Below are 57,133 nucleotides of genomic sequence, written 5' to 3'. Positions count from 1 at the left end.
CTGCTTTGGGGGGTCCCCCCTTGGCCTCCCGTCGGTCCCCCGATCTCGCGGTCGCGGGCCCTCCGGCATGCAAGGGGTCCAGTGGGACCCATGAGGCTCATGAGGCCCGCAGAAAGCCGCCGGGGTGGCCGGAACGGTGAAGTTCCGGCCACCCCGGCGGCACGTTTCTGCTGAGACGGCTCTTGCTCAGTTGTCCTCGTGGGCGACCGCGCGCCGCGCGTCCGCGTCCAGGACACCCCAGTTGATCAGCTGTTCGGTGAGCACCGAGGGCGACTGGTCGTAGATGACGGCGAGGGTGCGCAGGTCGTCCTGGCGGATCGAGAGCACCTTGCCGTTGTAGTCACCGCGCTGCGACTGGATCGTGGCCGCGTACCGCTGGAGCGGGCCGGCCTTCTCGACCGGCACGTGGGCCAGGCGCTCCAGGTCGAGCACCAGCTTCGGCGGCGGCTCGGCGGCGCCGCCAGGGGTGGTGCCCGGAAGCAGCTCCTGTACGGGAACGCCGTAGAAATCCGCCAGTTCGGCAAGACGCTGTACGGTCACGGCACGGTCACCGCGCTCGTACGAACCGACCACGACCGCCTTCCAGCGTCCCTGGGACTTCTCCTCGACACCGTGGAGGGAAAGGCCCTGCTGGGTGCGGATGGCCCGGAGCTTGGCCCCGAGCTGTTTGGCGTATTCGCTGGACATATGGCTCCCCGGCACTGGGTCGACGCGGCTGGCGTTGGTTCCCGCCACGCAGTTGGTAACTCACTGTGAGGTTACGCAGCGTGATTCTCCTGCGTCAAGCCGAATGGTCCACACCGACGCTTCCGGGAACGCGGCGATCGATTGCGCCAAGGGGGTGATCAGGACGGTCGTGTCGGCCTGCTAACGTGGATGGCGCAATCCCGACGTCCTTTAAGGTCCGTCCCGTGAGGCGGAGAAGGAGGTCCGTTTCGTATGGACACATCATTTCCCGATGCGCGGCCCGTTCTCGAGGGCCCGGACATCGCGCGGGTGCTGACCCGCATCGCCCACGAGATCGTCGAGCGCGCCAAGGGAGCCGACGACGTGGTGCTCCTCGGCATCCCGACCCGGGGCGTCTTCCTCGCCCGGCGGCTCGCCGACAAGCTGGCGGAGATCACCGACCGCAAGATCCCGGTCGGCTCGCTCGACATCACGATGTACCGCGACGACCTGCGTATGCACCCGCCGCGTGCGCTGGCCCGCACCGAGATCCCCGGTGACGGGATCGACGGCCGCCTCGTCGTCCTCGTCGACGACGTGCTCTTCTCCGGCCGCACGATCCGCGCCGCCCTCGACGCCCTGAACGACATCGGGCGCCCCCGCGCGGTCCAGCTCGCGGTCCTCGTCGACCGCGGCCACCGCGAGCTGCCCATCCGCGCCGACTACGTCGGCAAGAACCTCCCCACGTCGCTGCGGGAGACGGTCAAGGTCCAGCTCGCCGAGGAGGACGGTCGCGACACCGTGCTGCTCGGCGCGAAGCGGACCGTCCCGGACGAGCAGTAGTCACACGGGGGCGTACGTCGGCGACGTACGCCCTGCCCGTGTGCCCGCGCACGCCCGCCGCGCCGCTCCGGGGGACACCCCCGGACCCGCCTCCCCGCCTGAACTGCCTTACGGAGCCTGAAAGATGCAGCGTCATCTCATCTCGGCCGCCGACCTCACCCGCGACGACGCCGTCCTGATCCTCGACACCGCCGAGGAGATGGCCCGGGTGGCCGACCGGCCGATCAAGAAGCTGCCGACCCTGCGCGGCCGCACGATCGTCAACCTCTTCTTCGAGGACTCGACCCGCACCCGGATCTCCTTCGAAGCCGCCGAGAAGCGCCTCTCGGCGGACGTCATCAACTTCACCGCCAAGGGGTCGAGCGTCTCCAAGGGCGAGTCCCTGAAGGACACCGCGCAGACCCTGGAGGCCATGGGCGTCGACGCCGTGGTCATCCGGCACGGTGCCTCCGGCGCCCCGTACCGCCTGGCCACCTCCGGCTGGATCGACGCCGCCGTGATCAACGCGGGCGACGGCACCCACCAGCACCCCACGCAGGCCCTGCTGGACGCGTTCACCATGCGCCGCCGGCTCGTCGGCCGCGACGCCGGGATCGGCCAGGACCTGGCCGGCAAGCGGATCACCCTCGTCGGCGACGTCCTGCACAGCCGGGTCGCCCGCTCCAACGTCGACCTGCTGCACACCCTCGGCGCCGAGGTCACCCTGGTCGCCCCGCCCACCCTGGTGCCGGTCGGCGTGGAGACCTGGCCCTGCGAGGTCTCCTACGACCTCGACGCCGTGCTGCCCAAGTCCGACGCCGTGATGATGCTGCGCGTGCAGCGCGAGCGCATGAATGCCGCCTTCTTCCCGACCGAGCGCGAGTACTCACGGCGCTACGGCCTCGACGGCGAGCGCATGGCGAAGATGCCCGAGCACGCGATCGTGATGCACCCCGGCCCGATGGTCCGCGGCATGGAGATCACCGCCGAGGTCGCCGACTCCGAGCGCTGCACGGTCGTCGAGCAGGTCGCCAACGGCGTCTCCATCCGCATGGCGGTCCTCTACCTGCTGCTCGGCGGCAACGAGCCCGCCGGCACCCAAGCCCGCACCACCGCCACCGAGGAGAAGTAAGACGATGAGCAAGATCCTGATCCGTGGTGCGAAGGTGCTCGGCGGCGAGCCCCAGGACGTGCTGATCGACGGCGCGACGATCGCCGCCGTGGGCACCGGACTCTACGCCGAGGGCGCCGAGGTCGTCGAGGCCGACGGCAAGGTCCTGCTGCCGGGCCTGGTCGATCTGCACACCCATCTGCGCGAGCCGGGCCGCGAGGACTCCGAGACCGTCCTGACCGGCACCCGCGCCGCCGCCTCCGGCGGCTACACCGCCGTGTTCGCCATGGCCAACACCTTCCCGGTCGCCGACACCGCCGGTGTGGTCGAGCAGGTCTACCGGCTCGGCCAGGAGCACGGCTACTGCGACGTGCAGCCCATCGGGGCCGTCACCGTCGGCCTGGAGGGCAGGAAGCTCGCCGAGCTCGGCGCCATGCACGAGTCCGCCGCCGGCGTCACCGTCTTCTCCGACGACGGCAAGTGCGTCGACGACGCCGTGATCATGCGCCGCGCCCTGGAGTACGTGAAGGCCTTCGGCGGCGTCGTCGCCCAGCACGCCCAGGAGCCCCGGCTCACCGAGGGCGCCCAGATGAACGAGGGCGTCGTCTCCGCCGAACTCGGCCTGGGCGGCTGGCCCGCGGTGGCCGAGGAGTCGATCATCGCCCGGGACGTCCTGCTGGCCGAGCACGTCGGCTCCCGCGTCCACATCTGCCACCTGTCGACCGCCGGCTCCGTCGAGATCGTCCGCTGGGCCAAGTCCCGCGGCATCGACGTCACCGCCGAGGTCACCCCGCACCACCTGCTCCTCACCGACGAGCTGGTGCGCTCGTACAACCCGGTCTACAAGGTCAACCCGCCGCTGCGCACCGAGCGGGACGTGCACGCCCTGCGCGAGGCGCTCGCCGACGGCACGATCGACATCGTCGCCACCGACCACGCCCCGCACCCGCACGAGGACAAGGACTGCGAGTGGGCCGCGGCCGCCATGGGCATGGTCGGCCTGGAGACCGCCCTGTCGGTGGTCCAGGAGACGATGGTCGACACCGGGCTGCTCGACTGGGCGGGCGTCGCCGACCGGATGTCGGTCAGGCCGGCGCAGATCGGACAGGCCTCCGGCCATGGACGACCTGTCTCGGCAGGTGAGCCCGCGAACCTCGTCCTGGTGGACACGCAATACCGTGGACCGGTGGACCCCGCGCGCTTCGCCTCGCGCAGCCGCAACACTCCCTACGAGGGCCGCGAGCTGCCGGGCCGTGTCACGCACACGTGGCTGCGGGGCAAGGCCACCCTCGTCGACGGGAAGCTCACGTGACACCTGTAATCCTGCTGGCCGCCGAGAAGAGATCGGCCGAGGTCACCGACTGGGCTGCCCGCATCGGCTGGCTCGTCGGACTCGCGCTCTTCGTCGCGCTCGTCTACTGGCTGATGCGCGAGGGCTGGAAGTGGCGCGGCACCCTCCAGGGCGACCTGCCCGAGCTGCCCACCGCGCCGGACGAGCCCGGTCCGGTGAGACTGGGCATGAGCGGCCGCTACCACGGCTCCACCACCGCCGGGCAGTGGCTGGACCGCATCGTGGCGCGCGGCCTGGGCACCCGCAGCCGGGCCGAGCTCACGCTGACCGACGCGGGCCTGGACGTCGTACGCCCCGGCGCGGACGACTTCTTCGTCCCGCGCCAGGCGCTGCGCGAGGCCCGGCTCGACAAGGGCATCGCCGGCAAGGTGCTCACCGAGGGCGGCCTGCTGGTCGTGACCTGGGCCCACGGCGACCGGCTGATCGACTCCGGGTTCCGCTCCGACCGGGCGGCCGAACACAACGAGTGGGTCGACACCATCAACGCGATGATCGAAAAGACGGAAACGACGGAAGGCGCACGATGACCACCTCCACCAGGGGAGCCGCCAAAACTCCCGCCGTACTCGTCCTGGAGGACGGCCGGGTCTTCCGCGGCCGCGCCTACGGGGCCGTGGGGGAGACCTTCGGCGAAGCGGTGTTCTCCACCGGCATGACCGGCTACCAGGAGACCCTCACCGACCCGTCGTACGACCGGCAGATCGTCGTCGCCACCGCCCCACAGATCGGCAACACCGGCTGGAACGACGAGGACGACGAGTCCAGCCGCATCTGGGTCTCCGGCTACGTCGTCCGCGACCCCGCGCGCGTGCCCTCCAACTGGCGCGCCGAGCGTTCGCTGGACGAGGAACTGGTGGCGCAGGGCGTCGTCGGCATCTCCGGCATCGACACCCGCGCCCTCACCCGCCACCTGCGCGAGCGCGGCTCCATGCGCTCCGGCATCTTCTCCGGCGAGGCGATCGCCACCGACGCCGAACTCGTCACCCGTGTGCAGGCCCAGCCGCACATGAAGGGCGCGAGCCTGTACGAGGAGGTCGCCACCAAGGAGGCCTACGTCGTCCCGGCGGTCGGCGAGAAGAAGTTCACCGTCGCCGCCGTCGACCTCGGCATCAAGGGCATGACCCCGCACCGCATGGCCGAGCGCGGCATCGAGGTGCACGTGCTGCCCGCCACCGCGACCGAGGACGAGATCTACGCCGTCGCCCCCGACGGTGTGTTCTTCTCCAACGGCCCCGGCGACCCGGCGACCGCCGACGGCCCCGTCGCGCTGATGACGGCCGTCCTGAAGCGGAAGACGCCCCTGTTCGGCATCTGCTTCGGCAACCAGATCCTCGGCCGCGCCCTCGGCTTCGGCACCTACAAGCTGAAGTACGGCCACCGCGGCATCAACCAGCCGGTGCAGGACCGTACGACCGGCAAGGTCGAGGTCACCGCGCACAACCACGGCTTCGCCGTCGACGCGCCGCTCGACCGGGTCAGCGAGACGCCCTTCGGCCGCGCCGAGGTCTCCCACGTGTGCCTCAACGACGACGTCGTGGAAGGACTGCACCTGCTCGACCAGCCGGCCTTCTCCGTCCAGTACCACCCCGAAGCGGCGGCGGGACCGCACGACGCCGCCTACCTGTTCGACCGCTTTGTATCTCTGATGGAGGGCCAGCGTGCCTAAGCGCACCGATATCCAGTCCGTCCTGGTCATCGGCTCCGGCCCGATCGTCATCGGCCAGGCCGCCGAGTTCGACTACTCCGGCACCCAGGCGTGCCGCGTCCTGCGCGCCGAGGGCCTGCGGGTCATCCTCGTCAACTCCAACCCGGCGACGATCATGACCGACCCGGAGATCGCCGACGCCACCTACGTGGAGCCGATCACCCCCGAGTTCGTCGAGAAGATCATCGCCAAGGAGCGCCCCGACGTCCTGCTGCCGACCCTCGGCGGCCAGACGGCCCTCAACACCGCGATCTCGATGCACGAGCAGGGCGTGCTCGCGAAGTACGGCGTCGAGCTCATCGGCGCCAACGTCGAGGCCATCAACAAGGGCGAGGACCGCGACCTCTTCAAGGGTGTCGTCGAGGCCGTGCGCGAGAAGATCGGCCACGGCGAGTCCGCCCGGTCCGTCATCTGCCACTCCATGGACGACGTCCTCGCCGGCGTCGACACGCTCGGCGGCTACCCGGTCGTCGTCCGCCCCTCCTTCACCATGGGCGGCGCCGGCTCCGGCTTCGCCCACGACGAGGAGGAGCTGCGCCGCATCGCCGGCCAGGGCCTCACGCTCTCCCCGACCACCGAGGTGCTCCTGGAGGAGTCCATCCTCGGCTGGAAGGAGTACGAGCTGGAGCTGATGCGCGACAAGAACGACAACGTCGTGGTCGTCTGCTCCATCGAGAACTTCGACCCGATGGGCGTCCACACCGGCGACTCCATCACCGTCGCCCCGGCCATGACGCTCACCGACCGCGAGTACCAGCGGCTGCGCGACATCGGCATCGCGATCATCCGCGAGGTCGGCGTCGACACCGGCGGCTGCAACATCCAGTTCGCGGTCAACCCCGACGACGGCCGCATCATCGTCATCGAGATGAACCCGCGCGTCTCGCGGTCCTCGGCCCTCGCCTCCAAGGCGACCGGCTTCCCCATCGCCAAGATCGCGGCCAAGCTCGCCGTCGGCTACACGCTCGACGAGATCCCGAACGACATCACCGAGAAGACCCCGGCCTCCTTCGAGCCGACCCTCGACTACGTCGTCGTCAAGGCCCCGCGCTTCGCCTTCGAGAAGTTCCCCTCGGCCGACTCCACCCTCACCACCACCATGAAGTCGGTCGGCGAGGCCATGGCCATCGGCCGCAACTTCACCGAGGCCCTCCAGAAGGCGCTGCGCTCGCTGGAGAAGAAGGGCAGCCAGTTCACCTTCGTCGGCGAGCCCGGCGACAAGGACGAGCTGCTGCGCGCGTCGGTGCGGCCCACCGACGGCCGGATCAACACGGTCATGCAGGCCGTCCGCGCGGGCGCCACGCCCGAGGAGGTCTTCGAGCACACGAAGATCGATCCCTGGTTCGTCGACCAGCTCTTCCTGATCAAGGAGACCGCCGACGAGCTCGCCGCGGCCGAGCGCCTGGACGTCGACCTGCTGGCCGAGGCCAAGCGGCACGGCTTCTCCGACCAGCAGATCGGCGAGATCCGCGGGCTGCGCGAGGACGTCGTGCGCGAGGTGCGGCACGCGCTGGGCATCCGCCCGGTGTACAAGACCGTCGACACCTGCGCCGCCGAGTTCGCCGCGAAGACGCCGTACTTCTACTCCTCCTACGACGAGGAGAGCGAGGTCGCGCCCCGCGAGAAGCCCGCGGTGATCATCCTGGGCTCCGGCCCGAACCGCATCGGCCAGGGCATCGAGTTCGACTACTCCTGCGTCCACGCCTCCTTCGCGCTGAGCGACGCGGGCTACGAGACCGTGATGGTCAACTGCAACCCGGAGACCGTCTCCACCGACTACGACACCTCCGACCGGCTGTACTTCGAGCCGCTCACCCTGGAGGACGTGCTGGAGATCGTGCACGCCGAGTCGCTGGCCGGTCCGATCGCGGGCGTCGTGGTCCAGCTCGGCGGCCAGACCCCGCTGGGCCTGGCGCAGGCCCTCAAGGACAACGGCGTGCCGGTCGTGGGCACCTCCCCCGAGGCCATCCACGCGGCCGAGGACCGGGGCGCCTTCGGGCGCGTGCTCGCCGAGGCCGGCCTGCCGGCCCCCAAGCACGGCACCGCCACCACCTTCGACGAGGCCAAGGCCATCGCCGACGAGATCGGCTACCCGGTCCTGGTGCGCCCGTCGTACGTCCTGGGCGGCCGCGGCATGGAGATCGTCTACGACGAGACCCGGCTGTCGTCCTACATCGCCGAGTCGACCGAGATCAGCCCCACCCGGCCGGTCCTGGTCGACCGTTTCCTCGACGACGCGATCGAGATCGACGTCGACGCCCTCTACGACGGCCACGAGCTCTACCTCGGCGGTGTCATGGAGCACATCGAGGAGGCCGGCATCCACTCCGGCGACTCGGCGTGCGCCCTGCCGCCGATCACCCTGGGCGGCTTCGACATCAAGCGCCTGCGCGCCTCCACCGAGGCCATCGCGCGCGGGGTGGGCGTCCGCGGACTGATCAACATCCAGTTCGCGATGGCGGGCGACATCCTCTACGTCCTGGAGGCCAACCCGCGCGCCTCGCGCACCGTCCCCTTCACCTCGAAGGCGACCGCGGTGCCGCTGGCCAAGGCCGCCGCGCGGATCTCGCTGGGCGCCACCGTCGCCGAGCTGCGCGCCGAGGGGCTGCTGCCGGCCACCGGCGACGGCGGCGAGCTGCCGCTGGACGCGCCGATCTCCGTCAAGGAGGCCGTGATGCCGTGGAGCCGCTTCCGGGACACCTCCGGCCGCGGTGTGGACACCGTCCTCGGCCCGGAGATGCGCTCCACCGGCGAGGTCATGGGCATCGACTCCGTCTTCGGCACGGCGTACGCCAAGTCGCAGTCGGGCGCGTACGGGCCGCTGCCCACCAAGGGCCGCGCGTTCATCTCGGTCGCCAACCGCGACAAGCGTTCGATGATCTTCCCGGCGCGCGAGCTGGTCGCCCACGGCTTCGAGCTGCTCGCCACCTCCGGCACGGCCGAGGTCCTCAAGCGCAACGGCCTCAACGCCACCGTGGTGCGCAAGCAGTCCGAGGGCACCGGACCGAACGGCGAGCGCACCATCGTCCAGCTCATCCACGACGGCGAGGTCGACCTCATCGTCAACACCCCGTACGGCACCGGCGGCCGCCTCGACGGCTACGAGATCCGTACGGCCGCCGTCGCCCGGGCCGTGCCGTGCCTGACGACGGTCCAGGCGCTCGCCGCCGCCGTCCAGGGCATCGACGCGCTCAACCACGGCGACGTGGGCGTCCGCTCGCTCCAGGAGCACGCGCAGCGCCTGACCGCGGCGCGCGACTAGCGGCCCCGAGGGGGACACCGGAAACGGTGTCCCCCTCTTCATGACGGCCCCCACGTCTCAACGACGGCCCCCCACGTCATGGCCCCCCACGTCATGAGGGCCCCCGAGGACTCGAGGACTTTCGAGATGTACAAACTCTTCTTCCGTCTGGTCTTCCGGCGCATGGACCCCGAGCAGGCCCACTACCTGGCCTTCCGCTGGATCCGGCTCGCGGCGCGCGTCCCCGTCCTGCGCACCTTCGCGGCCGCCGCGCTCGCGCCCCGCTACAAGGAACTGCGCACCGAGGCCTTCGGGCTGCGGATGCACGGCCCGTTCGGGCTGGCGGCCGGCTTCGACAAGAACGCCGTCGCGATCGACGGCATGTCGATGCTCGGCTTCGACCACATCGAGATCGGCACGGTGACCGGGGAGGCGCAGCCCGGCAACCCCAAGAAGCGGCTGTTCCGCCTGGTCCCGGACCGGGCGCTGATCAACCGCATGGGCTTCAACAACGAGGGCTCGCTCGCGGTCGCGGCCCGGCTGGCCGCGCGGACGACCGTGTTCAGGACCGTCGTGGGCGTGAACATCGGCAAGACCAAGGCCGTCCCGGAGGCGGAGGCCGTCGGCGACTACGTGAAGTCCGCCGAGCGGCTGGCGCCGTACGCCGACTACCTGGTCGTCAACGTCTCCTCCCCGAACACGCCCGGTCTGCGCAACCTCCAGGCCACCGAGGCGCTGCGCCCGCTGCTCGGCGCCGTGCGCGAGGCCGCGGACCGCGTGGTCACCGACCGCCGGGTCCCGCTGCTGGTGAAGATCGCCCCGGACCTCGCCGACGAGGACGTCGACGCCGTCGCCGACCTGGCCGTCGAACTCGGCCTGGACGGGATCATCGCCACCAACACCACCATCGCGCGCGAGGGACTCGGTCTGACCTCGTCGCCCGCACTGGTCCAGGAGACCGGCGGACTGTCCGGCGCGCCGCTGAAGGCCCGCTCGCTGGAGGTGCTGCGCCGCCTCTACGCGCGCGTGGGCGACCGGATCACCCTGGTGGGCGTCGGCGGCATCGAGGACGCCGAGGACGCCTGGCAGCGCATCCTCGCGGGCGCCACCCTGATCCAGGGCTACAGCGCCTTCATCTACGAGGGTCCCTTCTGGGCCCGTGCCGTGCACAAGGGGCTCGCCGCGCGCCTGCGCACCAGCCCGTACCCCACCCTCGCCGACGCGGTCGGCGCGGACGTCAGGAAGGCCGCATGAGCTCTCTGGAACCCTTCGGCGCCCGGCTGCGCCGCGCGATGGACGAGCGCGGGCCGCTGTGCGTGGGCATCGACCCGCACGCCTCCCTGCTCGCCGAGTGGGGCCTGAACGACGACGTGGCCGGTCTGGAGCGGTTCAGCCGCACGGTCGTCGAGGCGACGGCCGACCGGGTCGCCGTCCTGAAGCCGCAGAGCGCGTTCTTCGAGCGCTTCGGCTCCCGCGGGGTGGCCGTGCTGGAGAAGTCGGTCGAGGAGGCGCGGGCGGCCGGCGCGCTGATCGTCATGGACGCCAAGCGCGGGGACATCGGCTCCACCATGGCCGCCTACGCCGAGTCCTTCCTGCACAAGGACGCCCCGCTGTTCTCGGACGCGCTGACCGTCTCGCCCTACCTCGGCTACGGGTCGCTGGCCCCGGCCGTCGCCCTGGCGCGCGAGAACGGCGCGGGCCTGTTCGTACTGGCCCTGACCTCCAACCCGGAGGGCGGCGAGGTGCAGCACGCGGTGCGCGCGGACGGCCGCTCGGTCGGCGCGACGATGCTGGCCCACCTGGCGGCCGAGAACGCGGGCGAGGAGCCGCTGGGGTCCTTCGGGGCGGTCGTCGGAGCCACGCTGGGCGACCTGTCGTCGTACGACCTCGACATCCACGGTCCGCTCCTCGCGCCCGGCATCGGGGCCCAGGGCGCGACGCCGGCCGACCTTCCCGGGGTGTTCGGCGCGGCGGTGCGCAACGTCGTGCCCAACGTCAGCAGGGGCGTGCTGCGGCACGGTCCCGACGTCGGCGCGCTGCGGGCCGCCGCGGACCGGTTCGCGCGGGAGATCGAGGCGGCGGTGACGGCCGTCTGAGGCACTCGGAGGCCGCCGCCGACCGCCTTCCAGGCCGACTTGAGGCTGGATACATCCTCAAATCCAGGGCTATATGTCTGAAATGTCCAGTCCTGATGGAGGCTGACCAGGACTTTTCCTCTGTTCTCGCTGACTCCGGCGGACTTGGCCGCTAGTCTCCGAGCAGAGTGAACGGGCGCAGCGTGTTGCTCGTAACTCCCTAGGTGTGGGGCGACTAGGTTCCTCACCGGTCCGTATCCGACAGTTCGACATCCGAGGTGACGTAGGCGTGGCTCTTCCGCCCCTTACCCCCGAACAGCGCGCAGCCGCGCTCGAAAAGGCCGCCGCGGCTCGCCGGGAGCGGGCCGAGGTCAAGAATCGACTCAAGCACTCCGGCGCCTCCCTTCACGAGGTCATCAAGCAGGGTCAGGAAAACGACGTCATCGGCAAGATGAAGGTTTCCGCCCTGCTGGAGTCCCTGCCGGGCGTGGGCAAGGTCCGCGCCAAGCAGATCATGGAGCGACTCGGCATCTCCGAGAGCCGCCGCGTGCGTGGCCTCGGGTCCAACCAGATCGCCTCCCTTGAGCGCGAGTTCGGCAGCACCGGCTCCTGAGTGCCGGGTGGTCCGGGACTGACGTTCCGGGCACCCCGGGATTGCTGGAATAATCGCTGCATGGCTGCAACATTCCGGGGGACGACCCCCGAGCCCCCGGACGTACGTCCGCGGCTGACCGTGCTCTCCGGCCCCTCCGGGGTCGGTAAGAGCACGGTCGTCGCCCATATGCGCAAGGAACATCCCGAGGTGTGGCTGTCGGTGTCGGCGACGACCCGCAAGCCCCGCCCCGGGGAGAAGCACGGAGTCCACTACTTCTTCGTCGGCGACGACGAGATGGACAAGCTGATCGCCAACGGTGAGCTGCTGGAGTGGGCCGAGTTCGCGGGCAACCGCTACGGCACGCCTCGCGCGGCCGTGCTCGAGCACCTGGAGTCCGGGGTCCCGGTCCTCCTGGAGATCGACCTCCAGGGCGCCCGGCAGGTCCGTGAGTCCATGCCCGAGGCCCAGCTGGTGTTCCTGGCCCCGCCCTCCTGGGACGAGCTGGTGCGCCGGCTCACCGGCCGCGGCACCGAGCCGCCCGAGGTCATCGAGCGCCGCCTGGAGGCGGCGAAGATCGAACTCGCCGCCGAACCGGAGTTCGACGAGACCCTGGTCAACACCTCTGTCAAGGACGTGGCGCGAGAGCTGCTAGTCTTGATGGATGTCGTGTGATCACGAGCCTGTGACCATGACGGATCTTTTCCCGACCATCGGAAGGTAGAGCGTGTCCTCTTCCATCTCCGCGCCCGAGGGCATCATCAACCCGCCGATCGACGAGCTTCTCGAGGCCACGGACTCGAAGTACAGCCTCGTGATCTACGCGGCCAAGCGGGCCCGCCAGATCAACGCGTACTACTCGCAGCTCGGCGAGGGCCTGCTCGAGTACGTCGGTCCGCTCGTCGACACCCACGTCCACGAGAAGCCGCTCTCGATCAGCCTTCGCGAGATCAACGCGGGACTGCTGACGTCCGAGGCCATTGAGGGTCCGGCGTAAGTAGTATTTCCAGCTTACGGTTGGTTTTTCCACAGGCCCGGCAGCGCGACTGCCGGGCCTGTGGTGTGTGATGGAGGCGTGCGCCCGTCGCCCGGCGCACGCGAGCGAGCGGAGGGGAGCGACGGTGGACAAGCCGAAGGTCGTACTGGGGGTCAGCGGTGGCATCGCCGCCTACAAGGCCTGCGAGCTGCTGAGAAGGCTGACGGAGTCGGGGCACGACGTCCGTGTCGTGCCCACCGCCTCCGCGCTGCACTTCGTCGGCGCCGCGACCTGGTCCGCGCTCTCCGGCCACCCCGTCTCCACCGAGGTCTGGGACGACGTCGACCAGGTCCCGCACGTACGCATCGGCCAGCACGCCGACCTGGTGGTCGTCGCCCCCGCCACCGCCGACATGCTCGCCAAGGCCGCCCACGGACTCGCGGACGACCTGCTCACGAACACGCTCCTCACCGCGCGCTGCCCCGTGGTCTTCGCCCCCGCCATGCACACGGAGATGTGGGAGCACCCGGCCACCCAGGAGAACGTGGCCACGCTGCGCCGCCGGGGCGCGGTCGTCATCGAGCCGGCCGTGGGCCGTCTCACCGGCGTCGACACCGGCAAGGGCCGACTGCCCGACCCGGCCGAGATCTTCGAGGTCTGCCGCCGGGTGCTCGCCCGCGGCGCCGCGCGGCCGGATCTCGCCGGTCGTCATGTCGTCGTCAGCGCCGGCGGCACACGCGAACCCCTCGACCCGGTGCGCTTCCTCGGCAACCGCTCCTCCGGCAAGCAGGGCTACGCCCTCGCCCGCACGGCCGCGGCCCGCGGCGCCCGGGTCACCCTGGTCGCCGCGAACACCGGCCTGCCCGACCCGGCCGGTGTGGACGTCGTCCAGGTCGGCACGGCCGTCCAGCTGCGCGAGGCCGTGCTCAAGGCGGCCCCGGACGCGGACGCGGTCGTGATGGCCGCCGCGGTGGCCGACTTCCGGCCCTCGGCCTACGCGAGCGGAAAGATCAAGAAGAAGGACGGCCAGGAACCGGAGCCCATCGTCCTCGTACGGAATCCGGACATCCTCGCGGAGATCTCCGCCGACCGCGCCCGGCCCGGCCAGGTGGTCGTCGGCTTCGCCGCCGAGACCGACGACGTCCTCGCCAACGGCCGCACCAAGCTGCGCCGCAAGGGCTGTGACCTGCTCGTGGTGAACGAGGTGGGGGAGCGCAAGACCTTCGGATCCGAGGAGAACGAGGCCGTGGTACTGGGTGCCGACGGAACCGAGACGGCCGTACCGTACGGCCCGAAAGAGGCTCTGGCCGAAACCGTGTGGGACCTTGTGGCGCAACGCCTGGGGTGAATGTTTCCCTCGGCGCGGGGATCACGCCAGTCCCGGACTTTCGGGCGTGGCGCCCCTGGCCAAGCTCGAGCGGCATTGGGCAGAATGCCCCGTGCCGCAGGTCACAGCCCTTCCGAGAGGCGAGACAGTGGGGCCATGACCGAGCGCGACCGATAAACTGTTCTCGGACGGGATCAGGCGCAGCCCTGTCCGTCCGCCAATGATCAGCCAGCAGCCGCTGCAACCCCAGGGAGCGTTGTGTCCCGTCGCCTGTTCACTTCGGAGTCTGTGACCGAGGGTCACCCCGACAAGATCGCTGACCAGATCAGCGACACCATTCTCGACGCGCTTCTGCGCGAGGACCCGACCTCCCGGGTCGCGGTCGAGACCCTGATCACCACCGGTCTGGTGCACGTGGCCGGAGAGGTCACCACCAAGGCCTACGCGCCGATCCCGCAGCTCGTGCGCGAGAAGATCCTCGAGATCGGCTACGACTCCTCGAAGAAGGGCTTCGACGGCGCCTCCTGCGGCGTCTCGGTGTCGATCGGTTCGCAGTCCCCGGACATCGCGCAGGGCGTCGACACGGCTTACGAGTCCCGGGTCGAGGGTGCCTCCCGAAAGGGAGAAGGGGACGAGCTCGACAAGCAGGGCGCCGGCGACCAGGGCCTGATGTTCGGCTACGCCAGCGACGAGACGCCGACCCTGATGCCGCTGCCGATCTTCCTGGCGCACCGCCTGTCGAAGCGGCTGTCCGAGGTCCGCAAGAACGGCGCCATCCCCTACCTGCGCCCCGACGGCAAGACCCAGGTCACCATCGAGTACGACGGCGACAAGGCGGTCCGCCTGGACACGGTCGTCGTCTCCTCCCAGCACGCCAGCGACATCGACCTGGACTCGCTGCTGACCCCGGACATCCGCGAGTTCGTCGTGGAGCCGGAGCTCAAGGCCCTCCTCGACGACGGCATCAAGCTGGAGACCGAGGGCTACCGCCTGCTGGTCAACCCCACCGGCCGCTTCGAGATCGGCGGCCCGATGGGCGACGCCGGCCTCACCGGCCGCAAGATCATCATCGACACCTACGGAGGCTTCGCCCGCCACGGCGGCGGCGCCTTCTCCGGCAAGGACCCGTCCAAGGTCGACCGCTCGGCCGCCTACGCGATGCGCTGGGTCGCCAAGAACGTCGTCGCCGCGGGCCTCGCCTCCCGCTGCGAGGTCCAGGTCGCCTACGCCATCGGCAAGGCCGAGCCCGTCGGTCTCTTCGTCGAGACCTTCGGCACCCACAAGGTCGAGCCGGAGAAGATCGAGAAGGCGATCGACGAGGTCTTCGACCTGCGTCCGGCCGCCATCATCCGCGACCTCGACCTGCTGCGCCCGATCTACGCCCAGACGGCCGCCTACGGTCACTTCGGCCGTGAGCTGCCCGACTTCACCTGGGAGCGCACGGACCGCGTGGACGCGCTGAAGGAGGCCGCGGGCCTGTAGGCCCCGCCTCCGGTGCCCGGTACGGGCCCGGCTCTCCCCCAGGGGAGGTCCGGGCCCGTCCTGTGCTTGCGGAGCGGGACTGCTCGCCGCCGATGGCCCGAGCCGTCGGGTCTGCCTCCGGCCCGGGCTGTGCGGGGCGGAAATCAGTGGCCGCGGGGGGCGCCGGGCCCCTACGGTGACGACTCTCCCGGTGCGAAGGCCGCGGTTACTTCGATGGAGTGCGCCCCCAGGGCGTGCGGTGAAGTCAGGCAGGTGTTGCCGCTGCCGTGCTGATCTCGGGGGCTCTCGGTGATCACCGACGACGCCGGTTGTCAGTCGCGTTTGGTAAGAATGCAAGCGTGAGCAGCGAGAACCGGACCGGGGAGGGCGGCGCGGAGGGCGCGCCGCCCGAACAGCTCGCGCTCATCCGGGCGAGCGTGCGCGAGGCCAAGGTGCCGCGGGCCAAGCCCCGGACCTGGCGGGGGGCCGCCCTGGCCAAGGAGCTGCCCGTCGCCCGGGTGCTCGTCGACAAGGGCGTGCTGCACCTCGACCGCTACTTCGACTACGCCGTCCCCGAGGAACTCGACGCGGACGCGCAGCCCGGCGTGCGGGTGCGGGTCCGTTTCGGCGCCGGACGGCACCGGGTGCGTGACGGCCGCCGCGAGGGCGGAGGCCTCATCGACGGGTTCCTGGTGGAGCGCCGGGCCGAGTCCGACTACTCCGGGCCGCTGGCCGCGCTCGCCCAGGTCGTGTCGCCCGAGCCCGTACTCGGCGAGGAACTGCTGGCGCTGGCGCGGGCCGTCGCCGACCGGTACGCCGGGAGCCTCGCCGACGTGCTCCAGCTCGCCGTGCCGCCGCGCAGCGCCCGGGCCGAGCAACGCCCCTCGCCCGAGCCCCTGCCTCCCCCCGAAGCGCCCGGGACGGGGTCCTGGGCGCGGTACGAGCAGGGGGCCGCGTTCCTTGGGGCGCTGGCCTCGGGAGGCGCGCCGCGCGCCGTGTGGAACGCCCTGCCGGGGCCCGGGTGGAGCGAGGAACTGGCGCGCGCCGTCGCGGCGACCCTCGCCTCCGGACGCGGGGCGCTCGTCGTCGTGCCCGACGGGCGCGCCGCCTCCCGGGTCGACGCCGCGCTGACGGCGCTGCTGGGCGAGGGACGGCACGCGCTGCTGACCGCCGACGCCGGACCCGAGAAGCGCTACCGGCAGTGGCTCGCGGTGCGCCGGGGATCGGTGCGGGCCGTGGTCGGCACCCGGGCCGCGATGTTCGCACCGGTACGCGACCTCGGCCTCGTCGCCCTCTGGGACGACGGCGACGACAGCCACAGCGAACCGCACGCGCCCCAGCCGCACGCCCGCGAGGTGCTCCTGCTGCGCGCGGCCCTGGACGGGTGCGCCTTCCTGCTGGGCAGCCGGGACTGCACCGTGGAGGCGGCGCAGCTCGTCGAGAGCGGCTGGGCCCGGCCGCTGGTCGCCGGGCGCGATCAGGTACGGCGCGCCGCGCCTCTCGTACGGACCGTCGGGGACCTGGATCTGGCCCGGGACGAGGCGGCGCGGGCCGCCCGGCTGCCGAGCCTCGCCTGGCAGACGGCCAGGGAGGGCCTGCGGCACGGGCCGGTGCTGGTCCAGGTGCCCCGGCGCGGGTACGTGCCGCGGATGGCCTGCGCGCAGTGCCGCGCCCCCGCCCGCTGCCGGCACTGCGCCGGGCCGCTGGAGGCACGGGACGGCGGTGCGCTGTGGTGCGGCTGGTGCGGCCGTGAGGAATCCGCCTGGCACTGTCCGGAGTGCGGTTCGTTCCGGCTGCGCGCCCAGGTCGTGGGCGCCCGGCGCACCGCGGAGGAGCTGGGACGGGCGTTTCCGGCGGTGCCGGTGCGGACCTCGGGCCGCGAGCACGTCCTGGACACCGTGCCGGGGACGCCCGCGCTGGTGGTGAGCACACCGGGCGCCGAGCCCGTCGCCGAGGGCGGTTACGCGGCCGCCCTGCTGCTGGACGGCTGGGCCATGCTCGGCCGGCCCGATCTGCGGGCCGGGGAGGACGCTCTGCGCCGGTGGATCGCGGCGGCCTCGCTCGTACGGCCGCAGAGCGTCGGCGGGACCGTGGTGGTCGTCGCCGAGCCGACCCTGCGCCCGGTGCAGGCGCTGGTGCGGTGGGATCCCGTCGGTCATGCGGTGCGCGAGCTCGCCGAGCGGGCCGAACTGGGCTTCCCGCCGGTCTCGCGGATGGCGGCCGTGTCGGGTCGGCCGGAGGCGGTCGCCGCGTTCCTCGACTCGGTGCGACTGCCCCCGGACGCCGAGGTGCTCGGGCCCGTGCCCGTCCCCGGCACGGCACCGGGCCGCCCGCGGCGGCCGGGGGCGCCGCCGCCGGGGGAGCACTGGGAGCGCGCGCTGGTCCGGGTGCCGCCGGGGAGCGGTGGCGCGATGGCCGCCGCCCTGAAGGCGGCGCAGGCCGCTCGGATGGCCCGGGGCGCGGGCGGCGGCGCGGCCGGGGCGGCGGGCGAACCGGTACGGGTACGGATCGACCCGCCGGACATCGGCTGACGCGGACATCGGCCGCCCCCGGGCGCGCCGGACGGTGACATACGGCTGCCCTCCCGGGGCTGGCCGGGAGGGCAGGGAAGGCGGAGAAGGCGGAGAAGGCGGAGAAGGCGGAGAGGACGGGGGACGAAGGTGTGTCAGCCGTTGCGGGGGGCGGGGAAGACGGTCGGTCTGACCTCGTCGCGCAGGGTGGGGCTGCCCGCCGTCGGCTGGGTGGGCATGGAACGGGCCGCGGGCACCGTGGACACCGCGGGGATGGCGGTGCCGACGTTGACCGCGCGGTTGTCCGACGTCTCCGTGATCTGCTCCGACTCGGCGGCCGCCTGGGCCGCGGCGCGACGGGCGCCGTAACGCCGGTGCACCGCCTGCTTGGTGACACCGAGAGCGGAGCCCACCGCGTCCCAGGAGAAACCGAGCGAGCGGTCGAAGTCGACCGCGGCCGTCACCAGGGTCTCGACGCTGTCCCGCAGTTCCTGGGCCAGCCGGACCGTCGGGGCGGGGGCGCGTCCGTACACCACGAAGCCCGTGGAGGGGCCGGAGCGGCGCGGACGGTAGACGTTGCCCAACTGCGCCGTGAGCGTGCGGAGCGCGTCCACCTGGCGGCGGACCCGCTCGATGTCCCGTACCAGCAAGTGCAGGCTGGCCCGGGCCTGGGCGTCGTTGGTTGCGTGGTCGGCCATGAACAAGCCTCTCGAACCGGCGTTGAAAGGAACTGGGCCGCTGGACGGCCCGCTGTGGTCAACTCTTTCTTGACCAACGCGTGTGAGCGCCGCTGGTCACGGTATGGGGGCGTATGGGCATCCGCGTACGCCCCCGGTGCGGACGTGCGCGGGGCGTCCGCGCGAGGGGCGGACGCGCACGGTGTCGCCGTCGGCCAAGGCTCTGTTCGTCACCTTGCGGCCGTGACCGCGCAGGACGCGGCGTCGGCGGGCGGGTGCCGCCTCCGGGGCCATGGACCGGCGGGTGCCGTCCCCATGGTCATAGACTTGTGCGCTGCCGTTGCCCATCCCGCCCGAGAGGCCCGATCCCACCCATGAAGCTCGTCTTCGCCGGTACCCCCGAGGTCGCCGTTCCCGCCCTGGACGCCCTGCTCGCCTCCGGGCGGCACGAGGTGGCCGCCGTCGTCACGCGCCCGGACGCACCGGCCGGGCGCGGTCGCAGGCTGGTCGCGTCCCCCGTGGCCCAGCGTGCGGAGGAGGCCGGGATCGAGGTGCTGAAGCCCGCGAAGCCGCGCGACCCGGAGTTCCAGGAGCGGCTGCGGGAGATCGCCCCCGACTGCTGCCCCGTCGTCGCCTACGGCGCCCTGCTGCCCAAGTCGGCCCTGGAGATCCCGGTCCACGGCTGGGTCAACCTGCACTTCTCGCTGCTGCCCGCCTGGCGCGGGGCCGCGCCCGTGCAGCACTCCATCATGGCCGGGGACGAGATCACGGGCGCCTCCACCTTCCTCATCGAGGAGGGGCTCGACTCCGGGCCGGTCTACGGCACCGTCACCGAGGAGATCCGGCCCACCGACACCAGCGGCGACCTGCTGACCCGGCTCGCCTTCGCCGGTGCCGGGCTGCTCGCCGCGACCATGGACGGGGTCGAGGACGGCAGCCTGAGGGCCGTGCCGCAGCCGGGCGAGGGCATCACGGTCGCCCCGAAGATCACCGTGGAGGACGCCCAGGTGGACTGGGCCACCCCGGCGCTGCGGGTGGACCGGGTCGTCCGCGGCTGCACCCCGGCGCCCGGCGCCTGGACCACCTTCCGCGGCGAGCGGCTGAAACTCGTCCACGTCACCCCCCTGCCGGGGCGGACCGACCTCGCCCCGGGCGTCCTGGACGTCGCCAAGAACAACGTCTACGTCGGCACCGGTTCGTACGCGGTCGAGCTGCTCTGGGTGCAGGCCCAGGGCAAGAAGCCGATGCGGGCGGCGGACTGGGCGCGGGGCGCGCGGATCGGCCACGGGGAGAGCCTCGGGAGGTAGGGCCTTCCGCTCGCATCGCATCGCATCGCGTCGTATCGCATCGGCTTCGCCCGGGGCGGCTTTCCGGCCGCTCCGAGCGGGGTGCGGTGCGTGCGGCCGCGGGGCGGAGGAGCTCCGGCGGGGGTCCGGGCACGGGTGCCGGGCCTGCCGGGACGTACGCTTGGGGCGTATCCCCATCTAACCTCCGGAGCACCTTTTTCGTGAGCGATACCTCCCGTCGGCCCCGCAAGCCGGGCAAGCCTTACCGACGACCCCAGAAGGATCCCGTCCGCATGCTCGCCTTCGAGGCGCTGCGAGCCGTGGACGAGCGGGACGCGTACGCCAACCTCGTACTGCCGCCGCTGCTGCGCAAGGCGCGGGAGAAGGGCGACTTCGACGGACGGGACGCCGCCCTGGCCACCGAGCTGGTGTACGGGACGCTGCGGCGGCAGGGGACGTACGACGCGGTCATCGCCGCCTGCGTCGACCGGCCGCTGCGCGAGGTGGACCCGCCGGTCCTCGACGTGCTGAGCCTCGGCGCGCACCAGCTGCTCGGGACCCGGATCCCGAGCCACGCCGCCGTCTCCGCCTCCGTGGAACTCGCCCGGGTCGTGCTCGGCGACGGGCGGGCCAAGTTCGTCAACGCCGTGCTCCGGAAGATCGCGCAGCACGACCTCGACACCTGGCTCGAGCAGATCGCGCCGCCCTACGACGACGACCCCGAGGAGCACCTCGCCGTGGTGCACGCGCACCCGCGCTGGGTCGTCTCCGCGCTGTGGGACTCGCTGGGCGGCGGCCGGGCGGGCATCGAGGACCTGCTGGAGGCCGACAACGAGCGACCCGAGGTGACGCTGGTGGCCCGGCCGGGCAGGGTCGGCACGGAGGAGCTGCTGGCGGAGGAGGCCGCGGTACCTGGGCGCTGGTCGCCGTACGCCGTACGGCTCACCGAGGGCGGCGAGCCCGGCGCCATCCAGGCCGTGAAGGACGGCCGGGCCGGGGTGCAGGACGAAGGCAGTCAGCTCGTCGCGCTCGCGCTCGCCAACGTGCCGGTCGAGGGGACGGACGAGCGGTGGCTCGACGGGTGTGCCGGGCCGGGCGGCAAGGCCGCGCTGCTGGCCGCCCTCGCCGCCGAGCGCGGCGCGACACTGCTCGCCTCCGAGAAGCAGCCGCACCGGGCCGGGCTCGTGGCGAAGGCCCTGGCCGGCAATCCCGGGCCCTACCAGGTCATCACGGCCGACGGGACCCGGCCGCCGTGGCGGCCCGGCGTCTTCGACCGGGTGCTGATGGACGTGCCGTGCACCGGCCTCGGCGCTCTGCGCCGACGGCCCGAGGCGCGCTGGCGGCGCCGTCCGGACGACCTCGACGCGTTCGCTCCGCTCCAGCGCGGGCTGCTGCGTACGGCCCTGGAGTCGGTGCGGGTCGGCGGTGTGGTCGGCTACGCCACCTGCTCGCCGCACCTCGCCGAGACCCGGGCCGTAGTCGCTGATGTGCTCAAGCAGTTCCCGGACGCCGACCTGATCGACGCCCGGCCCTTCCTGCCGGGCGTACCGGCGCTGGGCGACGGCCCCGACGTACAGCTGTGGCCACATCTGCACGGCACCGACGCGATGTACCTGGCGCTCATCCGCCGCACGGCCTGACCGCCGCACCGGGCGCCCCGGCCCACCCGGCCCGGGGCGCCTGCCCGGCCTGCCGCCCGCCTGGCGCGCCGGCTGTGGGGACGGGACCTCCCCGCACTCGCCGGGCCCCTGCCGGGCTCCGGTCCGCCTGCCTGGCGCGTCTGTCCGGTCCGTCTGCCCGGTCCGCCTGGCGTGCCGGGCGTGCGGACCTCCTCGGACTTGCCGGGCCCCTGCCCGGCCTGCCTGCCTGCCCGTCTGCCTGCCCGTCTGCCTGCCCGGCGCGCTCGCCTGGTGCCCCCGACGTGTCCGGCCCCCGGCCGGCCCGTATGTTCGGGCCACCTGTCCTGCCCGCCCGGCCCGTCTGCCGGGCACATCCGGCACGCCGAGTGCGGGGATCTCCCCCGGGCCCGCCGAGCCCTGCCGGGACCCCGCCGGGATCCGGTCGCGGGGCTGCCCGCCGACCGGCCGAGGGCGGTCAGCGATCTGCCGGAGACGGCACCGCGCCCCCGCCGGAGGCGGCGTCGCGCCGCTGCCGGAGGGGGTCTCCGGGGAGGCGTCGGCCGTACCGGGGCGAACAACCGGGCGAGGACGTGGCAGTCTTGGGGCATGGCCGCACAGATCAGCCCCAGCATCCTCTCCGCCGACTTCGCCCGCCTCGCGGACGAGGCCCGGGCGGTGGACGGAGCCGACTGGCTCCACGTCGACGTCATGGACAACCACTTCGTCCCGAACCTCACGCTCGGTGTGCCGGTCGTGGAGTCGTTGGCGCGTGCGACGGACACCCCGCTGGACTGCCATCTGATGATCGAGGCCCCCGACCGGTGGGCACCGCAGTACGTCGAGGCGGGCGCCTCCTCCGTCACCTTCCATGTCGAGGCGGCCGCCGCGCCGGTGCGACTCGCCCGGGAGATCCGCGCCAAGGGCGCCCGCGCCTCGATGGCGCTCAAGCCCGCGACGCCCATCGAGCCGTACGAGGACCTGCTGCCCGAGCTCGACATGCTGCTGATCATGACGGTGGAGCCGGGCTTCGGCGGTCAGGCCTTCCTCGACATCATGCTGCCGAAGATCCGCCGCACCCGTGAGCTGATCGCCAAGCACGGGCTGGAACTCTGGCTGCAGGTCGACGGCGGGGTGTCGGCCGAGACGATCGAGCGGTGCGCGGAGGCGGGCGCCGACGTCTTCGTCGCCGGATCGGCGGTGTACGGGGCGTCCGACCCGGCCGAGGCGGTACGTGCACTGCGCACCCGGGCGGACGAGGCCACGGCCAAGGCCTCCTGGGCGTGCAGCCACTGAACGACGGGAACGTGAACGGCGGCCGGCAAGGCTGATCAAGTGCACCGGATCTGCAAGGATGAACGGTGAATCCAGAGTGTGAACAGCAGTGAGGAGATCGCCGTGTCGGGTATGTCGGCGGGCCGGTCAGCCGTGCGGATGGGACCCGCTGAGCTGGTGCAGGCGGCGGCCATGGCCCGCCGCTTCTATCTCGAGGGAAAGTCCAAGATCCAGATCGCCGAGGAGTTCGGCGTAAGCCGCTTCAAGGTGGCCCGGGTCCTGGAGACGGCCCTCGAACGGGATCTCGTACGTATCGAGATCCGTGTGCCGGCCGAACTGGACGCCGAGCGCTCCGACGCGCTCCGTGCCCGGTACGGCCTCAGGCACGCCGTCGTGGTCGAGTCCCCGGCGGAGGCCGAGGAGACGCCCGACCCCGAGAACCTGGGCGAGGTCGCGGCCGACCTGCTCGGCGAACTCGTCAACGAGGGGGACGTTCTCGGACTGGCCTGGGGCCGGTCCACGATCCACATGGCGGCTGCGCTCGACCGGCTGCCGCCGTGCACCGTGGTGCAGTTGACGGGCGTGTACGACGCCGGGACCGCCGAGCGCGGATCGGTGGAGGCGGTGCGCCGCGCCGCGCAGGTGTCGGGCGGCGACGCCCACCCGATCTACGCGCCGATGCTGCTGCCGGACGCGGCCACCGCGGCCGCGCTGCGCAACCAGACCGGGATCGCCCGCGCCTTCGAGTACTTCGACAAGGTCACGGTCGCCTGCGTCTCCATCGGCTCCTGGGAGCCGGGCATCTCGACGGTGCACGACATGCTCAGCGACGAGGAGCGGGCGCACTACGCCTCGCTCGGCGTCGCCGCCGAGATGTCCGCGCACCTCTTCGACACCGAGGGCCGTCGGGTCGGCCGCGACCTGGGCGAGCGGTGCATCACCGTGAAGGCGGACCAGCTCCGCCGGATCCCCGAGGTCGTCGCGATCGCGGGCGGGCAGCGCAAGGCGTCCGCCATCGACGCGGTGCTGCGCTCCGGACTCGTCACCAGCCTGGTGACGGACACGTCCGCGGCGGACTACCTGATGACGGCGGGACCGACACCGCGCTCCGCGCTCAACCGCGCGGACCCCGACGGGCCCTGACGGGACCCGGCGCCGGACCGTGAGGGGACCGGCCGTGACAGCATCGGGGCATGCTGTCGCGGCACGTCCCCCGGGCGCGAGCGTGGGCACGGAGGGGGTCACCGCCACGAATGCACCGTCAGGACGCCGGGCTCGCGCGATCGCGACGCCCGGCGCCTTGTCACCGGGCGGGGCGGCGCGTTCTACTACACCGGCGATCACTCCAACTCGTAGCGGACGGTGCTGAGATGACAGAGGACCCGGCGCGCGACCCGTTCGGCGGACACGTCGTCCCGCTGGACCTCGACGGCGTCACGGACAAGGCCGGGCTGATGGACCGCTGCGCCCGCGCGCTCGACCTCCCCGAGTGGTTCGGGCGCAACTGGGACGCCCTCGCGGACAGCCTGTCCGACCTCTCCGTCTGGCCCGAGGAGGCTGCGGGCCGGGGGCTCGTGATCGTCGTCCGTGGCTGGCGGGCGTACGCCGAGGCGCGTCCGGGGGAGTGGGGGACCGCCCAGGACGTCTTCGCCCAGGCGATGGACGCACAGCCGGCGCTCTCCGTGCTGCTCGCCCTTGGAGGTTCCTCCTAGAGCACCGCTGACCAGCCTGGATGTTCTGTCGGGGGACGATCGGGTGCGGGCCGTGGGAGAATGAAGTACGTGCTCATTCCCCCTGGCTGACCTGTCCGGGGGCCGCCTCTGATCGACTGGGATGTGCAGCACGTGCGTTTCCTCAACGACATCCAGCCCCCGTACGACCTGACGTACGACGACGTCTTCATGGTGCCGAGCCGCAGCGCCGTGGGCTCGCGGCAGGGTGTGGACCTCAGTTCACCGGACGGCACGGGAACCACGATCCCGCTGGTCGTCGCCAACATGACCGCGATCGCCGGCCGTCGCATGGCCGAGACGGTGGCCCGGCGCGGCGGACTCGTGGTCATCCCGCAGGACATCCCGATCGACGTCGTCGCCGATGTCGTCTCCTGGGTCAAGAGCCGCCACCTGGTGCTCGACACCCCGATCGTGCTGGAGTCGCACCAGACCGTCGCCGACGCGCTCGCGCTGCTGCCCAAGCGGGCGCACAACGCGGGCGTCGTCGTGGACGGGGACGGTCGTCCGGTCGGCGTCGTCACCGACGCGGATCTCACCGGCGTGGACCGCTTCACCCAGCTCGGCGAGGTGATGTCCCGGGACCTGCTGCTGCTCGACGCGGACATCGACCCGCGCGAGGCCTTCAACCGCCTCGACGCGGCCAACCGGCGCTACGCCCCGGCCGTGGACGCGGACGGCAGGCTCGCCGGCATCCTCACCCGCAAGGGCGCCCTGCGCGCCACGCTCTACACGCCCGCCACCGACGAGCAGGGCCGGCTGCGCATCGCCGCCGCCGTCGGCATCAACGGCGATGTCGCGGGCAAGGCCAAGCAGCTGCTGGACGCGGGCGTCGACACCCTCGTCATCGACACCGCGCACGGCCACCAGGAGTCGATGATCAGCGCGATCCGGACCGTCCGCGGGCTCGACCCGCACGTGCCGATCGCCGCCGGCAACATCGTCGCCGCCGAGGGCGTGCGGGACCTGATCGAGGCGGGCGCCGACATCATCAAGGTCGGTGTCGGACCCGGCGCCATGTGCACCACCCGGATGATGACCGGCGTCGGCCGGCCGCAGTTCTCCGCCGTGCTGGAGTGCGCCGCCGAAGCCAAGAAGTACGGCAAGCACGTGTGGGCCGACGGCGGTGTCCGCCACCCCCGCGACGTGGCGATGGCCCTCGCGGCGGGTGCGTCCAACGTGATGATCGGCTCCTGGTTCGCGGGCACCTACGAGTCCCCGGGCGACCTCCAGCAGGACGCGAGCGGCCGTCTCTACAAGGAGTCGTTCGGCATGGCGTCCGCGCGCGCCGTGCGCAACCGCACCTCGGACGAGTCGGCCTACGACCGCGCCCGCAAGGCGCTGTTCGAGGAGGGCATCTCCACCTCCCGCATGTTCCTCGACCCGGCCCGTCCGGGCGTCGAGGACCTGATCGACTCGGTCATCGCGGGCGTCCGCTCCTCCTGCACCTACGCCGGCGCGGGCTCCCTGGAGGAGTTCGCCGAGAAGGCCGTCGTCGGCATCCAGAGCGCCGCGGGCTACGCCGAGGGCAAGCCGCTGCACGCCAGCTGGAGCTGACCCCGCACTCCGTACGGAGCGGCCCCCGTCCCCCCGGCACCGGGAGGGCGGGGGCCGTCCGCGTTCCCGGACGGCTCGGTGGGCGGCCCCGGTGACGTTCCGGGCGGGCGGCCCCGCGTACGGCCTGGCGAACGCCCGCCCGGCCGGGGTCCCGCCGGAGTGACTCCCGGGGCCTGCCGCCGCCCTCCGGCCCCGTCGATCGGGCCCGATCGACGCGATCGAAGGATGCCGTGCAACGAACGCCCGCAGGGCCGCGATCAACGCAACGTTCTTGCCCGGACGCGCAAGGTTGCTGCATTACGGCAGTGACGTCCCGGCTCATAGGGTCGAGCGCTGTACAAGGCGTGGCGGGGACCCCGCTCGGTGGGTTCCCGCTCGTGCGGGAGTGCCGCCGGTCCCTGTCGCCCTCACCGTAGCGACGAAGGAGTCAGCGCGTGCTCGATCAAGGCGCACCCCCGCACGACCGCACCGAGCCAGTTCCCGCGTCCCCGGGCCTCGGCGCGCGTCTGATGCGGCGCAAGCCCGTGGAACGCCTGGTCGCCGAGGGTGGCCAGGGCGACGGAGGGGCTCTTCGCCGGTCTCTCGGGCTGTGGCAGCTCACCATGATCAGCATCGGTGCCACGCTGGGCACCGGCATCTTCGTCGTGCTCGGCGAGGCCGTCCCCAAGGCCGGTCCGGCCGTCACCCTGTCCTTCGTGATCGCCGGCCTCACGGCGCTCTTCTCGGCCCTGTCCTACGCCGAGCTGGCCGGCACCATCCCGGTCGCCGGGTCCTCGTACTCGTACGCGTACGCGACGATGGGCGAACTGATCGCCTGGATCTGCGGCTGGTGCCTGGTCCTCGAATACGGCGTGTCGGTCGCCGCGGTGGCCGTCGGCTGGGGCGAGTACCTCAACGAGCTGCTCGACGGCACCATCGGGGTGACCATCCCGGACGCCCTGTCCGCGCCGCCCGGCGACGGCGGGATCTTCAACCTGCCCGCACTGATCGTGGTCCTGCTGGCCATGGCCTTCCTGCTCGGCGGCGCCCGCGAGTCGGCCCGCGCCAACACGGTGATGGTCGCCGTGAAGATCGCCGCACTGGTGCTGTTCTGCGCCATCGGCGTCCAGGGCTTCCGCTCCGGGAACTACGAGCACTTCATGCCGCTGGGCATGGCCGGGGTCAGCGCGGCGGGCGCGACGCTCTTCTTCTCGTACATAGGCTTCGACGCCGCCTCCACCGCCGGCGAGGAAGCGAAGAACGCGCAGCGCGACCTGCCCCGCGCGATCATGCTCTCGCTCGTCATCGTGACGGCGCTCTACGTCCTCGTGGCCGCGGTGGCGGTCGGAGCCAAGCCCTGGCAGCGGTTCAACGACTCGGAGGCCGCGCTCGCCCAGATCATGCGGGACGTGACCGGCCAGAGCTTCTGGGGCACCCTGCTCGCCGCCTGCGCCGTCATCGCCATCGCGAGCGTCGTGCTGACCGTTCTGTACGGCCAGACCCGCATCCTGTTCGCCATGTCCCGGGACGGTCTCGCGCCCAAGGTGTTCGGCCGGGTCCACCCGAAGACCGGCACGCCGCGCGCCAACACGGTGATCGTCTCCCTGTTCTGCGGCGTCCTGGCCGCCGCCGTTCCGCTGGGCCAGCTCGCCGACGCGACCAGCATCGGCACGCTGTTCGCCTTCGCGTTGGTCAACATCGCCGTCGTGGTGCTGCGCCGGACCCGCCCGGAGATGCCGCGCACCTTCCGGGTGCCGCTGTCGCCGCTGATGCCCGCCCTGGGCTTCGGCTTCTGCGTCTGGATGATGGGCAGTCTCGCCACCGTCACCTGGGTGGTCTTCGGAGTCTGGATGGCGGTCGGCCTCGTGTTCTACTTCGTGTACGGCTACCGCCGCTCCCGACTCGCGACCGCAGAGAAGTGATCCACCCGCAGTGCTGAACGATCTCGACGAACGCATCGTGCACGCCCTCGCCGAGGACGCCCGCCGCTCCTACGCGGACATCGGGCAGCTGGTCGGCCTGTCCGCACCGGCGGTGAAGCGGCGTGTGGACCGGCTGCGTGCCACCGGCGCCATCACCGGTTTCACCGTACGGGTGGACCCGGCCGCGCTCGGCTGGGAGACCGAGGGGTTCGTCGAGATCTACTGCCGGCGCAACACCTCGCCGGAGACGATCCAGCGCGGCCTGGAGCGCTACCAGGAGGTCGTGGCCGCGTCCACCGTCACCGGGGACGCGGACGCGGTGGTCCAGGTCTTCGCCTCCGACATGCGCCACTTCGAGCGGGTGCTGGAGCGGATCGCGGGGGAGCCGTTCGTGGAGCGGACGAAGTCCGTGCTGGTGCTGTCACCGCTGCTGCGCCGCTTCTCCTCGGGCTCGCCGACCTGACCGCGACCTGACCGGGGCCTGACCGGGCCCGGGCGCCCGTGGACCACCGCCGCACCCCGGCCCGGCATGGCGCAAAACGGCTGCCCTCGGACCGGGCGGCGACCGGGACCCGCTTCGCCGTACCCTCGCCGAAGTGACCCGGAGTTACCTTTGGTAACCATTGCGAGGCGGCCAGGCATCCCGTAGTTTGAGCGCCGCCAGCTACCAGCCGGTAACAGCGTGTCGCAGCCACCCTGCGCCTTCCGCCCGAACCGTACCGCCGCCCAGGGGAGTCCATGCGCTGGCCCATCGGCCGTCCCACCACCGTACGCGCGCGCATCGTGGCCCTCGCGCTCGCTCCCGTCCTCGCCCTGATGACGCTGTGGTCCTTCGCCATGGTGTCGGTCACCGGCGAACTGCGTGCCCTGATCCGCCTCCAGGGGGTGTACGAGGACTTCGGCACGCCCGTCGACACCGCGGTCGGGCAGATCCAGATCGAGCGCCGGCTCTCGGCCGCCTACCTGGGCGGCGGCCACCGGACGGCCGCCGCGGTGGAGTTGATGACGCAGCAGCGGCGCACCGACCGCGCCGTCGAGGCGATGCGCGAGGCGATCGGGAACGGCGACCGCGGCCGGCTCTCCGCCCGGCAGCGCGAGGCCCTGGACGCCATGGTGGCCTCCGTGGGCGGTCTGGAGCGGCTGCGCGAGCGCGTGCTGTCCCGGGACGTCTCCTGGGACGGGGCGGTGACCGCCTACGACACGCTCCTGGAGCCCGGCTTCGACGTCCCGTCCGCGCTCACCGCGCTCCAGGCGGGACAGCTGGCGCGCGAGGCGCAGACCGTCGTGGAGCTCGTCCGGGTGCGGGAGTTCGTCTCGCGCGAGGACGCGCTGGTCGCCGGGGCGCGGGCCGCGGGCCGGCTGACCGACGGCCAGTACGACATGCTGACGGCGACCATCGAGGACCGCCGGGTCTTCGAGCGGACCTATGTGCCCGACCTGCCGGCCGACTCCCGGGCGCTGTTCGAGCAGTTCCAGCGCGAGGACCTGCACCGGCAGCTCACGAAGAGCGAGGACGCCCTGCTGCGGGCCGGAGCGGGCGGCGCGGCGCGGGCCGTCGCGGCCGACTCCTGGCGCACCACCACCGACCGGGCCGTCAAGCGCTACATGCAGCTGTGCACCCGGGCCGCGGAGAACTCCGCCGCGCGCGGACGGGAGTTCGCCTACGGCGAGCTGACCCGCGCCGCCGTCGTGGCCGTGCTGGGTCTCGCCGCCGTGTCCCTGTCGCTGTGGTTCGCGGTGCGCGGCGCCCGGCGCATCTCGCGTCGCCTGGAGCTGCTGCGGGACGCGGCCGACCTGCTGGCCACCCGCCAACTCCCCTCCGTGATGAGCCGGTTGAGTGCAGGTGAGGACGTCGACGCGGCGGCCGAGGCGCCGCCCCTGTCGGACGGCGAGAAGGCCGCCGACGAGATCGGCGACGTCGGCCGGTCCTTCAACTCCGCCCGGCTCGCGGCCGTCGAGGCCGCCGTGCAGCAGGCCACCCTGCGGCGCGGGCTGTTCGCGGTACTGCTCAACATCGCCCGCCGCAACCAGGCGCTGGTGCACCGGCAGTTGAAGCTCGTCGACACGCTGGAGCGGCGGACGGACGATCCGGACATCCTCCAGGAGCTGTTCCGGATCGACCACCTCACCACCCGTATGAGACGGCACGCGGAGAGCCTGATCATCCTCTCCGGCGCCGCCCCCGGCCGCAGATGGCGCAGCCCGGTCCCGGTCGCCGACGTGGTCTCCGCCGCGGTCAGCGAGATCGAGGACTACACGCGCGTGGTCGTCCCGTCGATGGAGCGGATCGGCATCGCCGCGGACGCCGTGGCCGACGTGGTCCACCTGATCGCCGAACTCCTCGAGAACGCCGCGGTGTTCTCCCCGCCGCAGACCCAGGTCACCCTGCGCACCGGGCAGGCCCGCGGCGGCTTCGTCCTGGAGATTGACGACCGCGGCCTGGGCCTCGACCCGGAGCAGGCGGAACAGGCCCGGCGCACCCTCACCCGCCCCGACGAGTTCGACCCGACCCGGCACGACCGCCTCGGCCTGTACGTGGTCAGCAGGCTCGCCGCCCGTCAGGGCATCGAGGTCACGCTGTGCCGGTCCCCGTACGGCGGGACCACGGCGGTGGTACTGCTGCCGGAGTCGCTGCTCGCGGCGGTGGAGCCGACGGGGTCCGGCGCGGCGGAGAGCGGCCACGGAGAGCGGGCCGCGGTGGAGTCCGGCGCCGGAGGGCCGGTCGCCGTCGCGGCCGTCGCCCCGCAGACCGGGTCCGTGCCGCCGCTGCGTCCGCTGCCCACCCGCTCCCGGCCCGCGCTTCCCGAGTCCGCCGCGCCCGAAGCCGACCTCGAACCCGAACCGGGCCTCGCACCCGAGCCGGGTCTCGAACCGGGACCGGGCCTCGAACCGGAACCGGGCCTCGCACCCGAACCGGGCCGCGAACCGGAAGCCGAACCCGGGTCCGTCCCCGCGTCGACCGCGCCCGCGTCGGCCGCGCCCGGTGTCGCCGTGCTGCCCACCCGGGTCCGGCAGGCGGCCCTCGCCCCCGAGCTGCGCCAGGAGCCCCCGCGGGCCCCCGCCGGGGCGTCCGGGCGCGAGGTGAGCGCCGAGGACATGCGGGCGATCTTCGGCTCCTTCCAGCGCGGGCTGGACCGCGGACGCAGGGGCGTCGAGCCCGGCCAGGGGGACGCCCCCGCACCCGGAGAGCCCACCGGCGCCGGGCACTCCCGGACCGACGACGGCCCGACGGACCACGGGCACCCTGGCACCGTCGACGACCGGACCGGCCGCACGCCGCATGCCCGCACCGCCGGTGAGCGAACCGCACGCACCCCTCAGGCCCACACCGCCGGTGAGCGAGCCGACACGGACGAAAGGAGGGACGCCGAAGATGCGCCCTGACAACACCGTCGAACAGCCCGGTACGGACCTCGGCTGGCTGCTCGACGACCTGGTGGCCCGGACCGACCACGTCCGTCAGGCGGTCCTGCTCACCGCCGACGGCCTGCCGCTGTGCTGCTCGGAGGGGATCGAACGGCGCGACATCGAGCATCTGGCCGCCGTCTGCTCCGGGTTCCACAGCCTGGCCTGCTCGGCGGGCGAGCGGTTCGCCGCGGGCCAGGTACGACAGACCATGGTCATGCTCGACGACGCCTATCTCTTCATCACCCCGGCGGGCAACGGCAGCCGTCTCGCGGTGCTCAGCGAGGCGGAGACCGACGTCGGTCAGCTCGCCCACGAGATGGAACTGCTCGTCCGCCGGGTCGGCCGGCATCTGGACGCCGCCGTACGCGAGGCCGCCGCACCCGCCGGTCCGGCCGGCGCCTGATCCCCTGGTGGCAGACGACGACCACTGGTACGAGGACGAGACCGGGCCGATGGTCCGGCCGTACGCCGTGACACACGGCCGGACCCGGCCCTCCGGCGGACCCGTCATCGACTTGATGTCCCAGGTCACGGCCCTGTGGCCGGAGGACGGCGGCCCGGCGCTCGACCACGCCCGCTCCTCCCTGCTCGACCTGGTGCGCCGTGGGCCGCGGCCGGTGGTCGAGCTCGCGGCCGACGCCGATCTGCCGCTGACCGTCGTACGCGTGCTGCTCGGCGACCTGGTCGCGGCCGGTGTGGTGCGGGTCGACGAGCCGCGGCCGCTCGTGGCGGGCCCGGCCACCGACCCCGAGCTGCTGCGCGAGATCGCGGACCGCCTGCGCGAGCTGTGAGCGACGCCCCGGAGTCGCGAGCGGGGCGTGGTGACCGAGGTGGGTGAGCCCGCTCCCGTGTCGCATCACACACTCCGGGGCAGGACATCTGCCCCGCCCGGAGCTGCGAGCGGGCCCGCGCAACGAATCGCCGCCCACCCCGGGTGCGACGCAACGAACCGCTCACCGGCGCGCAACGGCTCCTTCTTGTCCGGCCCGTTCCGCCGCCCGTACCGTCTACGTGACCCCGAACCCCCTCCGTACCGGTGAGGAACACGCATGCGCACCGCCCTGCTCCAGAGCTCCGGCCGCCCCGGTTCCGTCGTCGAGAACCTCAAGGTCCTCGACGAGGCCGCGGGCCGTGCCGCCGCCGCGGGCGCCGCGCTGCTGGTCACCCCGGAGATGTTCCTGACCGGGTACGCGATCGGCGACGACATCGGCCGCCTGGCCGAGCCCGCCGACGGCGCCTGCGCCGACGAGATCGCCGAGATCGTCGGCCGGCACGGCCTCGCGGTCGCCTACGGATACCCCGAGCGCGACGGCGAGGCCGTCTTCAACTCCGCCCAGCTGATCTCCGCCGACGGCACCCGCCTCGCGAACTACCGCAAGACCCACCTCTTCGGCTGCTTCGAGCACGAGCACTTCGTCCCGGGCGGAACGCCGGTCGTCCAGGCCGAGCTGAACGGTCTGCGGGTCGGCATCATGATCTGCTACGACGTCGAGTTCCCGGAGAACGTCCGCGCCCACGCCCTGGCCGGCACCGACCTCCTGGTGGTGCCGACGGCGCAGATGCACCCGTACCAGTTCGTCGCCGATTCCGTGGTGCCGGTGCGCGCCTTCGAGAACCAGATGTACGTCGCCTACGTCAACCGGGTCGGCCACGAAGGGGAGTTCGAGTTCGTCGGACTGTCCACGCTGGCCGGTCCCGACGGGGTCGCCCGTACCCGCGGCGGCCGCGCCGACGAACTGCTGCTCGCCGACGTGGACCCCGCCTTCCTCGCCGCGTCCCGCGAGACGAACCCGTATCTGAAGGACCGCCGCCCCGGCCTCTACGGATCCCTCGTCTGACCCCGCCGCACCCCTCCAGCCCTCCCCGCTCCCCCTTCCCCATGTTTTTCGCGCAAGGAGTCCGCACCCCATGACGTCCACCGTGCCCAACGCCGTCGAGCACGCAGACGAGCAGCAGCTGCCGATCACCATGTTCGGCCCGGACTTCCCGTACGCGTACGACGACTTCCTCGCCCACCCGGCGGGCCTCGGCCAGATACCCGCGACCGAGCACGGCGCGGAGGTCGCCGTCATCGGCGGCGGCCTGTCCGGTGTGGTGGCCGCGTACGAGCTGATGAAGATGGGCCTCAAGCCCGTCGTGTACGAGGCCGACCGGATCGGCGGCCGGCTGCGGACCGTGGGCTTCGAGGGCTGCGACCCCTCCCTGACCGCGGAGATGGGCGCGATGCGCTTCCCGCCGTCCTCCACGGCGCTCCAGCACTACATCGACCTGGTGGGGCTCGAGACCCGGCCCTTCCCCAACCCCCTCGCCGAGGCGACCCCGTCGACCGTCGTCGACCTCAAGGGCGAGTCGCACTACGCGACCAGCGTCGACGACCTGCCGCAGGTCTACCGCGACGTGATGAACGCCTGGAACGCCTGCCTGGAGGACGGCGCCGACTTCTCCGACATGAACCAGGCCATGCGCGAGCGCGACGTACCGCGCATCCGCGAGATCTGGGCCCGGCTCGTCGAGAAGCTCGACAACCAGACCTTCTACGGCTTCCTCTGCGACTCCGAGTCCTTCAAGTCCTTCCGGCACCGCGAGATCTTCGGCCAGGTCGGCTTCGGCACCGGCGGCTGGGACACCGACTTCCCCAACTCCATCCTGGAGATCCTGCGGGTCGTCTACACCGAGGCCGACGACCACCACCGCGGCATCGTCGGCGGCTCCCAGCAGCTTCCGCAGCGCCTGTGGGAGCGCGAGCCGCAGAAGATCGTCCACTGGCCGTACGGCACCTCGCTGAAGTCGCTGCACACGGACGGCGAGCCGAAGCCGGCCGTGACCCGGCTGCACCGCACCGCGGGCAACCAGATCACCGTGACGGACGCGAACGGCGACATCCGCACCTACCGGGCGGCCGTCTTCACCGCCCAGTCCTGGATGCTGCTGTCGAAGATCGCCTGCGACGACTCGCTCTTCCCGATCGACCACTGGACGGCGATCGAGCGCACCCACTACATGGAGTCCAGCAAGCTCTTCGTGCCCGTGGACCGGCCGTTCTGGCTGGACAAGGCCGTCGACGACAGGGGAAATCCCACCGGCCGGGACGTCATGTCGATGACGCTCACCGACCGGATGACCCGCGGCACCTACCTGCTGGACGACGGCCCGGACAAGCCCGCCGTCATCTGCCTGTCGTACACGTGGTGCGACGACAGCCTGAAGTGGCTGCCGCTGTCCGCGAACGAGCGGATGGAGGTCATGCTGAAGTCGCTCGGCGAGATCTACCCGACGGTCGACATCCGCAAGCACATCATCGGCAACCCGGTGACCGTCTCCTGGGAGAACGAGCCCTACTTCATGGGCGCGTTCAAGGCCAACCTGCCCGGTCACTACCGTTACCAGCGGCGCCTGTTCACCCACTTCATGCAGGAGTCGCTGCCCGAGGACAAGCGCGGCATCTTCCTCGCGGGCGACGACATCTCCTGGACGGCGGGCTGGGCCGAGGGCGCGATCCAGACCGCGCTGAACGCGGTCTGGGGCGTCATGCACCACTTCGGCGGCACGACCGACGCGACCAACCCGGGCCCGGGTGACGTCTACGCCGACATCGCCCCCGTGGAACTCCCGGAGGACTGACCCCAGCGGGCCGGAGCCGCCCGAACGACGGACACCAGCCGACGCGGGATGGTCTCGGGCGGTGGGCAACGGCGGGCCGGCCGACGCGAGCCGGACCCGGGCGGCGGGCTCAGACTCCCGCCGCCCGAGACTTCTCGTAGACCTCCGCCGCCACGTCCTTCAGTTCCTGCGCGTCCCGCGTCTCGGACTGGAGGTCGACGAGGATCTCGTCGAGACCGACCTCGGCGTGCGCGGCGAGGTCCTCGACGATCTGGTCGACGCTGCCCTGGAACGGAGCCCGGCGGGCCCCGGAGTGACCCTGGGCCAGGTAGCGGGCGTTGGTGCGCAGCACTGTCCGGATCGGCCTGGTGCGCCCGCGTTCGGCGGCCAGATCCTGCAACGCGCGCCACTCCGCGGCGAGTTTCTCCGCCCCCATGCCCACCGGCAGCCACCCGTCGGCGTGGTCGACCAGCCGGCGCTGTGCCCGTCCCGGGCCCGCCGCCAGCAGGATCGGGATCGGCCGGACGGGCTTGGGGCCCACGACCGCCGGGGCGATCTTCGTGATGTGGCCGTCGTACGACACCGGGTCCGGGCCCCAGACCGCGCGGCACACCCCCACCAGCTCGTCCAGGGCCGCGCCGCGCTCCTCGAACGGGCGCACCGACGACGCCGCGTACTCGTCGTGCGACCAGCCCGTGCCGAAGCCCGCGAGGACCCGGCCGCCGCTGGCCGCGTCCAGCGTGGCGAGCGTCTTGGCGAGCTGGAACGGCACGTGCAGCGGGGCGACCAGCACACTGCTGCCCAGCTCGACCCGCTCGGTGGCCGCCGCGGCGAGGGTGAGGGTGACCAGCGGTTCGGCCACCCCGCGGTACCCGTCGGGCCAGGGCAGGCCCTCGATGCCGTACAGACCCTGCGTGGCGGGTTCGGGGACGAGGAGCCGCTCGTAGACCCAGAGACTGTCGTAGCCGATCGCCTCCGCGGTGCGTGCCACGTCCGGCACGTCCCGGCCGAGGTCGTACTTCCGGTTCTGCGGAAGACCGAGTCCGAGCTTGGTCGCCATGCCCAATTGCTCCTTCGACACAGGGTGCGGTTCTGTCGAACGTACAACGCGCATACGGCGGTTGAGACGTCCGGCGCCGGGATCAGGCCACCGGCGCCGCGGATCGGTGCGGCAGCGGGGTCAGCAGCATGCGGCCCGCCAGACCGACCGCCGCGTCCAGGCGCTCGGCGAACTCCCTGGCCAGGTCGGGCAGTGCGCGCAGCGCCCACAGGGCCCGCGCCGCCGACCAGGCGGCGTCCCGGGCGCGTTCCAGGCTCCAGGAGCCGAGCAGATGGGCCAGCGGATCGGCGATCCGGAACAGGTCGGGACCCGGCGTCAGCTCGTCGCGGATGCGCTCCTCCAGCGATCCGAGCAGTTCGCCCACGCGGTCGAACTCGTCCTCCAGAGCGGCGGGTTCGCAGCCGAGCGTACGACAGGCGTCCACGACGGCGAGCGCCAGATCGTGACCGATGTGCGCGTTGATGCCCGCGAGCGCGAACTGCACGGGACGTACACCGGGATGGCGGCGGAGCTGGAACAGCGGCCGCCAGCAGGCCGGTGGACGACGCCCGTCGGCCACCGCGTCGACCGCCGTCAGATAGCGCTCCGCGAACCGGACGTCCAGCGTGATCGCGGCCCGCGGGTCCGCGAACTCCCCACGGTCGATGTGCCGGTCGACCTCCTCGGTGACCGTGAGGTAGACGCGGTTGAAGACGGCGATCCCGTCCCGGGCTTCCAGGGACGCGTCCAGGGCGCGCATACGGGAGACCACGGTGTCTACGGAAGCTACGGAAGCGGTGAACTGTTCCAATTGCGCCATGGGGGCAGGGTCCCAGTCCTAGGCTCTGCGCAGTGCCGGCGGGCCCGACGCTTCCCCAGAACGGGGGAACGATCCCGTCGTGCGGGAGAGGGGATCAGCACCTTGGCAGGCTTACGTGCCCAGCGCCCGGCCGAGCGCGAGGACCGGCGCGGCGGCGCCGTCGGGCGGGGGAGCATGGTCGCGCTCGCGTCCGTGGTGGTGGCCGTCGCCGCCGTGGCCGGGTTGACGTCCGCGCCGGGCGGGGCCCGGGGTTCCGACGAGGCCCGGCCCGGTCCGGCCGGTTCACCGACCCTGGGATCGTGGTCGGCCGTGCCGCCGGCCCCGTCGGCCGAGGCCTCGTCCTCGCCGTCCCCGAAGCCGAAGGCGAGTCCCACCGCGACCCCGACCAGGGCCCGACGGACCCCCGTGACCGCCGCCGTGTCGTCCCGCCTCTACCACCACCCCGACTCCCAGGTGGACGAGTGGGTCCACGACCACCCCGGGGATCCCCGCGCGGCCGTCATCGAGTCCCGGATCGCCGAACAGCCGGCGGCGGTGTGGTTCACCGACGCCGAGGCGACGGACACCACCGCGCGGGTCCGCGAGGTCACGGCGGCGGCCACCGCCTCGGGCCGGGTGCCGACCGTCGTCGTGTACGCGATCCCGGACCGCGACTGCGGCGGAGCATCCGAGGGCGGGGCGTCCGACCTCGACGCCTACGACGGCTGGATCGACGACGTCGCCGCCGGGCTGGGCTCCGGCGAGGTCATGGTGGTCCTGGAACCCGACGCGGTCGCGCAGTCCGACTGCCTCTCCGCCGCCGACCGCGGCGCCCGCTTCGCCTCGCTGGCCCGGGCCGGCCGGGTCCTCAAGGGCGCCGACCCGCGGGCCCGGGTCTACTACGACGCCGGCCACTCGGCCTGGAACCCCGCGGCGCAGCAGGCGGCCCTGCTCAGGCAGGCGGGTGCCGCGTCGCCCGCCTCCTCCGACGGCGTCTTCAGCAACGTCTCCAACTTCCATCGCACCGCCGACGAGATCGCCTACGACCGTGCGGTCCTCGACGCCCTCGGCGGCCCGGCGGGCCTCGGCGCGGTGATCGACACCAGCCGCAACGGCAACGGCGCCCCGGCCGACGGGCAGTGGTGCGACCCGGACGGCCGGAAGATCGGCCGGGCGCCCACGCTGAACACCGGCGAGGGCCGCATCGACGCCTACCTGTGGGTGAAGCTGCCGGGGGAGTCCGACGGCTGCAAGGGAGAGCCGGGGACGTTCAGCGCCTCGTACGCCTACGACCTGGCGCGCTGACCGCCACTGCCGCTGTCGCCGCCGCCGTCGGTGTCGTCGTACGTCGACGTGCCCGCGTCCAGCAGCGGCGTCTGGTACTTGAGATGGGCCGGCGCGAAGGCGCGCAGCGCGTGGTAGCCGGTGATGACGACCAGGGTGCCGAGGGCGATCCCGCTCAGCGAGAAGTGGGCGGTGAACTTCATGCTGACGTTGCCGACGCCGATGATGATGCCCGCCGCGGCCGGCACCAGGTTCAGCGGGTTGCGCAGGTCCACCCGGCCGTTCAGCCAGATCTGGGCGCCGAGCAGTCCGATCATGCCGTACAGGATCACCGTGATGCCGCCGAGCACCCCGCCCGGGATCGCGGCGACGACCGCGCCGAACTTCGGGCACACGCCGAACAGCAGGGCGAAGCAGGCGGCGGCCCAGTAGGCGGCGGTCGAGTAGACGCGGGTGGCGGCCATCACGCCGATGTTCTCGGAGTACGTGGTGTTGGGCGGACCGCCCACCGCGGTCGACAGCATCGAGGCCGCGCCGTCCGCCGAGATCGCCGTGCCGAGCTCGTCGTCCAGCGGGTCCCCGGTCATCTCGCCGACCGCCTTGACGTGTCCGGCGTTCTCCGCGACCAGCGCGATGACGACCGGCAGCGCGACCAGGATCGCCGACCACTGGAACGACGGCCCGTGGAACGACGGCAGCCCGATCCAGTCGGCCTTGCCGACGCCGGACAGGTCCAGCCGCCAGTGGTCGGTGAGCTTGCCGCTCGCGTCCACCGAGTGGATCTTCCCGAAGATCGCGTCGAAGGCCCAGGAGATGCCGTACCCGAAGACCAGGCCCAGGAAGATCGCGATGCGGGACCAGAAACCACGCAGACAGACGACCGCCATACCGGTGAACAGCATCACCAGCAGGGCCGTCCACTGGTCCTGCGGCCAGTACGTGGAGGCGGTGACCGGGGCCAGGTTGAAGCCGATCAGCATCACGACCGCGCCGGTCACGATCGGCGGCATCGCGGCGTGGATGATCCGCGCCCCGAAGCGCTGCACGGCCAGTCCGACCAGGAACAGGGCGACGCCGACGACGAAGACCGCGCCGGTCACCGTGGCGCTGGTGCCCCCCTGGGCCCGGATCACCGCGGCGACCCCGACGAAGGACAGCGAACAGCCCAGGTAGCTGGGCACCCGGCCGCGGGTCGCGAGCAGGAAGATCACGGTGGCGACGCCGGACATCATGATCGCGAGGTTCGGGTCCAGGCCCATCAGGACGGGGGCCACGAAGGACGCGCCGAACATCGCCACCACGTGCTGGGCGCCGAGCCCGACCGTGCGGGGCCAGGACAGCCGCTCGTCGGGCCGGACCACCGCGCCCGGCGCCGGAGTGCGTCCGTCCCCGTGCAGTTTCCAGCGGACACCGAGATCCATGGTGCGGGTTCGCTTTCGTCGGAAGGTACGACCGTCCGCACCATTGTCGGGGACAGGGCTGGTCAGGGCCTTTTCTGGGAGACCGGGCGGGTGGGGGTGAACGGGGCCGCCCCGGTCCGGCTGCTGAGCGTCCGCTTAGGATGGACGTAAGCGTCTCAACTGTGTCAGGAGCACCACCCGTGACCGCCGAAGCCCCGACTGCCCCCGCCCTCTCCTACGGCCGACTCGTCCCCGTCACCGTCCACTTCGACGACCTCGACGCCCTCGGCCTGCTGCACAACGCCCGATACCCGCTCATGGTCGAGCGGGCGTGGAGCGAGCTGTGGCAGGAGCACGGCATCCGGTTCGACGGCGACTGGGCGGCGGCCGGGGACGCCTGCAACGCGGTCCGGGAACTGCGGATCAGCTACGACGCCCCGGTCACCCGGACCGGCACCTACGCCGTCCACCTCTGGCTGGAACGGCTCGGCAACACCGGTCTGACGTACGGGTTCCGGTTCTGCTCGGCGGACGGGGCGGTGACCTACGCCCAGGGCGCCCGGGTGCTGGTCCGGCTGGACGCGGCGACGCTGCGGCCCGCGCCGTGGAGCGAGCGGTTCAGGGCCGCGGGTCGGGAACTGCTGCGGGCCGCGGACTGACCGTGGGCCGGTCGCGCTCACCGGCCCGCAGCACGCCCGCGAACACGGCGAGCCCGCAGGACAGCGCGGTCACCAGGCAGAACGACACCATCAGGCTGGTCGCCTGGGCGACCCCGCCGATCAGGCTCGGCGCGATCAGCCCCGAGGTGTAGGTGATCGTCGCGACGCCCGCGATGGCCTGGCTGGGGTTCGGTCCGCTGCGGCCCGCCGCCGCGAAGCACAGCGGTACGACGACCGCGATACCGAGCCCCATCAGCGCGAACCCGCCCATCGCCACGGCCGGATGACCGGCCACCACGACGAGCAGGCCGCCGAGCGTGGCCAGGACACCGCCCGCGCGGACCGTGCGCACCGCGCCGAAGCGGTCCACCGCCGCGTCCCCGAGGATCCGGGCCGCCGCCATGGTCAGCATGAAGCCGGTGGTCGAGGCCGCGGCGAGGCCCGCCGACGCCTCCAGCCGGTCCCGCAGGTACACCGCCGACCAGTCGAGGCTCGCGCCCTCGGCGAACACCGCGCAGAAGCCGACCGCGCCGATCAGCAGCGCCGACCGCGGCGGCAGCGCGAACCGCGGCGGCGGCTCCTCGTCCTCGGCCGGCTGGAGGTCCAGCACCCAGCGGCAGGCGAGCACGCCGAGCAGGGTGAGGATCACGGCGGCCGCCGCGAAGTGCAGGCGCGCGTCCGATCCGAGATGGGCGGCGAGCGTGCCGGCCGCCGAGCCGACCAGGGCACCCGCGCTCCACATGCCGTGCAGCCCGGACATGATCGACTTGTCGAGCAGCCGCTCGACCTCGACACCCAGCGCGTTCATCGCGACGTCCGCCATGCCCGCGCTCGCCCCGTAGACGAACATCGCCAGGCACAGCGTGTACAGGTTGGTCGCCAGGGCGGGCAGGATCAGCGACACCGTCCACAGCGCGATCAGGCCGCGCAGGGCGTTGCGGCTGCCGAGGGTGTGGCTGATCCGGCCGGCCAGCGGCATGGCGCAGGAGGCGCCGAACGCCGTGAAGGCCAGGGCCAGCCCGAGCTGGCCGGTGCTGAGCGAGGCATGGTCCTGGATCCATGGCACCCGGGTCGCGAACGAGCCGGTGACGGCGCCGTGCACGGCGAACACGGCCGCCACGGCGTACCGGGCGCGCCGCACCTCGGACGCCTCGTAGACCACTGCACTCATTCTCGGGCCCCTCCCGGACGTGTGTATCCCTGTAGTGATTGCCCTGGCGCCGACGTAAATTATCAGGAACCCTGCCTGATAGAAAGAGGTCATCAGGCCTCACGGAGCGAGGGGCAGGTGCCCGCCGTGCGGTCGCGTCGATCTGGGAGGATTCCCGGCATGCCCGCATCCCCGAGCACCGCCCGGGCCATCAACGACCGGCTCGCCCTGCGGCTGTTGCAGGAAGGTCCGTTGACGGCGGGGCAGTTGAAAGAGCGCACCGGTCTGTCCCGGCCGACCGTCGCCGACCTCGTCGAACGACTCACCGTCTCCGGCCTGATCGCGGTGGTGGGCGAGTCCGGGGAGCAACGGCGCGGCCCGAACGCCCGGTTGTACGGCATCGTCGCCGACCTCGCCCATCTCGCCGCCCTGGACGTGCGCACCGAGAGCGTCGCCGTGGTCGTCTCCGACCTGCTCGGCGAGGTGCTCGCCGAGGCGTCGGTGCCGATCGGCGGCGACACGGACACGGGACCGGCCCTCGAACAGGCGGTCGCGCTGGTCGAACGGGTCGCCAAGGAGGCCGGTGTCGACCGGCTGCACACGGTCGGCATCGGCGCCCCCGGTCTGATCGCGCCGGCCACCGGTGAACTGCGCGACTCCACGGGCCTGCCCGAATGGCACCGCCGCCTGGTGGCCGCGCTCCAGGAGCGGTTCCCGGACGCCCGGGTCCTGGTCGAGAACGAGACCAACCTCGCCGCCCTGGCCGAGCAGCGCGACGGCGCGGCCCGCGACCGCGACACCTTCGTGCTGCTCTGGCTCGGCCACGGCACCGGCGCGGCCGTGGTCCTCGACGGCGTCCTGCGCCGGGGCGCCTCCGGCGGCACCGGGGAGATCGGCTTCCTGCCGGTGCCGGGGACCGGCGGGCTCCCCTCGGCCACGGGCTGCGACGGCGGTTTCCACGCCCTGGTGGGCTCGGAGGCGATCACCGACCTCGCCGCGGAGCACGGCATCCTCGCCGCGCCGACCGCCCGCGAACCGCGGGCCGCCGCCCTGGTGGCCGAGGCGGTGTCCGCGTCCGGCGTCGCCGCCGACCGCTTCCTGGACGCGCTGGCCGGCCGGATCGCCGTCGGGGTCGCCTCCGTCGCCGCCGTGCTGGACCCGGGCTGCGTGGTCCTCGGCGGCGAGGTGGGGCGGGCCGGGGGCGAGGCGCTGGCCGCCCGGGTCGCGGGGCGGATCCGCGCGCTGTCCCCGCTGCCGACGGAGGTGCGGGCCGGCCTGCTGGGCGGTGCGGCGGTGCTGCGGGGGGCGCTGCTGACGGCGCGCGAGTCGGCCCAGCGGCAACTGTTCGGACCGGGGGAGCCGTAGCGCGCCCCCGGGCGAAGGGCCGTGGCGCGCCCCCCGACGAAGGGCCGTAGCGCGGTCCTGGGGGCCGGGAGGCGGGCCGGGGCGCGCGATTTGGGGCGGCCCGGCGGCGGGCAAGGGCCTTCGTCACCGCCGCCGGGCATGAGCCGAACCCTAAAAAGGACTAGACCACTCCGTCAATAGGTATGGACCAGCCTCAAGTGGCCTGGGGTGACCGGGGTTTAGGCCCCCTGGGGTCGTTCGGGAAGCCCAGTGACGTCACTTGTGAGCCAACCCACACGGGTCGCTCGCATGGACACCGATCGACCGTGGCAGACTGGCCCTGTACCTAAAGCAGCGCACTCCGGGGTCGGTGAAAGTCCGAACCGGCGGTTACAGTCCGCGACCCGGTCGCTTCCAGCGGCCGGTTGACCAGGTGAAATTCCTGGACCGACGGTTAAAGTCCGGATGGGAGGCAGTGCGCGGCGGGCGGGCATTCGTGCGCGCCGCCGTATGTGCTCGTCCGTGCGGACGAGTCTGTCCGGCGTCGCCCCCGGTGTCGTAGTCCGTACTCTCTGTCGCTCTCGACAGGCCCCGGAGTCCGTGCCCCTATGTGGCAGGAGGACCCGGGAAGTGTTCACCGGAATCGTCGAAGAGCTGGGCGAGATCACCGCCGTCGAGAACCTCGGCGACGCCTCGCGCTTCCGGCTGCGCGGCCCCGTCGTGACCGAGGGCGCGAAGCACGGCGACTCCATCGCCGTGAACGGTGTCTGTCTCACCGTCGTCGAGCACGAGGGTGACGAGTTCACCGCCGACGTCATGGCCGAGACCCTCGACCGCTCCAGCCTCGGCGCCCTGGGCGTCGGCTCCCGCGTCAACCTCGAACGCCCCACCGCCGTGGGCGCCCGCCTCGGCGGCCACATCGTGCAGGGCCACGTCGACGGCACCGGCGAAGTGCTGGCCCGCACCCCCTCCGAGAACTGGGAGATCGTGAAGGTCTCGCTCCCCGCGGACCTCGCGCGCTACGTAGTCGAGAAGGGCTCCATCACGGTCGACGGCATCAGCCTCACCGTCGTCGAGGCGGGCCCCGACTACTTCACCGTCAGCCTCATCCCCACCACCCTCGCCCTGACCACGCTCGGCCACAAGCAGCCCGGCGACCCGGTCAACCTCGAGGTGGACGTCGTCGCCAAGTACGTCGAGCGTCTGCTCGCCGCCGGTCAGGGGGTCACCCGGTGAACTGGCTGAACTCCGAGGCCTTCGTCCTGCTCGACCAGCACATCAAGTGGTCGGACATGATAGGCAACGTGATCGGGCTGATCGCGCTGGCCTTCGGCTGGCGGCGCTCCCTGTGGAGCTGGCCCGCCCAGTTCGTCTCCGGCCTCATCCTGTTCGCGGCCTTCGCCACCGCCCACCTCTCCGGCAGCGCGGGCAAGCAGATCGTCGTCATGGTCGTCGCCGTCTACGGCTGGTGGCAGTGGAACCGCGGCAAGGGCCAGGGCGAGGACGGCCACATCGCCGTACGCTTCGCCACCTGGCGCGAGCGCGCGGTCCTGGTCGCGGCCGCCGCCGTCGGCACCGTCGCCGTGGCCCTGCTCTTCAAGGCCTACCCGTCCCTGTCCTGGGACCCCTGGCCGGACGCCTACATCTTCGTCGGCACCGTCGTCGCGATGTACGCCCAGGCCCGCGGCATGGTCGAGTTCTGGTTCGCCTGGCTGCTCGTCGACGTCGTCGGCGTCCCCCTGAACTTCGCCAACGGCTTCGCCTTCTCCGGATTCGTCTACGTCATCTACGGCGCGCTCGTCCTGTGGGGCATGCGCGACTGGTGGCTGCGGTCCCGCCGGGGTCCCCAGCCCGCTCTGGAAGGAGCACCGGCATGAACGCGGCACCTTTCCCGTACAACACCGACGGCCCCGACGACGTCGAGGACTTCGCGCTCGACCCGATCGAGCAGGCCATCGCCGACATCGCGGCCGGCCGCCCGATCGTCGTCGTCGACGACGAGGACCGCGAGAACGAGGGCGACCTCGTCGTGGCCGCCGAGAAGGCCACCCCCGAGATCGTCGCCTTCATGATGACCGAGTGCCGCGGCCTGATCTGCGCCCCCATGGAGGGCGAGGAGCTCGACCGGCTCCGGCTCCCGCAGATGGTCGAGGACAACACCGAGTCCATGAAGACGGCGTTCACCGTCTCCGTGGACGCCTCCGCCGAGCACGGCGTGAGCACCGGCATCTCGGCCGCCGACCGCGCGACCACCCTGCAACTCCTCGCGAGCGGGACCGCGCAGCCCACCGACCTGGTCCGCCCCGGCCATATCTTCCCGCTGCGCGCCCGGCCGGGCGGCGTCCTGGTCCGCAACGGCCACACCGAGGCCGCCGTCGACCTCGCCCGGCTGGCGGGGCTGCGCCCGGCCGGCGCGATCGTCGAGATCGCCGGCGAGGACGGCCGGATGCTGCGGCTGCCCGAGCTGATCCCGTTCGCCCGCAAGCACGGACTGACGATCATCTCCATCGAGGACCTGATCGCCTACCGGCGCTCCGCCGAACCCACCGTCCGCCGCGAGGCCGAGACCCGACTGCCCACCGTCCACGGCACGTTCACCGCGTACGGCTACCGCTCCACCGTCGACGGCGTCGAGCACGTCGCCCTGGTCCACGGCGACCTCGGCGACGGCCAGGACGTCCTGGTCCGCGTCCACTCCGAATGCCTCACCGGAGACGTCTTCGGCTCCCAGCGCTGCGACTGCGGCCCCCAGCTGGACGCGTCCCTGGAACGCATCCAGAGCGAGGGCCGGGGCGTGGTGGTCTATCTGCGCGGACACGAGGGCCGCGGCATCGGCCTGCTGTCCAAGCTGCGCGCCTACGAACTCCAGGAACGCGGCCACGACACCCTCGACGCCAACCTCGAACTCGGCCTGCCCGCCGACGCCCGCGACTACGGCGCAGGCGCGCAGATCCTCGCCGACCTCGGGGTGCGCGCCGTACGCCTGATGACCAACAACCCCGACAAGACCGCCGCGCTGGAGCGCCACGGCATCGAGGTCACCGGCCGCGAGCCGATGCCCGTGCAGGCGGGCGAGCACAACCTCCGCTACCTGCGCACCAAGCGGGACCGGATGGGGCACGACCTGCCCTGGCTGGACGCGCCCACCGCGTCCACCTGCGGCAACCAGTAAGAGACAGCACGAAGGAGAGACGTGAGCGGCAAGGGTGCACCGGAACTGTCCGTACGCAACGTGGGGGACCTGCGGGTCGCCGTCATCGCGGCACAGTGGCACGAGAAGGTGATGGACGGTCTGGTCGACGGCGCGCTGCGCGCCCTGCACGACCTCGGCATCGACGAGCCGACCCTGCTGAGGGTCCCCGGCAGCTGGGAACTCCCGGTCGCGGCCAAGGTCCTCGCGGGCCGCGGCTACGACGCGGTCGTCGCCCTCGGTGTCGTCATCCGCGGCGGCACGCCCCACTTCGAGTACGTGTGCCAGGGCGTCACCCAGGGCCTGACCCAGGTGTCCGTCGAGACCGGCGTCCCCGTCGGCTTCGGCGTGCTGACCTGTGACACCGAGGAACAGGCACTGGACCGGGCGGGCATCGAGGGCTCCAGCGAGGACAAGGGCCACGAGGCGGTGACCGCGGCGGTGGCGACCGCGGCCACCCTGCGTTCAGTATCCGAACCCTGGCACTGAGGTACCGGCGGGACCGCGTAGGGTGAGGACCACCATGTCCAAGAAGACTTTCGAGGAGCTCTTCACCGAGCTCCAGCACAAGGCCGCCACCGCCGACCCCGCCACCTCCCGCACCGCCGAGCTGGTCGGCAAGGGCGTCCATGCCATCGGCAAGAAGGTCGTCGAGGAGGCCGCCGAAGTCTGGATGGCCGCCGAGTACGAGGGCAAGGAGGCAGCCGCCGAGGAGATCTCGCAGCTGCTCTACCACGTCCAGGTGATGATGGTCGCCCGGGGGATCTCCCTGGACGACGTCTACGCCCACCTCTGAGCCGCACCCGCACCACCGTCCCCGTACGAAACTCCCCGTACGGCACTCCCGTACGACCGAGCGAAGGAAGCCGACCTCATGCTGCGCATCGCCGTCCCCAACAAGGGTTCCCTGTCCGGACCTGCGGCGGAGATGCTGCATGAGGCCGGCTACCAGCAGCGCCGGGAGTCCAAGGAACTGCGGATCGTCGACCCGGTCAACGAGGTCGAGTTCTTCTACCTCCGCCCCCGCGACATCGCGATCTACGTCTCCTCCGGCCGCCTCGACATCGGCATCACCGGCCGCGACCTGCTGGTCGACTCCGCCGCCGGGGCCGAGGAGATCCTGCCGCTCGGCTTCGCCCGCTCCACCTTCCGCTTCGCCGCCAAGCCCGGCACCGCGAACACCGTCCAGGACCTCAAGGGCCGCACGATCGCCACCTCCTACGAGGGCATCGTCGCCGCCTACCTCGCCGACCAGGGCGTCGACGCCTCCGTGGTCCACCTCGACGGCGCCGTCGAGACCGCCATCGAACTCGGCGTCGCCGAGGTCATCGCGGACGTCGTCGAGACCGGCACCTCGCTGCGCAACGCGGGCCTGGAGGTCTTCGGCGACCCCATCATGAAGTCCGAGGCCGTCGTGATCCGCCGCACCGGCGCGGACGTCGAGGAGCCCAAGGTCCAGCAGTTCCTGCGCCGCCTCCAGGGCGTCCTGGTGGCCCGGACGTACGTGATGATGGACTACGACTGCCGGGTCGAGCAGCTGGAGAAGGCCGTCGCGCTGACCCCCGGCCTGGAGTCCCCGACCGTCTCCCCGCTGCACAACGAGGGCTGGGTCGCCGTCCGCGCGATGGTCCCGTCCAAGGAGGCCCAGCGGATCATGGACGACCTGTACGACATCGGCGCGCGGGCCATCCTGACCACGGCCATCCACGCCTGCCGTCTCTGAGTCCGGGAAGCCGCACACCGATGTCCGACCTGCCCAGACTGCCCGTCACCTTCCGGCCGGGCCGCACCCGCGCCGTGCTGCTCGGCGCCGGTGTCGCGATCTTCGTGGTCATCTCCGCGGTCGCGATGCTGCTGGAGCAGCTCGGCCCGGGGGAGCGGCTCAGCTTCGTCCTCACCGGAGCCGTCATCTTCTGGGTGCTGGCCCTGCTCGCCCGGGTGAGGGTCGTCGCCGACGAATCCGGCGTCACCGTGGTCAACATCGCGAGCAGGCGCCGCCTGGCCTGGGCGGAGATCCTCCGGGTGAATCTGCGGGCCGGTGACCCCTGGGTCTTCCTCGACCTCAGCGACGGCACCAGCATGCCCGCGCTCGGCATCCAGCCCGGCATCGCCAGGCAGCGGGCCGTCGCCGACGCGCGCACCCTGCGCATGCTCGTCGAAGCCCGCTCGATCCGCGACCCGGAGCAACATCAGGGCTGACTCGGGGCCGTCCACCCTGCCGCACGGGCCGGTGTCTTGATTAATCTGGTGGCGGAGGCGCTTTCGCTGCGCCTCCGCCCCTGTGGTGCCGTCCCGGCACACAGGGGATTCCTGCAACCCGAGGAGTGACCCTCTCCGGCGATGGACGGATCGTCCTGTAGTACCTGCGCCGCCCCTTCCCGACATAGCGCGGACCGTGTCCGTGTCCGTGCGGAGGCGGCGGCATCATGACCATCTCCCTGCTGCTCCTCGGAGCGGCTTTTGTGCTCATCCTCGCCAACGGTTTCTTCGTCGCGGCCGAGTTCGGCCTCGTGACGGTCGAACGCCCGGAGGCCGAGAAGGCCGCCGCCGACGGCGACCGACGGGCCCGTACGGTCGTCGAGTCGCTCAAGGAGCTGTCCTTCCAGCTCTCCGGCACCCAGCTCGGCATCACCATCACCTCCCTCGTCGTCGGCATGCTCGCCGAGCCCGCGCTCGCGCGGCTGCTGCACGCCCCGTTCACCGCGCTGGGCGTGCCCGAGAGCGCGGCGTCCGGGGTCGCCGTGGTCGTCGGCATGCTGCTGGCGGCAGCCGTGCAGATGGTGATCGGCGAACTGGTGCCCAAGAACTGGGCGGTGTCCAAGCCGCTCCAGGTCGCCCGGTTCGTCGCGGGCCCGCAGCACGTCTTCGCCCGCCTGTTCCGGCCGGTCATCGCGGCGCTCAACGCCGTCGCCAACCGGCTCGTACGCGCCCTGGGCATCGAGCCCGCCGAGGAGCTGGCCTCCGCCCGCACCCCGGGCGAGCTCGTCTCGCTCGCCCGGCACTCGGCCCAGGCCGGCGCCCTGGAACAGGACACGGCCGACCTCTTCGTACGGACGCTGTCGCTGGGCGAGCTCACCGCGCAGCACGTCATGACCCCGCGGGTCAGGGTGAGCGCGCTCCAGTCGTCGGCGACCGCCGAGGACGTGGTCAACCTCACCCGGGCCACCGGTCTGTCCCGCTTCCCCGTCTACCGCGAGAAGATCGACGAGATCGTCGGCATGGTCCACCTCAAGGACGCCCTGGCCGTCCCCGCCCAGGACCGGCTGCGCACCCCCGTCGGCCGGATCGCCCGCCCGGCGCTGCTGGTGCCCGAGTCGCTGCCCGTGCAGCCGCTGCTGGCACGGCTGCGCAGCGAGCAGCCCATCGCGGTCGTCGTCGACGAGTACGGCGGCACGGCCGGCGTGGTCACCCTGGAGGACATCGTCGAGGAACTCGTCGGCGAGGTCCGCGACGAGCACGACGGCCAGGACCTGCCCGAGCTCGTCGCCGCCCCGCCCGAGGACGGCAGGCCCGCCTGGGACGTCGACGGAAGCTGCCGGGTGGACGTCCTTCAGCGCATAGGCCTCGACGTGCCGGAGGGCCCGTACGAGACCGTCGCGGGCCTGGTCGCCGACCTGCTGGGCCGGATCCCGGCCCCCGGCGACCGGGCCGAGCTGCCGGGCTGGCGGCTGTCCGTGCGTCAGGTCGGGCACTACCGCGCCGAGCGGGTCCGCCTGGTCAGGACCGTCGCGGTGATGGAGGCGGCCCGATGAGCGTGCTCCAACTCGTCTTCGCGGCCCTGCTCGTGCTCGCCAACGGCTTCTTCGTCGGGGCCGAGTTCGCGCTGGTGTCCGTGCGCCGCAGCCAGATCGAACCGCTCGGCACCGCGCGGGCCCGCCAGGTGCTCTACGGCCTGGAGCGGCTGCCGCAGATGATGGCCGCCGCCCAGTTCGGCATCACCGTCTGCTCGCTGACGCTGGGCGCGGTCGCCGAGCCGACCGTCGCCCGGCTGCTGGAGCCGGTCTTCGAGGCGGTCCACCTCCCGGCCGGTGTGATCCACCCCCTGGGGTACGTCATCGCGCTCGCGGCGGTGGTCTTCTTCCACCTCGTGATCGGCGAGATGGTCCCGAAGAATCTCGCCATGGCGGCCCCCGAGAAGGCGGCGCTGTGGCTCAGCCCCGGTCTGGTCGCCTTCGCCCGGCTGTGCCGGCCGATCACGGTGGCCCTCGGCGCCTGTGCCCAGGGCATCCTGAAGCTCTTCCGCGTCGAGCCCAAGGACGAGGTCGAGGCCGTCTTCACCAGCGAGCAGCTCAACCGGCTGGTGGAGGACTCCGGGCAGGCGGGCCTGCTCGACCCGGAGGAGCAGGAGCGCCTGGAGGACGCCCTCGAACTGGGTTCCCGCCCGGTCATGGACGTGCTGCTGCCGCGCGAGTCCCTGGTGACGGTCAGTCCCTCGGTCACCCCCGGACAGATCGTCGAGCTCACCGGCCGCACCGGTTACTCCCGGTTCCCGATCGCGGCGGAGAACGGCGCCTTCATGGGGTACCTGCACGTCAAGGACGTACTCGACGTGGAGGAGTCCCGGCGGGCGGTGCCGCAGCACATCTGGCGGCCCATGACGACCCTGCGGTCCGAGCTGCCGCTGGACGACGCGCTCACGGTGATGCGGCGCGCGGCCACGCACCTGGCCCAGGTCGCCGACCCCACCGGGAAGGTGCTCGGCCTGGTCGCGCTGGAGGACGTACTGGAGCTGCTGGTCGGCGAGGTACGGGATCCCGCGCACCGCAAGGCCCCGGAGGCCAGGGTGGCCGAGCCGCGGGTGAGCACCGTCAAGATCCCGGTCCCGCTGGAGCAGGCGGGACCCCCGTCCCCGGAGGGGGCCATGGCGGGCTGACGCGCGAGCGGGCCCGCGGGATCCGTCACAGGGCGGACGGATCCTGCGGGCCCCGGCCCGACAGCACCTCGCCGTACGCCTGCATCAGGTCGGGCAGCCGCAGCGTCGACAGGTCGTCGCGCGACAGGCTCCCCGGATACATCGACAGCCGCAGGTCCCGGTAGGCGCAGCTCTTCTCGTACAGCGTCCGCAGGAACCGCCCGTTGCCGAGTTCGTCGATCCAGCCCTGGTCGACCACGTGCCCGGCGATGGAACGCAGCTCGTCGAGCGCCTCCTCGTCCCACACGTCGCCGTTCTCGGCGGCCAGCACCTCGCCGATGGAAGTCAGTTCGAGGGGGCGGTACGAGGGGAAGTCGACCCGGGTGGTGAAGCGCGAGGACAGCCCGGGGTTGGCGGCGAGCAGCCGGTCCATGCCCTCCGGATAGCCGGCCAGGATCACCACCAGGTGGTCGCGGTTGTCCTCCGCCCGTTTCAGCAGCACCTGGAGGGCCTCGTCGCCGTAGGCGTCGCCCTTGCCGTAGCCGGTGTTGGACAGGGAGTAGGCCTCGTCGACGAAGAGGACGCCGCCGAGGGCCGAGTCGATCAGCTCGTTGGCCTTCACGGCCGTCTGGCCGAGGTACTCGCCGACGAGGTCGGCCCGTTGCGCCTCCACCAGATGGTCGCCGCCCAGCAGACCGAGGGCGTAGAAGACGCGGCCGAGGATGCGGGCCACGGTGGTCTTGCCGGTGCCGGAGGGGCCGGAGAAGACGAAGTGGCGTTTGGGCGGCTGCACCGGCAGTCCCTGCCCGGCCCGCAGCCGGGCCATGTTCAACTGCGCGGACAGCGCCTTCACCTGACGCTTCACCGGCTCCAGGCCCACCATGCGTTCGAGCTCGGCAAGCGCCTCTTCGAGTAACCCGGGGTCGGTGGGTCCGGCGGGCAGCGGCGAGGCGGGGACGGCGCTCTTCGCGCGCACCACCGGGTCGCCGGCCGACGGCAGGGGGCCGGACGGCGGCAGGTCGGTAGCCGGGTACTTGAGGTCCCGGCCCTCGGCGCCGTACAGCGGGTCCAGCAGATCGGGCCCGTCGACGGTGTCCTGCCCGGTGCCGGTGAGGGTGATCGCGGCGAGGTCGGCGTGGTCGTCGTAGCCGTCGCCCTCGGCGATCGCCGCGAGCCGGGCCGAGGTGTCCATGAAGGCCGGGTCGACCCGGTGCACCGCCCGGTACAGCGGGAGCGCGGCCGCCGACCGGCCCGTCCCCTCATGGGCCCGCGCCAGCCAGTACCGCAGCTCCTTGCGCTGCGGCTGCTCGCTGCGACAGCGCATCAGGGCCGCCGACAGCAGGGGTTCGGCCTGCCCGTACATCTCCAGCCGGACCCGGGCCATCCCGCCGAACAGACCGGCCTCGATGCCGAGCATGGGGTCGTCGATCAGCGGCTCGGTGTGCCGTACGAGCTGGTCCCAGTCCTTGACCAGGTAGGCGCGGCAGGCGTGCAGAAAGCGGACCTGGGCATCGGCGTCGACGGGCGGGAGCCCGGCGAGCGCCCGGTCCAGCTCCGGGACATGGCGGCCGTCGAGCCAGTGGGAGGCGTGCGCGAGCAGCAGGTCGCGCGGGCTCTCCAGTACGGGCTGCACCCACCAGCCCAGCCAGTACCAGGAGTTGAGCGTGCGCCGGTGCCGGGCCCGCTGTTCGCCGAAGCGCTCCCGGTGCCGGAACATCCGCAGCAGCGCGGTCGTGGTGTCGACGCGCAGTGCGTGCAGACCGAGCCAGCCGTCCGCCATCCCGGGGTCGATCCGCACCGCGGTGCGGAACTCCTCCTCCGCCTGCGGATAGGCCCCCATCGTGTAGGCGTCCACGCCTCGCGTCCAGGCGAGGTCGGCCGGGGCCTTCGGGCCCTGCGTGCCGAAGTCCATCACGTCACGTCCCCCACAAACCGTGCCCCCGTCGGTATGGATGCCGCCGGGCGCGCCCGGCGGTGTCCTGGTCGAACCGCTGTGCCGCGGACCGGAGTTGCCAGGTGCGCGAAGCAGCCGTCCGTAGGTCGCACCAAGGGCATCGTACCTGCGGGGGCGCGGCCCGCCGTAGGGTGCGGTACCGGCCGTTTGGCGAGGTGGGAGCGGACGGGGCGGACCCCGGGGACGGTCACCGAGTGTGAGCGGATCACCCCGCGCGGCAGCCGATTCGAGCCCGTGGAACCGGGTGTGGGCAGAACGAAGCCCCCGATCACGGGGGAACAACCGGGGGCTTCGCGTCAAGGGGGCGGCGTGCAACGCCGCACATTGAGAACGTAAGACCTGTACGGGCGCCCGGTCAAGCCGAGTTGAGACACTCCCGGAAGTTCCCGCGCGGGGATCTTCATCGGTTCAGCACACTGCGGATGGTCCGTCACTGTGTGTGTTCATCCGGTCCGGTTCCCTGGTCTCGGCGGGTCCCGGCAGCACCTCGTACCCCTGCTGTCGCTGCCGCACCAGAAGGTCCGCGAAGGGCCGGGAAGGGTCGTCGGCGAAGTGCCGTCGCTCGGCCACGACCCACCCGTCCCAGAAGTCCCGCTGCTCCTCGCCGTCCCGTGACCGGCCGCGCGCCCAGGACTCCTCCTCGGGCAACTCCATCCACAGCAGCCGGGCCAGGTGCGGGCGCAGCACGCGCCGGCCCGCGCCGACGCCCTCGACGAGGACCACCGGGGCCGGCGGCAGGTCGCGCGGCGCCCGGAAGCGCCGGGTGTGCCAGTCGTAGGGCGTGTACCGCGCCTGCTCGCCCCGGCCGAACGGCTCGATCACCTGGCTGCCCAGCCGCCCGGTCCAGCCGAACAGCTCGTCGTGGCTGGCGATGTCGTCGAGGTGGAGGACCGGCGCGTCGCCGAGGGCGTGGGCCAGCCGTCCGGCGAACGTGGACTTTCCGGAGCCGGCGTGTCCGTCGACCCCGATCAGGCGGACCGGGCCGCAGGACGGGGGGAGGCGGCGGAGCCGGGAGGCGAGGTGCTGGATGGCCGTTCCTGGGTTGCGGTGGTGCGGGATTCGGGCGTGGGGGCTCGGGGTGCGAGCCGCGGGGTTCGGGGGGAGCATGAACTGCGCCTGCGGCCGTGGGAGTCCGGAGAAGTCTACGACCGTTCCGCTCGCGCCGATGTGCCCGGCTCGCTCATGCGTCCGAGCCGTCGCAGGTCATGCCAGTGGTTGAGACCAATATTGGTGGGCGTGGCATGGCCCGAAATGCTGGCAGGAGCATGTCGCCTGCGGCCATAGTGAGCCCACATCGTGCATGGGATCCGCCCCCCACTCGGACACCTGGGAGTCTTCCGCCTATGAGCAGAGCCGAACAGCCGTCCCGGAGAACCGTTCTGGCCGCAGCGGTCGCCGCCGCCGTGGCGGGCGGTGCGGGACCGGCCACCGCCGCCGACTCCGTACCCGTCGCCGCCGCCCCCGGAGGGCCTCCGGCGCGCTCGGTCGACTACCGCGCCTGGACCACGTTCAGCCAGTGGCGCGCGGGCACCGCCCGGGGCACCCGGCCCGTCGCGGGCGCCCGGCCCGGTCTGGAGATGGGCACCCCGGCCGGCACCTTCGCCTACACGGACCCGCACACCGGGACCACCGCCGCCTGGGAGTACGGGACCTGGACCTCCCCGGTCCATCCACTCGCCGTCCCCGCCACCGAGGTCATCGCCTCGTGGAACGCCCGCACCCCGGCCGGCACCTGGCTCCAGATCGAGCTCCGGGGCACGTACACCGACGGCACCGACACCCCCTGGTACGTGATGGGCCGCTGGGCCGCCGGCGACCAGGACATCAAGCGCACCTCGGTCGACGACCAGACCGACGGCAAGAGCACGATCTGGACGGACACCTTCTCCGTCGACGACGCGGCGTCGGGCCTGCGCCTGGTCTCGTACCGGCTGCGGCTGACCCTGTACCGCAAGCCCGGTACCAAGCTCACCCCGAAGGTCTGGCGGCTCGGTGCGATGGGCTCCGACGTCCCCGACCGTTTCACCGTCCCCGCGTCCACGCCCGTGCACGCCGGGGAGCTGGCCGTCCCGCGCTACTCGCAGGAGATCCACAAGGGTCAGTACCCCCAGTACGACAACGGCGGCGAGGCCTGGTGCAGTCCCACCTCCTCGCAGATGATCATCGAGTACTGGGGCGGCCGGCTCACCCCGGAGCAGCTGGCCTGGGTCGACCCGTCGTACGCCGACCCGCAGGTGTGCCACGCGGCCCGGAGCACCTACGACCACCAGTACAGCGGCTGCGGCAACTGGCCGTTCAACGCCGCCTACGCGGCCACCTTCAAGGACCTCCAGGGCGTCGTCACCCGGCTCGGTTCCCTCGTCGACCTGGAGACGCTGATCGCGGCGGGCATCCCGGCCATAACGTCCCAGTCGTTCCTGAAGACCGAGCTGACCGGGGCCGGCTACGGCACCGCCGGACACCTCATGACGGTGATCGGCTTCACCGCGGACGGTGACGTGATCGCCAACGACCCGGCCTCGGCGGACGACGCGGCGGTCCGGCGCGTGTACAAGCGGTCCGAGTTCGAGAACATCTGGCTGCGGACGAAGCGCTACAACGCCTCGGGGAAGGTCGTCTCCGGCACCGGCGGGGTCTGCTACCTCTACTTCCCGGCGCATCCGACCCCGCGCCAGCGCGACGCCCTGGCGGCGGTCGGCGTCCGCTGATCCCGGGACCCGCCGGCCTCCGGCCGCTCACTCGACGGCCCCCGCCGCCCCGGGGGCCGTCGGTGCTGTGACGGAACTCTCCGCCGCAAAGGCCGCGGACGGTGGCAAGGTGGACGGACCGGCCGGGGAGCGGCATGGGCCGGCGTGGGGGAGTCCGTCCCGTACCTCCGAGCGCAGTGAGAAGACATGACCGCACAGTCAGCCACCGCCGTCCGTGCCCGCACCGGTGGCCCCCGGGAAGACGGCCCGAGAATCCTCGAACACGCGTTGGGGTGGACCCTCGTCGTGGTGATCGCGATGCTTGTCACCCAGCTCGGACTGCTGTGACCTGAGACATATCCGAACCTGACATACTGCGGATGTTCCGCCGCCCGTAGGAGACCAGGGTCGAAATTGAATATCAGTCAACAGCGCGACGCGGCCGTTCGTCCGCGGGCGCGCGGCACCGAGCGCTCACTGGCACGCCGCGCCGAACTCATCGTCATCGGCCGCAGGCTGTTCGCCGACACGTCCTACGACGCGCTCTCGATGGACGACATCGCCCGGCAGGCGCACGTCGCCAAGGGGTTGATCTACTACTACTTCCAGTCCAAGCGCGGCTACTACCTGGCGATCATCCAGGACTCCGTCGCGGACCTGGTCTCCTATGCGGCGGGCGGGGTCGAACTGGGCCAGGTCGACCGGGTCCACCGCACCATCGACAGCTATCTGCGCTATGCCGAGCACAACCAGGCCGCCTATCGCACGATCGTCAGCGGCGGCGTCGGCTTCGACGCCGAGGTGCACGCCATCCGTGACGGCGTGCGCGAGGCGATCGTGGCGACCATCGCCGACGGGGCGTACGGCCGCACCGACATCGCGCCGCTGGCCCGGATGGGGCTGGTCGCCTGGGTGTGCAGCGTGGAGGGGGCGGCCCTCGACTGGATCGACCGCCCCGAGCTGTCCCGCGCGACCATGGGCGAACTGCTGGTCAAGTCGCTCGGCGGCACCCTGCGCGCCATCGAGGAGCTCGACCCCGCGTATCCGGCGCCGGCGCCCGCCCGTCGGGAGGGCTGACGGGCCGCGCGACCGGCCGTCCGGGGGTCGCGGGTACCGGTCCGTGGTCCGGTCGGGGCTGCTCGTGATGCGCCGGACCGGCGTTCGTGATGCGGTGAGAGGTGCCGGGGCCGGGTGTCCGGTCGTACGTCCCGGACCCTGCCCCTGTGTCGGGTGTCTCGTCTCCTCGTGGAGGAAGGGGTGTGCGTCTTTCGGCATGGACACGGCGAACGCGCCCGCGGCTGAGCCTAGTTGGGCCGGACCGGCGAGGTCAATGGTCCAGACCGGTTCCGGGTATTCGATCATGGACGGAAATTCTTGAGGTAAGCGGTCGTTAACTGGTGACTGGGTGTCCCCGATCGGGCATACTCACAGCGCACAGCCGCTGGTCAGCCGCTTCCGCGACCCGGAAGCAGGCGCGGCGGCGGTACCGAGAAAGACCTGGCGGAGCCGCCCACACCCAAGGCGTACATCCGCCGATGTGCCCGACAGGGAGGAGAGCGTCGCCATGCTGGAGCGCGCCCCGCAGCCGGTGGAACGGCAACTGCCCACGGACGAGGCCCGGGATCTGATCTCGCTCGTCCGCGACATCGCGCAGCGCGAGATCGCACCGAAGGCGGCCGAGGAGGAGGACGCCGGACGCTTCCCCCGCGAGGTCTTCACCCTGCTCTCCGAATCGGGTCTGCTCGGTCTGCCCTACGGCGGCGAGTACGGCGGCGGCGAGCAGCCGTACGAGGTCTACCTCCAGGTGCTGGAGGAGCTCAGCGCGGCCCGGCTGACCGTCGGCCTCGGCGTCAGCGTCCACACCCTGGCCTCCTACGCCGTCGCGGCC

At 72.2% G+C, this 57,133-nt stretch carries 52 protein-coding genes and 1 riboswitch (1 of these 53 running past the window's edge); of the genes, 44 read left to right on the top strand and 8 right to left on the bottom strand.

Features of this window, described 5'->3' with window-relative positions:
* Positions 1 to 186: 186 nt before the first annotated feature.
* Positions 187 to 687, bottom strand: coding sequence for a transcriptional regulator BldD (gene bldD / locus ACWC24_RS31100; protein WP_152893850.1), 501 nt, complete (start codon positions 685 to 687; stop codon positions 187 to 189).
* 252 nt (positions 688 to 939) lie between these two features.
* Here bldD and pyrR point away from each other — a divergent pair, with 252 nt between their 5' ends.
* From pyrR to ACWC24_RS31030, 14 genes are all read left to right on the top strand, one after another.
* On the top strand, positions 940 to 1,509 hold the full coding sequence (gene pyrR, locus ACWC24_RS31095) for a bifunctional pyr operon transcriptional regulator/uracil phosphoribosyltransferase PyrR (protein ID WP_450666214.1): 570 nt from the start codon (positions 940 to 942) through the stop codon (positions 1,507 to 1,509).
* A gap of 124 nt (positions 1,510 to 1,633) precedes the next feature.
* A complete protein-coding gene (locus tag ACWC24_RS31090) occupies positions 1,634 to 2,620 on the top strand; it encodes an aspartate carbamoyltransferase catalytic subunit (protein ID WP_450666213.1) in 987 nt (328 codons plus the stop codon).
* Between the two features lie 4 nt (positions 2,621 to 2,624).
* Positions 2,625 to 3,911: a dihydroorotase gene (locus ACWC24_RS31085; RefSeq protein WP_450666212.1), complete on the top strand. Its 1,287-nt coding sequence runs from the start codon at positions 2,625 to 2,627 to the stop codon at positions 3,909 to 3,911.
* Positions 3,908 to 4,477 (top strand): PH-like domain-containing protein, encoded by a 570-nt coding sequence (locus ACWC24_RS31080; protein ID WP_450666211.1) that lies wholly within the window; start codon positions 3,908 to 3,910, stop codon positions 4,475 to 4,477. Before ACWC24_RS31085 ends, ACWC24_RS31080 begins: the two co-directional genes overlap by 4 nt.
* Positions 4,474 to 5,616 (top strand): glutamine-hydrolyzing carbamoyl-phosphate synthase small subunit, encoded by a 1,143-nt coding sequence (carA, locus tag ACWC24_RS31075; RefSeq protein WP_450666210.1) that lies wholly within the window; start codon positions 4,474 to 4,476, stop codon positions 5,614 to 5,616. Before ACWC24_RS31080 ends, carA begins: the two co-directional genes overlap by 4 nt.
* Positions 5,609 to 8,917 carry a carbamoyl-phosphate synthase large subunit gene (carB, locus tag ACWC24_RS31070; RefSeq protein ID WP_450666209.1) on the top strand — a complete coding sequence of 1,103 codons (3,309 nt, stop codon included), beginning with the start codon at positions 5,609 to 5,611 and terminating at the stop codon, positions 8,915 to 8,917. Before carA ends, carB begins: the two co-directional genes overlap by 8 nt.
* A 126-nt stretch (positions 8,918 to 9,043) precedes the next feature.
* Positions 9,044 to 10,150 (top strand): quinone-dependent dihydroorotate dehydrogenase, encoded by a 1,107-nt coding sequence (locus ACWC24_RS31065; protein WP_450666208.1) that lies wholly within the window; start codon positions 9,044 to 9,046, stop codon positions 10,148 to 10,150.
* The gene (pyrF, locus tag ACWC24_RS31060; protein WP_450666207.1) at positions 10,147 to 10,992 is read left to right on the top strand and encodes an orotidine-5'-phosphate decarboxylase; all 846 of its coding nucleotides are present in this window, start codon (positions 10,147 to 10,149) and stop codon (positions 10,990 to 10,992) included. Before ACWC24_RS31065 ends, pyrF begins: the two co-directional genes overlap by 4 nt.
* 268 nt (positions 10,993 to 11,260) lie before the next feature.
* Positions 11,261 to 11,584, top strand: a complete 324-nt coding sequence (locus ACWC24_RS31055; protein WP_003977346.1) for an integration host factor — start codon at positions 11,261 to 11,263, stop codon at positions 11,582 to 11,584.
* A 60-nt stretch (positions 11,585 to 11,644) separates the two neighbouring features.
* Positions 11,645 to 12,238 carry a guanylate kinase gene (gmk, locus tag ACWC24_RS31050; RefSeq protein WP_450666206.1) on the top strand — a complete coding sequence of 198 codons (594 nt, stop codon included), beginning with the start codon at positions 11,645 to 11,647 and terminating at the stop codon, positions 12,236 to 12,238.
* Between the two features lie 52 nt (positions 12,239 to 12,290).
* The gene (rpoZ, locus tag ACWC24_RS31045) at positions 12,291 to 12,560 is read left to right on the top strand and encodes a DNA-directed RNA polymerase subunit omega (protein WP_030785847.1); all 270 of its coding nucleotides are present in this window, start codon (positions 12,291 to 12,293) and stop codon (positions 12,558 to 12,560) included.
* 124 nt (positions 12,561 to 12,684) lie between these two features.
* Positions 12,685 to 13,887, top strand: a complete 1,203-nt coding sequence (gene coaBC, locus ACWC24_RS31040) for a bifunctional phosphopantothenoylcysteine decarboxylase/phosphopantothenate--cysteine ligase CoaBC (RefSeq protein ID WP_450666205.1) — start codon at positions 12,685 to 12,687, stop codon at positions 13,885 to 13,887.
* A gap of 237 nt (positions 13,888 to 14,124) precedes the next feature.
* Positions 14,125 to 15,348 carry a methionine adenosyltransferase gene (gene metK, locus ACWC24_RS31035; RefSeq protein ID WP_450666204.1) on the top strand — a complete coding sequence of 408 codons (1,224 nt, stop codon included), beginning with the start codon at positions 14,125 to 14,127 and terminating at the stop codon, positions 15,346 to 15,348.
* A 338-nt stretch (positions 15,349 to 15,686) separates the two neighbouring features.
* On the top strand, positions 15,687 to 17,858 hold the full coding sequence (locus ACWC24_RS31030) for a primosomal protein N' (protein WP_450666203.1): 2,172 nt from the start codon (positions 15,687 to 15,689) through the stop codon (positions 17,856 to 17,858).
* Between the two features lie 134 nt (positions 17,859 to 17,992).
* On the opposite strand, the gene ACWC24_RS31025 is transcribed toward ACWC24_RS31030, so the two are convergent.
* Complete coding sequence (locus tag ACWC24_RS31025; RefSeq protein ID WP_450666202.1) at positions 17,993 to 18,535, bottom strand: hypothetical protein; 543 nt, start codon at positions 18,533 to 18,535, stop codon at positions 17,993 to 17,995.
* A 353-nt stretch (positions 18,536 to 18,888) separates the two neighbouring features.
* On the opposite strand from ACWC24_RS31025, the gene fmt reads away from it, so the two are divergent.
* The 14 genes from fmt to ACWC24_RS30955 all read left to right on the top strand — a co-directional run bounded on the left by fmt (position 18,889) and on the right by ACWC24_RS30955 (position 34,908).
* The gene (gene fmt, locus ACWC24_RS31020) at positions 18,889 to 19,821 is read left to right on the top strand and encodes a methionyl-tRNA formyltransferase (protein WP_450666201.1); all 933 of its coding nucleotides are present in this window, start codon (positions 18,889 to 18,891) and stop codon (positions 19,819 to 19,821) included.
* Positions 19,822 to 20,021: 200 nt separating this feature from the next.
* On the top strand, positions 20,022 to 21,440 hold the full coding sequence (locus tag ACWC24_RS31015) for an RsmB/NOP family class I SAM-dependent RNA methyltransferase (protein ID WP_450666200.1): 1,419 nt from the start codon (positions 20,022 to 20,024) through the stop codon (positions 21,438 to 21,440).
* A gap of 585 nt (positions 21,441 to 22,025) precedes the next feature.
* The gene (rpe, locus tag ACWC24_RS31010; protein WP_450666199.1) at positions 22,026 to 22,712 is read left to right on the top strand and encodes a ribulose-phosphate 3-epimerase; all 687 of its coding nucleotides are present in this window, start codon (positions 22,026 to 22,028) and stop codon (positions 22,710 to 22,712) included.
* 78 nt (positions 22,713 to 22,790) lie between these two features.
* On the top strand, positions 22,791 to 23,834 hold the full coding sequence (locus tag ACWC24_RS31005; protein ID WP_384722900.1) for a sugar-binding transcriptional regulator: 1,044 nt from the start codon (positions 22,791 to 22,793) through the stop codon (positions 23,832 to 23,834).
* A 42-nt stretch (positions 23,835 to 23,876) separates the two neighbouring features.
* Complete coding sequence (locus ACWC24_RS31000; RefSeq protein ID WP_450666221.1) at positions 23,877 to 24,047, top strand: ribonuclease domain-containing protein; 171 nt, start codon at positions 23,877 to 23,879, stop codon at positions 24,045 to 24,047.
* 14 nt (positions 24,048 to 24,061) lie between these two features.
* Positions 24,062 to 24,403 carry a barstar family protein gene (locus ACWC24_RS30995; protein ID WP_450666198.1) on the top strand — a complete coding sequence of 114 codons (342 nt, stop codon included), beginning with the start codon at positions 24,062 to 24,064 and terminating at the stop codon, positions 24,401 to 24,403.
* 132 nt (positions 24,404 to 24,535) lie between these two features.
* On the top strand, positions 24,536 to 25,978 hold the full coding sequence (locus ACWC24_RS30990) for a GuaB1 family IMP dehydrogenase-related protein (protein WP_450666220.1): 1,443 nt from the start codon (positions 24,536 to 24,538) through the stop codon (positions 25,976 to 25,978).
* Between the two features lie 434 nt (positions 25,979 to 26,412).
* Positions 26,413 to 27,879 carry an amino acid permease gene (locus ACWC24_RS30985; RefSeq protein WP_450666197.1) on the top strand — a complete coding sequence of 489 codons (1,467 nt, stop codon included), beginning with the start codon at positions 26,413 to 26,415 and terminating at the stop codon, positions 27,877 to 27,879.
* A gap of 10 nt (positions 27,880 to 27,889) precedes the next feature.
* Complete coding sequence (locus tag ACWC24_RS30980) at positions 27,890 to 28,342, top strand: Lrp/AsnC family transcriptional regulator (RefSeq protein WP_351148992.1); 453 nt, start codon at positions 27,890 to 27,892, stop codon at positions 28,340 to 28,342.
* Between the two features lie 275 nt (positions 28,343 to 28,617).
* Positions 28,618 to 31,263: a nitrate- and nitrite sensing domain-containing protein gene (locus ACWC24_RS30975; protein WP_450666196.1), complete on the top strand. Its 2,646-nt coding sequence runs from the start codon at positions 28,618 to 28,620 to the stop codon at positions 31,261 to 31,263.
* A complete protein-coding gene (locus ACWC24_RS30970; RefSeq protein WP_450666195.1) occupies positions 31,253 to 31,690 on the top strand; it encodes a roadblock/LC7 domain-containing protein in 438 nt (145 codons plus the stop codon). The genes ACWC24_RS30975 and ACWC24_RS30970 overlap by 11 nt, the downstream gene beginning before the upstream one ends.
* A 7-nt stretch (positions 31,691 to 31,697) precedes the next feature.
* A complete protein-coding gene (locus ACWC24_RS30965) occupies positions 31,698 to 32,078 on the top strand; it encodes a DUF742 domain-containing protein (RefSeq protein WP_450666194.1) in 381 nt (126 codons plus the stop codon).
* Positions 32,079 to 32,336: 258 nt separating this feature from the next.
* On the top strand, positions 32,337 to 33,125 hold the full coding sequence (locus ACWC24_RS30960; protein ID WP_450666193.1) for a carbon-nitrogen hydrolase family protein: 789 nt from the start codon (positions 32,337 to 32,339) through the stop codon (positions 33,123 to 33,125).
* A gap of 70 nt (positions 33,126 to 33,195) precedes the next feature.
* Positions 33,196 to 34,908, top strand: coding sequence for a flavin monoamine oxidase family protein (locus ACWC24_RS30955; protein ID WP_450666192.1), 1,713 nt, complete (start codon positions 33,196 to 33,198; stop codon positions 34,906 to 34,908).
* Between the two features lie 109 nt (positions 34,909 to 35,017).
* Here the strand turns inward: ACWC24_RS30955 and ACWC24_RS30950 are convergent, their stop codons facing one another.
* Positions 35,018 to 35,947: an LLM class F420-dependent oxidoreductase gene (locus tag ACWC24_RS30950; RefSeq protein WP_450666191.1), complete on the bottom strand. Its 930-nt coding sequence runs from the start codon at positions 35,945 to 35,947 to the stop codon at positions 35,018 to 35,020.
* 82 nt (positions 35,948 to 36,029) lie between these two features.
* Positions 36,030 to 36,746 carry a DUF5995 family protein gene (locus ACWC24_RS30945; protein WP_450666190.1) on the bottom strand — a complete coding sequence of 239 codons (717 nt, stop codon included), beginning with the start codon at positions 36,744 to 36,746 and terminating at the stop codon, positions 36,030 to 36,032.
* Between the two features lie 174 nt (positions 36,747 to 36,920).
* Here ACWC24_RS30945 and ACWC24_RS30940 point away from each other — a divergent pair, with 174 nt between their 5' ends.
* Complete coding sequence (locus ACWC24_RS30940; protein ID WP_450666219.1) at positions 36,921 to 38,030, top strand: glycoside hydrolase family 6 protein; 1,110 nt, start codon at positions 36,921 to 36,923, stop codon at positions 38,028 to 38,030.
* Here the strand turns inward: ACWC24_RS30940 and ACWC24_RS30935 are convergent.
* Complete coding sequence (locus ACWC24_RS30935; protein WP_450666189.1) at positions 38,012 to 39,430, bottom strand: uracil-xanthine permease family protein; 1,419 nt, start codon at positions 39,428 to 39,430, stop codon at positions 38,012 to 38,014. The genes ACWC24_RS30940 and ACWC24_RS30935 overlap by 19 nt on opposite strands.
* Positions 39,431 to 39,609: 179 nt before the next feature.
* Here ACWC24_RS30935 and ACWC24_RS30930 point away from each other — a divergent pair, with 179 nt between their 5' ends.
* Complete coding sequence (locus ACWC24_RS30930) at positions 39,610 to 40,068, top strand: acyl-CoA thioesterase (protein WP_450666188.1); 459 nt, start codon at positions 39,610 to 39,612, stop codon at positions 40,066 to 40,068.
* On the opposite strand, the gene ACWC24_RS30925 is transcribed toward ACWC24_RS30930, so the two are convergent.
* The gene (locus ACWC24_RS30925) at positions 40,028 to 41,239 is read right to left on the bottom strand and encodes an MFS transporter (protein WP_450666187.1); all 1,212 of its coding nucleotides are present in this window, start codon (positions 41,237 to 41,239) and stop codon (positions 40,028 to 40,030) included. The two genes, ACWC24_RS30930 and ACWC24_RS30925, sit on opposite strands and share 41 nt — an antisense overlap.
* Before the next feature lie 159 nt (positions 41,240 to 41,398).
* Between ACWC24_RS30925 and ACWC24_RS30920 the strand changes: the two genes are divergently transcribed.
* The 10 genes from ACWC24_RS30920 to ACWC24_RS30875 all read left to right on the top strand — a co-directional run bounded on the left by ACWC24_RS30920 (position 41,399) and on the right by ACWC24_RS30875 (position 50,625).
* Positions 41,399 to 42,583, top strand: a complete 1,185-nt coding sequence (locus tag ACWC24_RS30920; RefSeq protein ID WP_450666186.1) for an ROK family transcriptional regulator — start codon at positions 41,399 to 41,401, stop codon at positions 42,581 to 42,583.
* A 331-nt stretch (positions 42,584 to 42,914) separates the two neighbouring features.
* Positions 42,915 to 43,045, top strand: a riboswitch (FMN riboswitch).
* 147 nt (positions 43,046 to 43,192) lie between these two features.
* Positions 43,193 to 43,798 (top strand): riboflavin synthase, encoded by a 606-nt coding sequence (locus ACWC24_RS30915; RefSeq protein ID WP_450666185.1) that lies wholly within the window; start codon positions 43,193 to 43,195, stop codon positions 43,796 to 43,798.
* On the top strand, positions 43,795 to 44,439 hold the full coding sequence (gene pnuC, locus ACWC24_RS30910) for a nicotinamide riboside transporter PnuC (RefSeq protein WP_162469339.1): 645 nt from the start codon (positions 43,795 to 43,797) through the stop codon (positions 44,437 to 44,439). Before ACWC24_RS30915 ends, pnuC begins: the two co-directional genes overlap by 4 nt.
* Entirely contained in the window at positions 44,436 to 45,734 is a 1,299-nt protein-coding gene (locus ACWC24_RS30905) for a bifunctional 3,4-dihydroxy-2-butanone-4-phosphate synthase/GTP cyclohydrolase II (protein ID WP_450666184.1), read from the top strand. The genes pnuC and ACWC24_RS30905 overlap by 4 nt, the downstream gene beginning before the upstream one ends.
* Positions 45,735 to 45,755: 21 nt before the next feature.
* On the top strand, positions 45,756 to 46,241 hold the full coding sequence (gene ribH, locus ACWC24_RS30900) for a 6,7-dimethyl-8-ribityllumazine synthase (RefSeq protein ID WP_162469340.1): 486 nt from the start codon (positions 45,756 to 45,758) through the stop codon (positions 46,239 to 46,241).
* Between the two features lie 34 nt (positions 46,242 to 46,275).
* Positions 46,276 to 46,548, top strand: coding sequence for a phosphoribosyl-ATP diphosphatase (locus ACWC24_RS30895; protein WP_450666183.1), 273 nt, complete (start codon positions 46,276 to 46,278; stop codon positions 46,546 to 46,548).
* A gap of 78 nt (positions 46,549 to 46,626) precedes the next feature.
* Positions 46,627 to 47,475, top strand: a complete 849-nt coding sequence (hisG, locus tag ACWC24_RS30890; protein WP_450666182.1) for an ATP phosphoribosyltransferase — start codon at positions 46,627 to 46,629, stop codon at positions 47,473 to 47,475.
* Positions 47,476 to 47,495: 20 nt separating this feature from the next.
* Positions 47,496 to 47,951 (top strand): PH domain-containing protein, encoded by a 456-nt coding sequence (locus ACWC24_RS30885; protein ID WP_450666181.1) that lies wholly within the window; start codon positions 47,496 to 47,498, stop codon positions 47,949 to 47,951.
* A 227-nt stretch (positions 47,952 to 48,178) separates the two neighbouring features.
* On the top strand, positions 48,179 to 49,504 hold the full coding sequence (locus ACWC24_RS30880; RefSeq protein ID WP_450666180.1) for a hemolysin family protein: 1,326 nt from the start codon (positions 48,179 to 48,181) through the stop codon (positions 49,502 to 49,504).
* Positions 49,501 to 50,625, top strand: coding sequence for a hemolysin family protein (locus tag ACWC24_RS30875; RefSeq protein WP_450666179.1), 1,125 nt, complete (start codon positions 49,501 to 49,503; stop codon positions 50,623 to 50,625). The genes ACWC24_RS30880 and ACWC24_RS30875 overlap by 4 nt, the downstream gene beginning before the upstream one ends.
* 25 nt (positions 50,626 to 50,650) lie before the next feature.
* Here ACWC24_RS30875 and ACWC24_RS30870 read toward each other — a convergent pair whose 3' ends face one another.
* The gene (locus ACWC24_RS30870) at positions 50,651 to 52,516 is read right to left on the bottom strand and encodes an AAA family ATPase (RefSeq protein ID WP_450666178.1); all 1,866 of its coding nucleotides are present in this window, start codon (positions 52,514 to 52,516) and stop codon (positions 50,651 to 50,653) included.
* Between the two features lie 450 nt (positions 52,517 to 52,966).
* A complete protein-coding gene (locus tag ACWC24_RS30865; protein WP_450666177.1) occupies positions 52,967 to 53,665 on the bottom strand; it encodes a uridine kinase family protein in 699 nt (232 codons plus the stop codon).
* 236 nt (positions 53,666 to 53,901) lie between these two features.
* Between ACWC24_RS30865 and ACWC24_RS30860 the strand changes: the two genes are divergently transcribed.
* From ACWC24_RS30860 to ACWC24_RS30845, 4 genes are all read left to right on the top strand, one after another.
* A complete protein-coding gene (locus ACWC24_RS30860; protein WP_450666176.1) occupies positions 53,902 to 55,266 on the top strand; it encodes a peptidase C39 family protein in 1,365 nt (454 codons plus the stop codon).
* A gap of 186 nt (positions 55,267 to 55,452) precedes the next feature.
* Positions 55,453 to 55,593, top strand: coding sequence for an SCO1431 family membrane protein (locus ACWC24_RS30855; RefSeq protein WP_450666175.1), 141 nt, complete (start codon positions 55,453 to 55,455; stop codon positions 55,591 to 55,593).
* Positions 55,594 to 55,659: 66 nt separating this feature from the next.
* Positions 55,660 to 56,322 carry a TetR/AcrR family transcriptional regulator gene (locus tag ACWC24_RS30850; RefSeq protein WP_450666174.1) on the top strand — a complete coding sequence of 221 codons (663 nt, stop codon included), beginning with the start codon at positions 55,660 to 55,662 and terminating at the stop codon, positions 56,320 to 56,322.
* A gap of 487 nt (positions 56,323 to 56,809) precedes the next feature.
* Positions 56,810 to 57,133, top strand: the 5' portion of a protein-coding gene (locus tag ACWC24_RS30845; RefSeq protein ID WP_450666218.1) for an acyl-CoA dehydrogenase family protein. The gene runs 849 nt beyond the window's last position; only the first 324 of its 1,173 coding nucleotides appear in the window; its start codon is at positions 56,810 to 56,812; its stop codon lies off the right edge, out of view.

Source organism: Streptomyces sp. NPDC001443 (assembly GCF_053597355.1).
The sequence above is the reverse complement of the archived record's forward strand: the minus strand, read 5'-3'. Positions and strand labels throughout refer to the sequence as shown.

Excerpts from the sequence above, each read along its gene's own strand:
- pyrR (WP_450666214.1), top strand. The coding sequence starts at position 940 with ATGGACACATCATTTCCCGATGCGCGGCCCGTTCTCGAGGGCCCGGAC.
- ACWC24_RS30960 (WP_450666193.1), top strand. The coding sequence starts at position 32,337 with ATGCGCACCGCCCTGCTCCAGAGCTCCGGCCGCCCCGGTTCCGTCGTC.
- ACWC24_RS30860 (WP_450666176.1), top strand. The coding sequence starts at position 53,902 with ATGAGCAGAGCCGAACAGCCGTCCCGGAGAACCGTTCTGGCCGCAGCG.
- gmk (WP_450666206.1), top strand. The coding sequence starts at position 11,645 with ATGGCTGCAACATTCCGGGGGACGACCCCCGAGCCCCCGGACGTACGT.
- hisG (WP_450666182.1), top strand. The coding sequence starts at position 46,627 with ATGCTGCGCATCGCCGTCCCCAACAAGGGTTCCCTGTCCGGACCTGCG.
- ACWC24_RS31025 (WP_450666202.1), bottom strand. The coding sequence starts at position 18,535 with ATGGCCGACCACGCAACCAACGACGCCCAGGCCCGGGCCAGCCTGCAC.
- ACWC24_RS30880 (WP_450666180.1), top strand. The coding sequence starts at position 48,179 with ATGACCATCTCCCTGCTGCTCCTCGGAGCGGCTTTTGTGCTCATCCTC.
- rpe (WP_450666199.1), top strand. The coding sequence starts at position 22,026 with ATGGCCGCACAGATCAGCCCCAGCATCCTCTCCGCCGACTTCGCCCGC.
- ACWC24_RS30940 (WP_450666219.1), top strand. The coding sequence starts at position 36,921 with ATGGTCGCGCTCGCGTCCGTGGTGGTGGCCGTCGCCGCCGTGGCCGGG.
- ACWC24_RS30920 (WP_450666186.1), top strand. The coding sequence starts at position 41,399 with ATGCCCGCATCCCCGAGCACCGCCCGGGCCATCAACGACCGGCTCGCC.
- ACWC24_RS31065 (WP_450666208.1), top strand. The coding sequence starts at position 9,044 with ATGTACAAACTCTTCTTCCGTCTGGTCTTCCGGCGCATGGACCCCGAG.
- ACWC24_RS30855 (WP_450666175.1), top strand. The coding sequence starts at position 55,453 with ATGACCGCACAGTCAGCCACCGCCGTCCGTGCCCGCACCGGTGGCCCC.
- ACWC24_RS30945 (WP_450666190.1), bottom strand. The coding sequence starts at position 36,746 with ATGGCGCAATTGGAACAGTTCACCGCTTCCGTAGCTTCCGTAGACACC.
- ACWC24_RS30975 (WP_450666196.1), top strand. The coding sequence starts at position 28,618 with ATGCGCTGGCCCATCGGCCGTCCCACCACCGTACGCGCGCGCATCGTG.
- ACWC24_RS30905 (WP_450666184.1), top strand. The coding sequence starts at position 44,436 with ATGAACGCGGCACCTTTCCCGTACAACACCGACGGCCCCGACGACGTC.
- ACWC24_RS31085 (WP_450666212.1), top strand. The coding sequence starts at position 2,625 with ATGAGCAAGATCCTGATCCGTGGTGCGAAGGTGCTCGGCGGCGAGCCC.
- ACWC24_RS30950 (WP_450666191.1), bottom strand. The coding sequence starts at position 35,947 with ATGGCGACCAAGCTCGGACTCGGTCTTCCGCAGAACCGGAAGTACGAC.
- bldD (WP_152893850.1), bottom strand. The coding sequence starts at position 687 with ATGTCCAGCGAATACGCCAAACAGCTCGGGGCCAAGCTCCGGGCCATC.
- ACWC24_RS31090 (WP_450666213.1), top strand. The coding sequence starts at position 1,634 with ATGCAGCGTCATCTCATCTCGGCCGCCGACCTCACCCGCGACGACGCC.
- ACWC24_RS30955 (WP_450666192.1), top strand. The coding sequence starts at position 33,196 with ATGACGTCCACCGTGCCCAACGCCGTCGAGCACGCAGACGAGCAGCAG.
- carA (WP_450666210.1), top strand. The coding sequence starts at position 4,474 with ATGACCACCTCCACCAGGGGAGCCGCCAAAACTCCCGCCGTACTCGTC.
- ACWC24_RS30925 (WP_450666187.1), bottom strand. The coding sequence starts at position 41,239 with ATGAGTGCAGTGGTCTACGAGGCGTCCGAGGTGCGGCGCGCCCGGTAC.
- fmt (WP_450666201.1), top strand. The coding sequence starts at position 18,889 with ATGAAGCTCGTCTTCGCCGGTACCCCCGAGGTCGCCGTTCCCGCCCTG.
- ACWC24_RS30995 (WP_450666198.1), top strand. The coding sequence starts at position 24,062 with ATGACAGAGGACCCGGCGCGCGACCCGTTCGGCGGACACGTCGTCCCG.
- ACWC24_RS30865 (WP_450666177.1), bottom strand. The coding sequence starts at position 53,665 with ATGCTCCCCCCGAACCCCGCGGCTCGCACCCCGAGCCCCCACGCCCGA.
- ACWC24_RS30885 (WP_450666181.1), top strand. The coding sequence starts at position 47,496 with ATGTCCGACCTGCCCAGACTGCCCGTCACCTTCCGGCCGGGCCGCACC.
- ACWC24_RS30935 (WP_450666189.1), bottom strand. The coding sequence starts at position 39,430 with ATGGATCTCGGTGTCCGCTGGAAACTGCACGGGGACGGACGCACTCCG.
- ACWC24_RS30970 (WP_450666195.1), top strand. The coding sequence starts at position 31,253 with ATGCGCCCTGACAACACCGTCGAACAGCCCGGTACGGACCTCGGCTGG.
- ACWC24_RS30875 (WP_450666179.1), top strand. The coding sequence starts at position 49,501 with ATGAGCGTGCTCCAACTCGTCTTCGCGGCCCTGCTCGTGCTCGCCAAC.
- pyrF (WP_450666207.1), top strand. The coding sequence starts at position 10,147 with ATGAGCTCTCTGGAACCCTTCGGCGCCCGGCTGCGCCGCGCGATGGAC.
- ACWC24_RS30895 (WP_450666183.1), top strand. The coding sequence starts at position 46,276 with ATGTCCAAGAAGACTTTCGAGGAGCTCTTCACCGAGCTCCAGCACAAG.
- ACWC24_RS30870 (WP_450666178.1), bottom strand. The coding sequence starts at position 52,516 with ATGGACTTCGGCACGCAGGGCCCGAAGGCCCCGGCCGACCTCGCCTGG.